The following is a 56,827-nucleotide window of genomic DNA, read 5'->3' on the forward strand; positions in this document are numbered from 1 at the left end:
CGCCGGGGCGTGCTCGGTGGCGCCGGGGCGGTTGCCGGAGGCGCCGGAACCCGGGGTCTGCCCGGTGCCGGAGGTGCTGCCGGAGCCGCCCGCCGGAGAGCCTGCCGGGGAACCGCCGGTCGGGTCGGCCGAGCCGTCGCCCGCTCCGGTGCCGGCCGAGTCACCGCTCGTGGCGGGTGGCAGGGCCAGGCGCAGGGGCGCGACGTCCTCGCTTATGTCGTCGAAGAGCCGGTTCACCAGGTCGGCCTGCTGGGTGAGCTGGACGGGCAGCCTGCCCTGCAACTCGCTCCAGTGGCCGTCCTCGTCGTGGGCGAAGCCGGCCAGTGCCCGCATCGGGTCGAGCGAGCCGTTGCTGCGGTAGACCGAACGCAGCAGGTCGCGGCCCTTGAGGGCGTCGGCGTGCATGTCGTCCAGCGCGCGGCGGACCTGCTCGACGGTGACGGGGCTGAGCGCGCCGGCCGGGCCGGTGCGGCCGACCAGCGTCTTGGCCTCGCCGAGCCGGGTGGCCGCGCTGTCGAGCAGCAGTTCGCCGCGCTCGGAGTCGGAGCCCGCGAGGTCGAACCTGAGCCCTTCCAGGCCGCGCTTCAGGCCGTACAGCGTGTCCCCGGGGACGGCGTTCGAGCTGGCCGTGGCGGCGCCGGCCAGGCTGCCGACGGCGAGCCCGGCGACCAGTCCGCCGATCGCGAACCGCCGGCTCCAGCGGCCGCGCGACGCCGCCCGGATCGTCCGGTGGCGGCGCTGGCGGGGGACCGCCCCGCCCGTCCCGCCGGCGAAGGCCTGCTCGAACGCGGCCATCAGCTGGGCGCGTTGGACCGTTCGGACCTCCCGGTCCAGCACCGGCCCCGGCAGCCCACCCAGCGCGTCGGTCAGCCCGACCAAGCCGGCCATCGCGACCGAACCGGTGCCGGTGGCAGCGGTGTTGTCCGATTCGGCGTTGGCCGCAGCGCGTTGCTCCGCCTGGTGGGCCTCCAGCGCCTCGGCGAAGGCCTTCGCCCGCCGGTGCTCCAGCACGTTTGCCGTCACGGGCCGCACCTCCCTTCGTCGTTGTCGACACCCCGGCCCGCCGGACGGTTGCCCTGGCTGGCCAAAGCCACTCCATCGGGTGATAGGCCGCAAATCGACTTGACCGTACGCCTGGTGGGGGCTTGCATGCTGGCCAACGAGCGGTGCGGGTGGTCGGTTACGCGCGGCTGATCATCGGACCGACCGTTCACCCTGACGTGTCGGCCCGGCGTGGACGGTGACGGCCCGCCGGGCCGTATGGCGGACGGGCCGTCGACGGTCCCGCTCATCGCGCGTCGGGCGGGAGCAGCCGGGCCAGGGTGCGTACGGCGCGGTACTGGAGGGTCTTGATGGCGCCCTCGTTCTTGCCCATGATCCGGGCCGTCTCGGCCACCGAAAGCCCTTGCAGGAAGCGCAGGGTGACGCACTCCTGCTGCTGCGGGTTGAGCCGGCGCACCGCGTCCAGCAGGGCGGCGTTGGAGAGCGACTCCAGCACCGACTCCTCCGGGCTGCGCTCGCACTCGTTGGAGTCGAGCATCTCGCCGGTGGTGACCTCCAGCCGGAAGCGGCTGGACTTGAAGTGGTCGGCGACCAGGTTGCGGGCGATGGTGACCAGCCAGGCGCCGAAGTCCCGGCCCTGCCAGGTGAAGGTGCCGATCCGGCGCAGGGCGCGCAGGAACGTCTCGCTGGTGAGGTCCTCGGCGGTGGCCCGGCTGCCGACCCGGTAGTAGATGTAGCGGTAGACGGTGTCCGCGTAGTGGTCGTAGAGCCGGCCGAAGGCCTCGCTCTCGCCCGCCTGGGCCCGCTCGACCATCTCCATGATCGGGTTGTGCTCGGTCTCGTAGCCGGGGCTGGGCGCGGTCCTGGCGCGGCCCCGGCCGACCCCGGTGCTGCCCGAGCGGCCGCGCGAGCCGGTGCCGGTCGAGCCGGCGGCGGTGGTGCGCAGTGCCGTGCCGGGGCCCTGCGGGTGGCCGAACGTTCCTCCGGCGAGCGCGAGTTGGGGCGAGTCGGCGAACTGGCTGCGGAGCAGGCTGCGCAGCAGGTCCAGGCCGGTGGAGATCTGCCGCTCGGCGGTGGGCCGGCCGCGGAGGCCGGTGCGGGGGCGCAGGGGCACGGACGACGGGCGGGAGGGTGCAGGCGCGTCGTTCCGGACGGGTGGGTACACGGGACTCCCAGAGGCAGAACTGTGGACGGATCACCTCCGCCTGCGCGGAGAGCACTCCCCGAAGCGTCCGTTCGAGCGGGACGCGTGGTGACGTGCATCCAGGAGAGAATAACGCTTTGTGCAATGACAGCTACACCGTGTGGTCGAAGTGGTCGTTTGGGATCCATTTGTTGTGCATATTCGGCTGACACTGACCGGTGCTGTCGGCGTTCATCCGGCTCAACGTGATCGAACGGGTGCCCTGGGTGACCAATTGGGCGGCCTGAGGGGCGGTTTCCCAGCCTCGGGGCCCGGCAACCCCCGACTTTCCAGGTCTGGCGAACGATCAGAACCAGTCACTCGGCGACAGGTTCGTGCAGGTGGTCCGACTGTCCTGCGGCGAAAGGGAGTTCGCCCGTACGAGGGGCCAGGTCAGAGGCCTTGTTGACGCCCGCTCACCCTCCGGGGCGAGCCCGCCAGGGCGGCCCCGAACGCCTCCGAACGGGCTCCGAACGTCTCGGAACGCCTCGGAACGTCTCCGGACGGGCTGCGGGCCGGCTCCGGCGCGACGCTCAGGCGCGGTGCCGCCGCCGGTTCAGCGCCACCCCGGCCGCCGTCGCGCCGGCCAGCACCCCGAGCGCGGCCGCCGCCGGCAGCCCCACCCGGGCCGCCTTGCGTCCGGTCCTGAAGTCCCGCACCCGCCAGCCCTGGGCCCGGGCGTGGCGGCGCAGCGCGCCGTCCGGGTTCACCACGTACGGGTGGCCGACCAGCGAGAGCATCGGGATGTCGTTGGCCGAGTCGCTGTAGGCGGCGCAGCGGTCGAGGTCGAGGCGTTCGCGCCGGGCCAGCGCGCGGACGGCGGCGGCCTTGGCCGGTCCGTGCAGCAGGTCGCCGACCAGCCGGCCGGTGTAGCAGCCGTCCCTGGCCTCGGCGACGGTGCCGAGCGCGCCGGTCATGCCGAGCCGCCTGGCGATGATCCTGGCCACCTCCAGCGGGGCGGCGGTGACCAGCCAGACCCGCTGGCCGGCGTCCAGGTGCATCTGGACCAGGGCGCGGGTGCCGGGCCAGATCTTGTCCGCCACGACGTCCTCGAAGATCTCCTCGCAGATCGCCTCCAGGTCGGCGGTTCGCTTGCCCGCCACGATGCCGAGGGCGGACTGCTTGGCGTCCGAGATGTGGTCCGGGTCCTCGGTGCCGTGCAGCCGGAACCAGGTCTGCTGCCAGGCGAAGCGGGCGATGTCGCGGCGGGTGAGGAAGCCGCGGCGGTAGAGGCCGACGCCGAGGTAGAAGACCGCGGCGCCGCGCAGGATGGTGTTGTCGCAGTCGAAGAAGGCGGCGGCGCGGGGGTCGTCCGGGTCCGGGGTGTGGTCCCCGTCCGGGGCCTTGGGGGTCTTCCCCGCCCTGGCCTCGGCCGACGCGTCCGGCGCGGCGGAGCCCGGTCCCGCGGTGCCGGGCCCGGGTTCGGCGCGCAGCGCGGCCTCGGCCGCCTCGGCCGCGGCTTCGCCGGCCAGGGCGCTCCGCTCGCTGCTGGAACGCCTTGCCTGGGTGAGCCTTCTGAGCACGGCCATGTCATCGAGGATAGCCAGCCGGGTGCGCGGTGGCCGTGACGGAGCCGTGCCCGCGAGGTGAACAGCTCCACCGGCCCCGCCGCGGGACGAAGCGCAGGTCGGGGCGGGGGCCGGGCTCTCCGGGGGCGGGCGGCGCGGTGGCGCAGAATGGGGCGGTGAGCCCACTGCTGCGACGTAAGAGCCCCAAGCCCGCGGACCGGACCGTGACCCTGGTCGGCAAGCCCGGCTGCCACCTGTGCGACGAGGCCCGCGAGGTGATCGTCCGGGTGGCGGGCGAGCTGGGGGCGTCCTTCGAGGAGAAGGACATCACCCAGGACGCGGAGCTGTACCGCCGCTACTGGGAGCAGATCCCGGTCACCCTGATCGACGGCCGCCAGCACGACTTCTGGCGGGTCGACGAGCGCCGCCTGCGGACCGCCCTCGGCGGCTGAGCGGGGGCCGGGCCCGGCCCGGGCGGGCGTTCGTCCGTATACCGACCCCCCGCCGATCGGCGGGGGCGGTTCGCCGAATCGTTGCCAAAGACACCCCGTCCCGGCATGGGGTGGGGCGGGTTGGTCGGCTTACGATCGAACGCGTTTGCGCCCATGGGGGGCTGAGCACACGAGGAGTGCGCCATGCTTCCCGGCCCTGCCCCTGGGACGCCCGGAGCCCGGGGCTTCGCGGTGGTGGACGTGGAGGCGACCGGCCGCAGTCCGTGGCGGCACCGGATGGTCGAGGTCGCGGTGGTGCTGCTCGACGAGCGGCTCCGCCCCGAGGGGGAGTTCGCCACCCTGCTGGACCCGCTGGGCCCGGTCGGCCCGACCCATGTGCACCGGATACGCCAGTGCGACGTCGAGGGCGCCCCGCGCTTCCGCGAGATCGCCCCGCTGCTGCTGGAGCTGCTGGCGGGCCGGGTGCTGGTCGGTCATCACGTCAGCTGCGACCACGCGTTCCTGGATCGCGAGTTCGCCAGGATCGGGGTCCCGCTGCCGCCCGTCCCGCTGCTGTGCACGATGCGGCTGGCCCGCGCCCACCTGCCGGCGGCCCGCGGTCACGGCCTGGCGGCCTGCGCGGAGGCGGCGGACCTCGGCTGGTACCCGGCGCACACCGCGCTGGGCGACGCCCGGGTGACCGCCGAGCTGCTGCGGCACTGTCTGGACGCCCCGTCCTGCCCGCCGGACGACTGGACCGGCCCGCTGCGCGAGGCCGCCGGGGTGCCCTGGCCCCGGCTCGGCCGGGCCCGTTCCCGCCCGGCGGGCACCGGAGTCCCGCTGCTCCGCAGGGAGGCGCCGTACGGTCCCTGGCTGCCCGGTTGCCAAGCCCCGGAGGTGGTGCTGACCCAGGCCGGTGCTATGGGTTCGACGGCGTGATGCGCATCACTGTGCGGGGACAAAACGGACACCATCTTTGTGCACACGTTCACAAACGCATAGCCTGGCTGCCAAAGCCCAGCTTCACCCACAGGAGCACCGTGGCAATCGGCCGATCACCACAGAGCAGTTCGCAGACGCCCGACCAGGGCGCCGCGCGCCGACCCTCGCGTGCCCGGGGCATCCCGGAGGCGACGGTCGCCCGCCTGCCCCTCTATCTGCGGGCACTCACCGCGCTCTCCGAGCGCTCGGTGCCGACGGTCTCCTCCGAGGAGCTGGCCGCCGCGGCCGGCGTGAACTCGGCCAAGCTGCGCAAGGACTTCTCCTACCTCGGCTCCTACGGCACCCGCGGCGTCGGCTACGACGTCGAGTACCTCGTCTACCAGATCTCCCGCGAACTCGGCCTGACCCAGGACTGGCCGGTCGTCATCGTCGGCATCGGGAACCTCGGCCACGCGCTCGCCAACTACGGCGGCTTCGCCTCCCGCGGTTTCCGGGTCGCCGCCCTGTTGGACGCCGACCCCAACGTGGTCGGTTCCACCGCGGCCGGACTGCCGGTGCGCCACATGGACGAGCTGGAGTCGATCGTCGAGAGCCAGCACGTCTCCATCGGCGTGATCACCACCCCGCCCGGCGCCGCCCAGCAGGTGTGCGACCGGCTGGTGGAGGCCGGCGTCACCAGCATCCTGAACTTCGCCCCGACCGTGCTGACCGTCCCGGACGGCGTGGACGTGCGCAAGGTGGACCTCTCCATCGAGCTGCAGATCCTCGCCTTCCACGAGCAGCGCAAGGCCGGCGAGGAGCCGGACGACCGCGCCGAGTCGGTGCTGGACCGCGCCCCCGGTCCGGTCCGGGCGGCCGCCGCCAAGCTGCGCCGCGCTGCGGGCGGCACCGGCAAGGGCCGGGGCACCGTCGAGTCGGCGGCCAAGGACCAGGCCGAGCCGGCCAAGGGAAAGACCGCCACGGGCGGCGACGGGGATCTCTCCGCGGTGATGCCCGCATGAACACCGAGAGCTGTGGGGGGCGGGCATGAGCCTTCTCGTCGTAGGGCTGAGCCATCGCACGGCCCCGGTCGGGGTGCTGGAGCGCGCCGCGCTGACCGGTGAGGTGCCGACCCGGCTGCTGCACGACGCGGCCGCCACCACGACCGTCGCCGAGGCCGCGCTGCTGAACACCTGCAACCGGATCGAGCTGTACGCCGACGTGGACAAGTTCCACGCCGGCGTCGCCGAGCTGTCGCTGCTGCTGGCCCACCACAGCGGGGTGGACCTGGAGGAGCTGACCTCCCACCTGTACGTCCACTACGAGGACCGCGCCGTCCACCACCTCTTCTCGGTGGCCTGCGGCCTGGACTCGATGGTCGTCGGCGAGGGCCAGATCCTCGGCCAGCTGCGCGACGCCCTGGCCAAGGCCCAGGAGGAGCACACCGCGGGGCGCGGCCTGAACGAGCTGTTCCAGCAGGCGCTGCGGGTCGGCAAGCGGGCCCACAGCGAGACCGGCATCGACAAGGCAGGCCAGTCGCTGGTCACCTTCGGCCTGGAGCAGGTCGCGGCGGGCGCGGGCGAGATCGCCGGCAAGCGCGCGCTGGTCGTCGGCGCGGGATCGATGAGCTCGCTGGCCGCCGCCACCCTGGTCCGCTCCGGCGTGACCGACCTGCTGATCGCCAACCGGACCCCGGCCCGTGCCGAGCGGCTGGTCGAGATCCTCGGCCCGGACGTGGCCCGCACGCTGGACCTCGCCAAGGTGCCGGAGGCGCTGGCCGACGTGGACCTGGTGATCTCCTGCACCGGCGCGTCCGGCGTGGTGATCAAGGCCGAGGACGTGGCCGCCGCCGTCGCGGCCCGCACCTGCGCGCAGCCGCTCGCCCTGCTCGACCTGGCCATGCCGCGCGACGTCGACCACGCCGTGCACGAGCTGGCCGGCGCCCTGCTGGTCGACCTGGAGAGCCTCTCCCACGCGCACGCCGCCAGCCCCGGCGTCGGCGACGTCGACGAGGTCACCCGGATCGTCTCCGACGAGGTGACCGCCTTCGGCGCCGCCCAGCGGGCCGCCCGGATCGCGCCGACCGTGGTCGCGCTGCGCTCGATGGCCTCCGGCGTGGTCGCCGCCGAGCTCGGCCGGCTGGACTCCCGGCTGCCCGACCTGGACGAGCGCTCCCGCGCGGAGATCACCCAGACCGTCCGCCGTGTCGTCGACAAGCTGCTGCACGCCCCGACCGTCCGGGTGAAGCAGCTGGCCGCCGAGCCCGGCGGTGCCTCCTACGCGGAGGCGCTGCGCGAGCTGTTCGACCTCGACCCGGCGGCCGTGCACGCCGTGTCGGGCACGCCCGTAGGCGGCGCGCCCCAGCCCTCGGCCGGGGGCGCCAGATGAACCGTCAGCCATCCCACGAGTACCACCGGGACGATCACCTCATGAATGGTCAACCGATCACGGAGCAGCCCGCGGCCACCACGGCCCTGCGGCTCGGCACCCGGCGCAGCGCCCTCGCCATGGCGCAGTCGGGCATGGTGGCCCGCGAGGTGACCAGGGTCACCGGGCGCCCCGTCGAGCTGGTCGAGATCACCACCTACGGCGACACCTCGCGGGAGTCGCTGGCGCAGATCGGCGGCACCGGTGTGTTCGTCTCCGCGCTGCGCGACGCGCTGCTGGAGGGCCGGATCGACTTCGCCGTGCACTCGCTCAAGGACCTGCCCACCGCCGCCCCCGAGGGCCTGGCGCTGGCCGCCGTCCCGGAGCGCGAGGACGTCAGGGACGCCCTGGTCGCGGCCGAGGGCCTGACCCTGGACGAGCTGGTGGAGAAGCTGGCCGGAGCCGGCCGCCCGGCCAGGATCGGCACCGGCTCGCCCCGCCGGATGGCGCAGCTGAACGCCTGGGCCACCGCCCGCGGCGCCCAGCTGGAGACCGTCGCGATCCGCGGCAACGTGGACACCAGGATCGGCTTCGTGACCAGCGGCGAGCTGGACGCGGTGGTGCTGGCCACGGCCGGCCTGAACCGGCTCGGCCGCAGCGCCGAGATATCCCAGCACCTCGACACCGAGGTGATGATCCCGGCCCCCGGCCAGGGCGCGCTCGCGATCGAGTGCCCCTCCGCCGCCACTGACCTGACCGCCGTGCTCGCGGCCCTGGACCACGCCCCCACCCGGGTCGCCGTGGCCGCCGAGCGCGCCCTGCTGGCCACCCTGGAGGCCGGCTGCTCGGCGCCGGTGGCCGCGCTGGCCACCTGGGGCCGGGAGAACGAACTGCGGCTGGACGGCGTGGTCGGCGACCCCGACGGCTCCGCGCTGCTGAAGATGTCCGCCAACGGTCCGATCGTCCTCGACGAGACCGCCGAGCGGCAGGCGGTGGCCCTCGGCCGCGCGCTGGCCGACCGGCTGCTCGCCGCGGGCGCGGCCGCCCTGATGGGGGAGCGAGCCCGATGAGCCCCACCACCGCCACCGACGCCCTGTTCCCGGCGGGACAGCCCGCCACCGGACGGTGCACCTTCCTGGGCGCGGGCCCCGGGGACCCGGGGCTGCTGACCCTGCGCGCGGTCGAGGTGCTGTCCACCGCCGACGTGCTGGTCGCCGACCCGCTGACCGCCGCCGCCGTGCGCAGCCACTGTCCGGCCGGTGTGCAGGTGCACGCCCCCGCCGCCGAGGGCACCGGCTTCGACCTGGCCAAGCTGGTCGCCGAGGCGGTCCGCTCCGGCAGGCACGTGGTCCGCACCGTCGACGGCGACCCCGGCCTGGACGGCTGCGCCGCCGAGGAGATGCTCAGCTGCGCCGGCGACGGGATTCCGTTCGAGGTGATCCCCGGCGTCGCCCAGTCGGTCGGCGTCCCGGCGTACGCGGGTGTCCCGCTGCGCGCCGGGGCCGGCACCGACGTGCGCTTCGTGGACGGCGCGGCGCTGCTGGCCGGCAGCCCGGTGGACCTGGGCGGGGCGGAGACCACCCTGGTGGTCCGCACCACCCTGGGCCGGCTGCCCGCCACCGCGGGCGCCCTGGTCGCGGGCGGCCGCAAGCCGGACTCGGCGCTGAGCGCCACGCTCTCCGGCACCACCACCCGCCAGCGGACCTTCACCTCCACCCTGTCCGGCATCGCGGCCGACCTGAAGGCCGCCCGGGTGCTGCCCTCGCCGGTCTCCGCCCCGGTCGACCCGGCCACCTCGGTGATAGCCGTGGTGGGCGAGCAGGTCGCCCACCGCGCCTCGCACTCGTGGTTCGAGACCAAGCCGCTGTTCGGCTGGAACGTCCTCGTGCCGCGCACCAAGGAGCAGGCCACCGGCCTGTCCGAGCAGCTGCGCTCGTACGGCGCGGTGCCGCAGGAGGTGCCGACCATCGCGGTCGAGCCGCCGCGCACCCCGCAGCAGATGGAGCGGGCCATCAAGGGCCTGGTCACCGGCCGGTACGAGTGGATCGCGTTCACCTCGGTGAACGCGGTGCGCGCCGTCCGGGAGAAGTTCGAGGAGTACGGCCTGGACGCCCGGGCGTTCGCCGGGATCAAGGTCGCGGCGGTCGGCGAGACCACCGCGCAGGCCCTGGTGGACTTCGGCGTGAAGCCGGACCTGGTGCCCTCCGGCGAGCAGTCCGCGGCCGGTCTGCTGGAGGACTGGCCGCCGTACGACCCGGTCTTCGACCCGATCGACCGGGTGCTGCTGCCGCGCGCCGACATCGCCACCGAGACCCTGGTGGCGGGCCTGGTCGAGCTCGGCTGGGAGGTCGACGACGTGACGGCGTACCGGACGGTGCGCGCCTCGCCGCCGCCGGCCGAGACCCGCGAGGCGATCAAGGGCGGCGGCTTCGACGCGGTGCTGTTCACCTCGTCCTCGACCGTCAGGAACCTGGTCGGCATCGCGGGCAAGCCGCACAACGTCACGGTCATCGCCTGCATCGGCCCGGCCACCGCCAAGACCGCCGAGGAGCACGGCCTGCGGGTCGACGTGATGGCCCCGGCGCCGTCGGCGGCCGCGCTGGCCCAGGCGCTGGCAGACTTCGGGGCCAAGCGCCGCGACACCGCGACGGCCGCCGGTGAGCCGGTCTACCGGCCCAGCGAGCGTCGCCCGGGTTCGCGCCGCAAGGCCCGCTGACACCCCTCACGGCCGGGGGCGGCCGACCGTCGCCCCCGGTGCTGCACAACCGTTCGGAGAGAGAAGCCGTGTCCGCTGAATTCCCGTACGTACGCCCCCGCCGGCTGCGTCAGAGCCCGGCGATGCGCCGCCTGGTGGCCGAGACCCGGCTGCACCCGGCGGAGCTGATCCTGCCGCTGTTCGTCCGTGAGGGCGTCAGCGAGCCCGTCCCGGTGAGCTCGATGCCCGGCGTCGTCCAGCACTCCAGAGACACCCTGCGCAAGGCCGCGGTGGAGGCGGCCGAGGCGGGCCTGGGCGGCCTGATGCTGTTCGGTGTCCCCGAGGTGCAGGACGCGACCGGCAGCGAGGGCACCAACCCGGACGGCATCCTCCAGCAGGCGATCCGGGACGTGGTCTCCGAGGTCGGCGACTCCCTGGTGGTCATGTCGGACCTCTGCCTGGACGAGTACACCGACCACGGCCACTGCGGCGTGCTGGCCGCCGACGGCAGCGTCGACAACGACGCCACCCTGGAGCGCTATGCCGAGATGGCCAGGGTGCAGGCCGACGCCGGCGTCCACCTGGTCGGCCCGTCCGGCATGATGGACGGCCAGATCGCCGTGATCCGGCGGGCGCTGGACGAGGCCGGGCACCAGGACGTGGGCATCCTCGCCTACACCGCCAAGTACGCCTCGGCCTTCTACGGCCCGTTCCGCGAGGCGGTCGGCTCCTCGCTCAAGGGCGACCGCAAGACCTACCAGCAGGACCCGGCCAACGCCCGCGAGTCGCTGCGCGAGCTGGCGCAGGACCTCGCCGAGGGCGCGGACATGGTGATGGTCAAGCCCGCCATGGCCTACCTGGACGTCCTGCGCCAGGTCGCCGACGCCTCCCCGGTGCCGGTCGCCGCGTACCAGGTGTCCGGCGAGTACGCGATGGTCGAGGCGGCCGCCGCGAACGGCTGGATCGACCGGGAGCGGATGATCATGGAGACGCTCACCTCGATCCGCCGCGCGGGCGCCGAGCAGATCCTCACCTACTGGGCCCTCGAAGCCGCCGCGATGCTCAAGTAGCGGACACCGCACGACGGAAGGCCGGGCCGCTCCCCACGGGGGAACGGCCCGGCCTTCCGGGTTCCCGCTAGATGCCCACGTCGCCGGCGTGCGCGAAGCCCACGCCGCCGCCGACCAGGTCGGTGGAGGTGGCGGCGCCGCCGCCGAAGCCGCCGGCGGCGGTGTCCCCGGCGTGGGCGATGCCGAAGCCCTCGCCGGCCAGGAACGGCTGGTCGGCCGAGGCGACGAACTCGCCGCCGCCGGCCACGCCGACGTGGGCGAAGGCCGGGGTGGCGGCACCCGCGAGCGCCAGGGCGGCAGCGGCGGTCAGTGCGGCCTTGGCCAGCTTGCTCTTCATGGAACTGCCCTCTCTCTGGGAGCGCCCCCGCGGGCGCTCTGACACGTGATCACATCCGGCGGCCGGGACCGGCGCCCCACGCGCCGGACCGGATCGCCGCTCACCCGTCCGGACCGCGCCGCGGCGCGGCCGGCCGGACACTTTCGTCCGTAAAGCCCGGAGGGCCCGGGGAGGTGTTCCTCCCCGGGCCCTCCGTCCGTGCCAGGCCCCGTGATCAGCCGATCAGGTGCGAGACACCCGCGTCGCCCGAGGACTGGGTGTTCTGGCCCACGTCGCAAATCTGCTTCGGGGTGCTGTTCAGGATCGGCACCTCGACCGGCACCGCGACACCGATGACGGCGACGGCGATGTTGTGGATCTCCGGCAGGCAGATGTTCGGGTTGTCCAGAACGTGGCTGTTCGGGCTGCCGTTGCCGGCGGTGCCGGTGTGGTTGGTGCCACCGTTGCCCTGGACGGAGGTGGCGGCGCCGTCCGCGTCGACGATGGCGGACGCCGAGCCCGCGGACATCGCGAGGGCGGCGACGGCCAGGCCGGCCGCGGCGAAGGACTTCTTGATCATTTCCGGTTTTCCTCTCGAGGGTGAATCGGGGAGCGATTCGGGGGTGGATCAGAGGGGTGGTGCAGGGAGAGCAGAGCGGGGAGCCGTCAGCCGATCAGGTGGGACACGCCGCCGTCGCCCTGGCTCTGGGTGCCCTGGCCGATGGTGCAGTACTGCTTGCCACCGGTGTTGGCGACCGGGACCTCGACCGGGACGGCCACGCCGAGCACGCCGACGGCGATGTTGTGGATCTCCGGCAGGCAGATGTTCGGGTTGTCCAGGAAGTGGAAGTTCGGGCTGTTGTTCCCGACCGTGCCGGTGAAGTTGGTGCCGCCGTTGCCCTCGATCGAGGCGGCGGCGCCGTCCGCGTCACCGATGGCGGCGGCGGGCCCGGCGGCACCGGCCAGCGCGGCGACGGCCAGGCCGGCGGCGGCGAAGGACTTCTGGATCATGGCGAGATCCCTCTCTGAAATGCTCTTTGGATTCCGTGCGTACAACGCTGAGAACGCTCAGACCCGGTCTGCAGTCACTGACGTCCAGATCAAAGAACGACGGCACGGAAGGTTACGGGGATTCTTGAAAAGAGTCCCGGAGACACGGCGGCGGATCGTTTCCGGTCGGATTATTAACCCGAACCGGTTAACCGCCGCAATCCACACTCCCGGTCACTCGTTGAGCAGATCGCTTTCCGGCTGCGGTCCCCGCAGCCCTTCCCCAGTGATCCCCAGTTCGGACAGCAGAACGGTGAATAGCATGAAGTTCTCCAAGCGGGCCGGCGCGATGCTGCTGGCGGTAGGCGCCGGCGTGCTCGCCTCCCCGGGAGCGGCCTCCGCCGCCGCCCCGGTCGGACTCGACCAGGTCGGCGTCCTGGAGGACGCGCTGGCCACCCAGCAGGTCCCGGCGGACGTCCCGCTCGCCCCGCTGGGCAGCCGGCTCACGGCCGGCATCCCGACCTCGCTGGTCATGCCCCCGGTGCCGGCCCGGACCACCAGCACCGACGGAGCGCTGCTCCCGGAGCAGGTCCTGCCCCAGCTGACCACCGGCAAGGTCGGCCCGAGCGCCAAGGCCGACCTCCCGCTCCCGCTGGTCGACCAGAGCGCCGACCTCGGCAAGGTGCTGCTGGACGCCCCGGCCGCGCCGCTGCACGCCAAGACCCCCGGGCTCACCCTCGGCAAGCCGCTCGCGCTCGCCCAGGACGGCGCCGGCCAGCTCGCCGACGGCCGGCTGAAGGTGGACGAGATCGACCCGCGCCTGGTCTCCGGCGCGGTGCAGGTGATCCCCGGGGCCAAGGCCAGCCTCGGCGGCGACGACAGCCGGATCTCCGTGACCGACACGGCCGGCGCCCTCGCCGACACCGCCACCACGACCACCACCACCGTGGTGGGGCAGTCCGGCCTGACCGACCTCACCCGGCTCTGAGGCCTGTCCCGGCACGAGAGCCCGGCACCCCGGCCGCACGGCGGGGTGCCGGGCTCTCGTGCGCCCGGGCTCTCGTGGGCCCCGCGGCTCAGCCCGGCAGGAGGCCGGTCAGCCCGCCGACCAGCGGGAGGTCCTTGGCGCCGCCGCCGGCGCTCAGCGGGCCGGTCAGCGTCCCGGTGCCGACCGCGGGCAGGCCCTGGTCGGGCTGGAGGGCCGCGCCGTTGTTGAGGAAGTCGGCCGAGGAGTTCGCCCACGGGTCCAGCCGCAGGCTCTTGATCGGCGCGATGCCGTAGCCGAGGCCGGTGGTCGTCCCGCCCAGCGCCTGGCCGAGGTCGGTCTTGGTCAGCGTGGCCGGACCGGCCGGGGCCTGGCCCGGGGCGGTGGCGGCCTGCGCCGAGCCGGCGCCGAGCAGCACCGCGGCGCCCGCGGCGACGGCCAGGGCGGCCGCGCTCTTCTTCGAAACCATCGTGATCACCCTTCGGTGGATCGGGAGTCCCGGACGGCTGTCCGGGGACGCCGAACTGCCCCCCGGCCGACTGGTCGGGGGGCAGGACGGCCGGAACGCGTGCCGATCGGGGATCAGCAGTCGTCCGCGGGCGGCGCGTCCACGTTGGCGCAGGTGTTGCCGAACGCCGGGTTCAGCAGGCCCACGAGGTTGATGGAGTTGCCGCAGAGGTTGACCGGCACGTGCACCGGGACCTGGATCTGGTTGCCGGAGATGACGCCGGGGGAGTTCGCGGCGACGCCCTCGGCGCCCGCGCTGGCGGCGGCGGAGCCCGCCGCGCCCAGCACCAGGCCGGCAGCGGCGGCGGAGAGGACGGCGGCCTTCTTCATGTTCTGCATGGGGGGTTGATCTCCTCGATCACACACGGGTGGAGCGTGCCGCGCCCCGGCGCTGCGGGGCGCGGCACGGGCTCGGGTGAATCAGCTGTCGCCGGTGCGGCGACCGCGGGTTCAGCCGGCGTTGACGCACGCGTTGCCGAACGCCGGGTTCAGCAGGGCGATGATGTTGATGGTGTTGCCGCACAGGTTGATCGGGATGTGGATCGGCACCTGGAGCTGGTTGCCCGAGAGCACGCCGGGCGAGCCGGCGGCGACGCCCTCGGCGCCGGCGCTGGCGGCCGCGCCACCGGCGGCACCGAGCACCAGGCCGCTGGCGGCCAGCGACAGGACGGCGGCCTTCTTGAAGTTGCGCATGTCATTCCTCCGATTTCTGCCCGACGGCAGGGAAATGTCGGGAGTCGGGCGAGCGCGAATACTCACCCGCCGGCTTCAGGGATTGCCGTGATTGTCACTCGGCCGGCGCACACCGGCGTGTTCCGCCCATGGCTCGGGCGTCGCCGTGGCTGCCGGGTCGCATTGCCTCCTGAAACGATTCCCGCACGGCCGGGAAAGGAATTCGGACAAAGGCGCGACCGATGGAATTCCGGTCAGGCGTTCCGGCGGGGATTGCCGGGCGCCGGGTACGGGAGGCCCGCCGCTCGGGGGCCGTGGAGACCGGGTTCCGTCAGGGAGAACGAGGCTCCGCGCGAGGGGATACGGTCCGTTCCTCCGATCACCCGAATGCCGGGCCCGTGGCGCCGTTGCGCCGGATGGGTGACAGTGCGCGGACCGTCGCAACCGGTCCGGTGGGGTCTCGTTCTAGATGTCGCACTCCCCGTGCATATCTGTCGAACAGTCAGGAGGCTCCTATGAGCATCAAGAAGACCGCCGCCGTCGGCGCGGCCGTGGTGGGCATCGTGGCCAGCGGCGCCGGTGCCGCGATGGCCAGCTCCGGCGCCCAGGGCGTCGCCGCCGGTTCCCCCGGTGTCGTCTCCGGCAACCAGATCCAGATCCCGGTGCACGTTCCGGTGAACGTCTGCGGCAACACCATCGACATCATCGGCGCGCTGAACCCGGCGTTCGGCAACAAGTGCGCCAACGTGGGCTGATCCGGCACCCGGTTCGGCCGGTGCGAGCCGCCGCTCCGCGCTTCCCTCCTGGGGCGCGGGGCGGCGGCTCTTCGTTTCCCCGGAATCCGTCCTTCCGTCAGTTCCCGGTGATGTCGCACGTCTTGTTGTGTTACTCGTCAGTTCCTAGAATGCGAGACCTGCTCACCTTTCCCTGCCCCTCTCTTGCCCAGAGCCGCTCGGCGCCCCGCCGAAGCGGGTCCCCACCCTCGCAAGGAGTCGCGTGTGATCAGGTCCCCACTGTCGGCTGCGCGACGGACACGCCCGGGTGCCTCCCGGTGCGCCGCGCTGCTCGCCACCGGTGCCCTCCTCGCCACCCTCGGCCTGGCCGGCGCCCCCGTCGCCCTGGCCGGTCCCGCCCCGGCCGCGCCCGCGGCCGCCGCCCGCCCGTCCGCGATCGTCGCCCTCGGCGACAGCGCCATCTCGGGGGAGGGCGCCGGCACCGACACCAACGACGGCTACTTCCCGGAGACGGACAGCCCCACCAACTACTGCCACCGCCATCCCAAGTCGGAGATCTTCGTCACCGACATCCCCGGGGTCACCCCGATCGACCTCGCCTGTTCCGGCGCCCAGACCGGCGACCTGGTCAGCGACCCGGAACTGGCGAAGATCACCGGCCCCGGCAGCGGCGACTTCGGGGAGCCCAAGCAGGACGTCAAGCTGGCCGACACGGCGGCCAGGTACGACGTCAAGATGGTCGTCGTCACCATCGGCGCCAACGACGACTTCGACTTCAGCGGCATCATGATGCACTGCCTGGCGCAGTACTTCCCGATCCCCAAGGACCAGGGCTGCCGGGACACCATCGGCAGCGACGAGATCCGCCGCCGGGCCAAGGGCGTCCAGCCCAAGGTGGTCGCGGCGCTCCGGAACATCCGCCAGACCATGCGCGGGGCCGGCTACGCCGACTCCTCGTACCAGCTGGTCTACCAGTCGTACTTCAACCCGATCACCCCGGACATCCGGCGCAACGACTACGTCGGCAAGGTCGCCGACGGCTGCCCGGCCTTCCCCGAGGACCTCGCCTGGGGCCACAACTGGGTGGTGCCGACGCTCAGCGACGCGCTGCGCGGCCGAGCAGGTGCCCGGCGTCCGGTACCTGGACCAGCGGCGGGTCGCCTTCGGGCACGAGGTCTGCGCGGAGTGGACGACCTCCCCGTACGAGTACAGCAACGGGGACGTCATCAACCTCTCCGAGTGGGTGCGCAACGGCTGCGACTCGCAGATCGGCATCCCCGGACTGTGCATGAACATGGTCCGCCAGTCGTACCACCTGCGGGTGGCCGGCTACCGCGGCGAGGGCGTCTGCCTCGGCCAGTTCTACTCCCGGCCCGAGCTGGCGCAGGCGTACTGCACGCTCAACCAGCAGAACACCACCTCGATCCAGCCGCTCAGCCCCGGACAGCCGTTCGGCGACGTCCCCGAGGACGGCTCCTGGTACCAGCTGACCAACGCGGCCGGCGGCAACGCGCTCGACCTCAGCGGCGGCGGCAGCTACGGCGACTCCACCGACGGCCGGCCCGCGATCACCTATCCGGCCACCGGCGGGCTGAACCAGTCCTTCGTCCTGGAGGCCAAGGCCGGCGGCAGTTACGAGCTCGACTTCAGCGGCAACCGCGACATGTGCCTGGACGCCAACGCGGCCTCCACCGCCCCCGGCACCCGGATCCAGCAGTGGCGCTGCACCGGCGGCGGCAACCAGCACTGGGTCTTCAAGCCGGCCGGCAACGGCCGCTACCGGATCGCCGACTCCCAGGACCAGACCAAGGTCCTGGCCACCGGCGGCACCCTCGACGCCAAGGGCAACCCGTACGTCGAACTCGCCACCGACACCGGAGCCCCCAACCAGCTCTGGCAGCTCACCAAGCTCGGCATCGTCTACGTCCACGGCTGATCCACCCCGCCCGCCCTCACCCCGTCGCCGCCCCCACCCGGGCGGCGACGGCCGCGTTCACGACCGGCCGGTGTCGGCCGTGGACGCGGCGGGGCGGCGGGGTATTCGGCATGGGCGGCATGGTGCTGGGCGACGGTCGGGGGACGCCAGCGGTTTTCGGCGCGGGGGCGTGCCGTAGGCTCACGGGAAAATCGTTGCGCCGGAGCCGCGCGGACACGAGCGGGGCGGGGAGTACCCAGACCAGATGAGCACGGCATCGAGCACCGAGTCGTCCAGCACCCAGCCAGGAGCGCCCGAAGCGGCGCCGGCGGAGGCCCCCGAGGAGCGGACGGGCCGGGAACCCGGGCGGTTCGGGGCGCTGGTGGACCGCTTCGCGCCCGCGCTGGGCGCGTACGCGGTGGTCAAGGCCATCGGCCTGACCGTCTTCATGCTGCTGCTCTCGCACACCGGCGACTACCTGAAGAAGCAGCCGGGCCGCGGCGGCGGCACCAACGCCTGGGACGTGCTGGGCACCTGGGACGGCGTCTGGTACCAGCGGATCGCCGAGAACGGGTACGACCCGCAGCTGATCCCGCTGCACGGCTTCCCGCTGGCCACCTACTACGAGAACTCGGCCGCCTTCTTCCCGCTCTACCCCTGGCTGATGCGGCTGGTCGGCACCGTCACCGGGCTCGGCCCGTACGGCTCGGGGATCGTCGTCTCGGTGCTCGTCTCGTTCGTCGCCGCGGCCGGCATCTTCGCCGTCGCCGAGCGGCTCGGCGGCTACCGTGCGGGCGTGATCGCCGCGGTGCTCTGGGGCCTGTTCCCCGGCTCGGGCGTGGAGTGGGCGGTCTACTCGGACTCGCTGTTCGTCGCGCTGTCCGCCTGGGCCTGCTACTGCGTGATGACCCACCGCTGGCTCGCCGCCGGCCTGCTGGCGCTGGTGGCGGGCCTCAACCGGCCGACTGCCGCCGCGCTGATCGCGGCCGTCTCGATCGCCGCGCTGGTCGCGCTGGTCCGCCGCACCGACGGGGTGGCCCGCCCGCTGACCGCGATGCTGATCACCCCCTGGGGCCTGATCGGCTACGTCGCCTGGGTCGGCTGGAGGATGGGCGACTGGGGCGGCTACTTCAAGCTCCAGCAGGGCGCCTGGAACCGCTACTTCGACGGCGGCGCCTCCACCCTGCGCACGATCATGGACGTGATCACCGGGCACTGGGACTTCTGGCAGTCCAACCCCGTCCCCGACCTGATCGCGATCGCCCTGCTGATCGCCCTGCCCGGGATGCTGGTGCTGCTCTGGCGCACCCGGCCGCCGCTGGTGCTGTGGGTCTACACCGCGCTCACCATCCTCACCGCGCTGAGCAGCAACCAGATCTTCGGCAACATCTCGCGTTACCTGCTGCCCGCCTTCCCGCTCTGCATCGGCCTGGCGGTGGCGCTGCGCCGGATGCGGACCTCCTCGCTCGCCGGGCTGCTGGCGATGCCGGTCCTCGCGGCGGGCTGGTACGCGGGCTATGCGCTGTTCGAGTTGGGCATCCCGTAGACCCGGCGTTGGTTGGCAACGGGATCATCCGGCAGCAGACGGGCCGTTGCTAACCTCGGACCCATGACGACGACCCCGCCGCCCGCGCGCCAGATCCGCGACATCTCCGGGCTGATGGACCACGCGAGCCACGTGCTGGCCACCCGGATGGCGGCCGCCTTCACCGAGCTGGGGATCACCCCGCGCGCCTACTGCGTGCTGTTCCACGCGCAGGAGGCGGAGCGCACCCAGATCCAGCTGGCCGAGCTGGCGGACCTGGACAAGACCACCATGGTGGTCACCGTCGACGAGCTGGAGAAGGCCGGCCTGGCCGAGCGCCGCCCGTCCGCGACCGACCGCAGGGCCAGGATCGTCTCGGTCACCGCGGCGGGCGAGCGGACCGTGACGGAGGGCACCGCGATCGCCGACCGGGTGCACCGGGAGCTGCTGGAGGCGCTGCCGCAGCCCGAGCGCGAGGTGTTCGTCTCGGCGCTGACGCACCTGGTGGAGGGGCACCTCGCGGAGCCGGTCGAGGTCGAGCGCACCGTCCGCCGGGCCCGCCGTTCCCGGGGCTGATGCCGGAAGGCCAATCTGCTCCCGAGATAGATAGTCCTGAACAAAACGATCTGATAGCGTCCTACCCGGTACTCGACGAACCGGGAGAACCGCCATGACCACGCACGCCCCGGCCGCCCCCAGGCCGGCTTCCGCGGCCCCCGCCCGCTCCCGCCCGCTCGCCCTCGCGGTGCTCTGTGCGGGAATGCTGATGATCATCCTGGACGGCTCGATCGTCACCGTGGCGCTGCCCGCGATCCAGGGCGACCTGCACTTCTCGCCCGCCGGCCTCACCTGGACGGTCAACGCCTACCTGATCGCCTTCGGCGGCCTGCTCCTGCTGGCCGGGCGGCTCGGCGACCTGATCGGCCGCAAGCGGATGTTCGTCGCCGGGCTCACCGTCTTCACCGCCGCCTCGCTGCTCTGCGCCGTCGCCACCGGGCAGGAGATGCTGATCGCCGCCCGCTTCCTCCAGGGCGTCGGCGGTGCGATGGCCTCCGCGGTCAGCCTCGGCATGATCGTCACGCTCTTCCCCGAGCCGGCCGAACGCGGCCGGGCGATCGGCGCGTTCGGCTTCGTCGGCGCGGCCGGCGCCTCGATCGGCCAGGTCCTCGGCGGGGTGCTCACCCAGGCGCTCGACTGGCACTGGATCTTCCTGATCAACCTGCCGCTGGGCCTGGCCGCCGTGCTGCTGTCCGTCCGGGTGCTGGCGTCCGACCGGGGTCCCGGCCTGCGGGCCGGCGCCGACGTCCTCGGCGCCGTGCTGATCACCGCCGCGCTGATGCTCGGCATCTACACCGTCGTCGGCACCGGCGAGCACGGCTGGGCCTCCGCGCGCACCCTCGGCCTCGGCGCGCTCTCGCTCGCCCTGCTGGCCGGCTTCCTGCTCCGCCAGGCCAGGGCCGCCCAACCCCTGCTCCCGCTGCGGATGTTCCGCTCGCGCAACGTCTCCGGCGCCAACGCCGTGCAGGTGCTGATGGTCTCCGCGCTGTTCGCCTTCCAGATCCTGGTCGCGCTCTACCTCCAGAACGTCCGCGGCTACGGCCCCGCCGCCACCGGCCTGGCGATGCTCCCGGCGGCACTCGCCATCGGCACCGTCTCGCTCACGCTGTCCGCCCGGCTGAACGCCCGCTTCGGCGAGCGCCCGGTGCTGCTGGCCGGGCTGGTCCTGCTGGTCGCCGCCCTGGCGCTGCTGGTCCGGCTGCCCGCGGACGGGGACTACGTCCTCGACCTGCTGCCCACGATGCTGCTCGCGGCCGGCTTCGGCCTGGCGATCTCGGCGCTCACGGTGCTCGGCATGTCGGGCGCGGGGCCGGCGGACGCGGGCACCGCCTCCGGCCTCTTCAACACCACCCAGCAGGTCGGCGGCGCGCTCGGGGTCGCCGTCCTCACCACCCTCGCCGACGGCCGCACCGGGGCCCTCGTGGCCGCCGGACACCCGGCGTCCGAGGCCCTCACGGCCGGATTCCGGCTCGCCTTCGGGGTGGCCGCAGGCCTGCTGACGGTGGCTCTGCTGCTCGCCGCCGCCGTCCTGCGGCCGGCCGGAGGACGGAACTGATCCTCCGTCAACCGAGCCCGCCCCGGTCCGCGTTCGGCGCGGGCCGGGGCGCGTGGCGTCAGGGCCAGACCAGGCAGTACAGCTGGTGCCCGGCCTCGTGCAGCCGGTTGGCGAAGTCCTGCCACTCGTGCAGCTATTGGTCCCTGCAAGCCCGTGACCTGCGGTTTTGTCGCCAAAGTGCCGCTGACCAGCGGAAACGACCTTCAGTGGTTGACGCTGGTCAGCGGCGTTTTCCACCCCCATGTGCCCTGGATGTGCCCTCGTTTCTCGCCCGTCTTCAGTGCCTTGCGTCGAGGCCGGGGCTGCTTATCAGCGGGTCAGCCGGCGGCGGGCGAGCTGCTGCTGCTGCTGCTGCGGTCGTCGAGAACGATGTGCGGTTGCTGCAGGCGGTCGCTGCCGACCTCGTTGTCGGCGGGTCGAGTGCTGTTGATGACGGCGGCGATGCGCTCGTAGCTGGTGACGGCGAGGGTCCACGTCTCGATGCCGGTGCCGTCGCCGAGGCCGCTGCACACGGTCTCCCGGAGCGCGTTGAGAAGGGCGAGGGTGCTACGGCCGGACAGGATCGTGTCCTCGTTGCTGTCGTTGACCGGCTTCGAGAAGTGGTCGGTGCCTTCGACCTGGGCGGCCAGGAAGTCCCAGGTTTCGGGGTGGCAGGAGATCGCGACGGTCTTCACCGCAGCGGCCTTGCGGAGGGTGTTGACGTGGTTCTCCCAGACGAAGGGCTCCGGGATCAGGCCGGACACGTCGTTGGCGCACCCGTTCGGGAGGTCATCGACTGTGGCCTGCTCCTGCGCGACTGCTTCCGTGCGCTCGGGTTCGACCTCCACGTCTTGCTCCGCGGGGACGGAGGGGCGCAGGAGATCTGCGAGCTGAGCGGCGACCTCGGCCGCGATCAGCCGCGCCTGGTCCTCCGGAGAGGCGGAGGCGGTGGTCGGCTCGGGCTCGGGTGCTTCTGCGGACTGCACTTCCGGCTCGGGCGCGACAGGCTCAGGAAGGGTGCCCCGGTGTTCGGCGAGCTGGGCGGCCACCTCGGCCGCGATCTGGCTGAGCTGGTCCTTGGTGAGGACGTGCGGGGTGACCGGCGTGCTGTCGGCGGGGGTGGGTTCGGACACGGTCGTCTCCTCGCTGTCGGATTCCGCGGCCTCGCCGGTCACGGTGGGGGTGGCCAGCTCTGCGGCCTGCTCGGATGCCGGGGGCTCGGCGGCGGGAAGCCCGGTGGTGTCGGCGGAGTCGTCGACGCTGCTGTCGTCGCCGGGAGAGTGGACGGCGTCGTCCTGGCTGTCCGCCTCCGGAGAGGCTCCCGTCGGCTGGTTCGCGGCCTCGGGGGAGCCGATGGTTGGCGGAGGCGACTCGCCGTGGCCGGCTCCCAGGGGGGAGCGGATGCTGTTCTGCAGGGCGCTGACTTCGGCGCGCAGGTTGCCCAGCTGGCGGTGGAGGCCGCGGTTGTCCTGATGGGCGCGGCTGGCCTCCTGCTGTTCCCGGGCGATCGCCTCGAAGAATTCGTCGCGGTGTTCGCTCAGGCCAGCCGCCAGCGTCGCGTTGAGTTCGGTCCGCAGGCTGTCGGTGTTGTTGCGGATCTCCTCCAGGCCGGCCTGGAGGGCCGTCCCGACCTCTGCGCGCAGCAGTTCGACCTGGTGGGCGGTGCCCCGTGCCATATCCCCTCCCGATCTCGCGCGCCTGTCGGGCTCGCGGCGGGTACAGCGTGGCGGCAAGGGCCTGTGCGTGATGAGTAGATGCGTGGGACTGTCGAGAACGCATCGGTTACTGTCTGAGATCAAATCATCACGTCGGGGCGATGGTTCGTCAGTTCGACCTATGCCTGTTCCAGGGCGACGTGCTGTGACCCTGTGCGACTCACCATTACGACTCGAACAGGGTCGGTTGATTCCAGGGCGAGACTATGGGTCGCCCCTGGGGGCCAAGCAAACGTGCCAGTTGGTCGGATTCGTGCTCGGTGAGGTCGGAGAGGAGACGGGCCGTTGTGCCGATGAGTTCATCGAGAGGAACATGGCTGCGAGCACCTCGTGCGCTGGCCAAGCGGTAGGTGAAGCTGCAGTGCAGGACGGCGCCGGAAGGTGTTGGCGCATCCGCCTCGATAACCGCTTCAGCCTGGCCGAGTGCCTCACTGATGCCGACGAGCTGGGAGTCGTGGACGACGTTGTCTCCAGGGCTGTCGTAGCCGATGCGGCGATCGGTGACGAGCATTCGGATTGACGTAAGCGGGATGGAGAACCGGTCGGCCCGAGCGCGCACTTCGTCCAGAGTGGGCTCGTCGTACCTTTCGGTTGTGTCGAGATCTTTCTGCGTCTGGGCGACGTACGCCCGAAAGCGCGACATCTGCAGAACGAGGTTGCCTTGATCCACTGCCCAGCGCCAAGGGCCGATCGGCGCGTTGGGCGTGGTCCCCGGAGCAAGCACGCAAACGTGGCTCTGCCACTGCTGAGCCGCTGGCCGCATGAGGTGCTGAAGGTTTTCCGGGTCGCGGACCGGTGTGCGAAGCAGGAGCGGCAGGCTGATCAAGGGAAGCAGGCGACCCCAGAAGCTGCTGTCAGGAATCTCCTCAGCACTTAGGAGGTAGGCGAGGGTGGATTCGTCCAGGCGGCCGGAGCGTCGCAGCGTGCCCGGGAAGCTGGCCAGGGTGGAGCCTCCGCCCTGCCAGAGGGCAGCCATGAAGGCCGTCATCCGGTCCGCGACCAGGGGCACCATCCGGGCGGATACCGCTTCCACTGCCACGCGCGTCGGTGCAACATCTCCTTCACGGGCAGCTTCCACGCCGGTGACGACAGCGCTCCTGAACCGGGTGACCGCAGGGCCGTCCAGGGCGCCATGCCCGCCTTCGATCACCGAGCTGGAGATGAGCCGAGGGACGCTCGGGGTGTCTTGGGTGGGGACCAGCTCGCCGAAAGCCGGAGTGTCAAGAAGCAGAGTTTGATGTTCGGTGGCTGACGGTTGGAGGTCTGCCGCCGCACGGGACGCTTCGAGTTGCCCCAGGGACACGACCATCGGTCGGTCCTTGGTCTGCAGTCGGGCGATGTCGTCCTGGAGCTCCGCCGGGTTGGCCGTTGTCCGGAGATAGACGTGTCGGTCTGGGGTGCGGGTCGCCTGCGGCCAGCGGATCACCATGTCCGGGGCGTAGGTGTGGTTGAAGAAGCCGGTCGCGATGACCTCGGCTCGGGGGTCCATCCGGCGCAGTTGGTGCCCGATGATTTCCTTGACCCGGCCGAAGGGTTGCCTGGGGTCCGTGTCATCGAGCGCGGCCATGATCGCCTGCGATGCCTGATTCACCACTGCTCTCCCTTGCGGATCAGTTCGGCAGCCACGATGGCTTCCCAGTCCTTGAGGGGGACCAGCGTCTCCTGCTTCTCTGACAGCACGATCAGCCACAGCCGCGACGCGACCATCGCAACGATCTTGGGGTCGATCACCGCCTCAGCGGCAGCTCGGTCAGCCGTTCCGAAGACGCGGTCGTGGTGGAGCAGAACCGCCGTCTCGACATGCTTCGGCGAGTCCAACTGCGACCAGGTGTTGGCGCGGAAGGGAGCCCATGTGATCCACATGAGGTGATCACTCAGAAGATGGCCGTTCTGGCACGCGACGTAACACTTCGCAATGAACTCGTCGAACTGATTTCCCTGGTCACTGGGCTGCTGGTAGTTCTTCACCTCAGCACAGAACATGTCCCCGTGGTAGGGAGCGCCGCGCATGGCGCCTCCCAGGTCGAAGGAGAACGTCTGCCCGCCATGAGGCCATGCCAGAGTTAGCCGTCGGGCGCACGACGGCGAGTCGGTGTTCGCATACGCGCCCGAGATTCTCATCGTGCCCTCAAGCCACATCTTTGCCCGGCGGGCGCCTGAGAATCCTTTGAGGTGGGCGTCTTCCCCCACTGCCACGTTGATCAGCGTAGAGGACTTCAGCGGCTCCCACCACGGGCAGGGGGCACTCGAACGGCTGGTCCCAAGGTCCGATTGGCAGGAGCCAGTGCTGTCGCCCGAGGCGCGTGTAGGGCTGGGTTGGCTCGCCGAGAAGTGCTCGACGAGCCAACCCCTGTATCGGTCACGCCGCAGTCGGCTCCCAGCCGTAGCGAGAAAAGGCGGGACCGCCATCGCGGTGGGCGGCGAGCGCTTGTGTGGCCGTGGGGGACGCCGGCTCGGGGAGGTAGTTGGCGAGAACCCGGCGGGCGGTGAGGTGCTTGTCGGGTTCGATGTTGGTTGGCGAGTTCGTCCGTCCAATTGTCGGAAGGTCGGCTGAAACCTCCTGAACCGACCGCTTCGGTCGCTCGGCTCCGCTAGCCTGCGTGGCGTGACAGACGCGACTTTCGACGCCGCGAGCAGTCCGCGGTACAGCGAGATCGCAGAGGATCTGGCGGTTCTCGGCGAGGCCTTCGGGCTGGGTGAGGTTCGGGAGCGCCGCTTCCTGTTGGACGGGTTGATGAACGGGAACTGGCGGCTGGATACGGTCGAGGGCTCGTTCGCGTTGAAGCGGATCATCGATGTGCCGCTGTCGCTGGCTCGCCGGAACCTGGCTGTGCTGGCGGAGCTGGCCGACGACGGCCTGCCGGTGGGCAGGGCACGGGCCTCCTCGGCTGGGGACGCGGTGGTCGAGGTCGCCGGCCGCGGGTACTGCCTGCTTCCGTGGATGGAGGGGAGCCACCTACCGGGTACGACGCTTTCGGTTGGGCAGGCCGGTGACCTTGGCGTTCTCCTGGGTCGGATCCATCGGAGCTTGAACGATGAGCGGATGGCCGGCCTGTTGCCGCCGGGGCCGCAGCGGGTGACCGTCTCGGTGACCACGCCCGCTGCGGCTCGCGAGGAGGCGGATCGTTTCCTGGCGTTGATCGCACGCTTGGAGAGCCGGACGGCGTTCGACGTCGAAGCAGCCTCGGCGTTGGCCGAGCGCAAGGCGCTGCTGGACAAGTACGGGCACGAGCGCCCAGCCAGCGAGGTGGCGGTCGGCCCGGTGGGGTGGACGCACGGTGACGTGCAGCACCGGAACGTGCTGTGGCGGAACGGTGAGATCGCCGGGGTGATCGACTGGGACCGGATTCGGGTGCGGCCGTTCGGCGAGGAGGTCGCCCGCACCGCCACGGTGCAGTTCGGCGGTGAGGACGGCTTCCTCGATCTGGAGCGGACCTCCGCGTTCGTGGCCGGCTACCGGTCGGTGGTGCCGATCCCGGTGCCGGCCTTGGCGGACGCGGTGGAGCGGCTGTGGTGGAAGCGCATGTCGGACTACTGGCAGCTGGTCTTCCACTACGACCGCGACGACCACTCCTGCGACCACCTGTTCCTGCCCGCCGAGCGCTTCCTGGCCTGGTGGACGGAGCGGCGCGAGGGCGTGCAGGAGGCGTTCGCGGCTATGCCGTGAGCACGGTGCGGGACAGGACGGTGGCGAGGGCCTCGGCGACCTGCTCCATGTAGTCCGGAGCCGGGATCTGCGGCACCTTCATCACGATCATCTGGCGCAGGGCCTTGTAGTAGTTCGGCAGCGAGTCCCTGCTCGGCGGCTCGTACGGGCTGTCGGCGAGGTGAGGCCAGTAGCGGGCCGCCAGGTCGAGGCGTTGCAGCAGCGGCGTCTGCGTCCAGTCCTCGTACTGGGAACGGACGGGGATGCCGGCGGCCCGGCACCTCTCGTGCAGCGTCTTCGGGTCGGGCACGCGGACGTTGATCGTCAGCGGGGTGCCGTACCAGCCGCGGACGGAGAGTTCGCCGATCTCCGGCCAGGCGACGGGCGCGTCGTACTCCTCCAGGGCCTGGCGGAGGGTGGCCAGGTTCTGCTCGGCGGCCAGCATCCGGTCCGGCAACGAGCGGAGCTGCTGGCGGGCGATGACGGCGGAGAGGGCGGGCATCCGGTACTTGTAGGCGGCCCCAGTGCCGGCGAGCGGCCTCAGCTCGGGAAGGGTGAGCTCGTCGGCCAGCCGGGCGGGGTGGTGGCCGAGGGTGAGGGCGCGCTCGTAGACCTCCCGGTCGGAGGTGGTGAGAACGCCTCCTTCGCCGCCGGAGACGGACTTGGATTCCTGGAGGCTGAAGCACCCAGCGGCGCCCCAGGAGCCGACGGCCCGGCCCTGGTAGAGGGCTCCGTGGGCGTGCGAACAGTCCTCGACGATCGGCAGGTCGGTGGCCTTGGCGAGCTGGTCCATGCGAGCGGGGATGCCCCAGGTGTGGGTGGCGAGGACGGCGGAGCATTCGTCGGCGACCTGGGCGACCGCAGTCGCGGCGATGTTGGGGCTGTCCGGCTCGATGTCGCAGAAGACGGGGTAGCTGCCCGCCTGGAAGACGGCGGTGATGGCGGAGATCCAGGTCATCGGGGAGACGGCGACGCCGGCTTCGGGGTTGGCGCCGACCGCGTGGAGTGCGGCGTGCAGGGAGGCCGTGCCGGAGTTGAACGACAGCGCGTGGCGGGTGCCGGTAAGGCGGGAGAAGGCGGCTTCGAGGGCGTTGGTGGCCGGGCCGCGGTTGATCTCGGAGAGGTGCCCGTCATCGAGGAGCTTGAGGACGGCGTCCTTCTCGGCCTGCCCGTACTTGGGCTCGCGGGGGAACGGGAGGCTGACCTTGAGGTCGTTCATGGCGTCCTTCCAGTCGGGAGCGGGGCTGCCTACGGGCGGCGACGCCCGGAGGAGTGCGGATCGGGGGCGATGCGGGGGACGGCGGTGAGGTGGCCGTGGTCGAGGTCGTCGAGGTCGGCCTGGATCTGGGCGGCCCGGAGCCGCACCATGTCCTGGTCGTCGCAGGAGGCGTGGAAGTGCAGGAGCGAGACCGCGATGCGCAGGCGGAACAGGACGAGCGGCAGCAGGCTCTCGGCGGGCAACGGCCCGTCGAAGTAGCCGGCGAGGAGGGCCTCGGTCATCGGGGCGGGCTCGCGCAGGGACCAGCCGGCGAGTTCGGCCAGCGGGTCGCCGCCGCGGGCGCTCTCCAGGTCGACGACTCCGGTGATGTGGCGGCCGTCGGTGAAGAGGTGGCGGCCGACCCAGTCGCCGTGCAGGAGCTTGGGTGCCGTCGCCGGGAGGCGGTCGGCTCCGGCTTCGAGGACAAGGCGGGTGCGGTTCAGCAGTCCGGGCAGGTCGAGGCCGACCAGGTTGGGGGTGCGGCGGGCAGGTAGGGCGAGGAACCAGCCCTGGATGGTGGCGTGTTGGCCGATGCCGTGCCCGTCGAGCTGACCGAAGCTGCTGACCTCGACGGTGTGCAGGCGGCGAAGGACCTCCCCGGCTCCGGCTGTGGCGTCCCGGTCCTGCGGCTGTGGCGGCTCCGCTTCGATCGGCCGACCCGGGCAACGGGTCTCGACGCACGCCTCTCGGCTGTACCAGAGGACGTGGGCGGCGGGGATTCCCGCTTCTCGCATCCGGGCTGAGGCCCAGGCGGCGGTCGGGTAGCGCGAGCGGCTGCCTGCGCGGCGGACCTTGACGACCAGTTCGTCGCCGTCGCGAGTGGTGGCGGCGAAGGGGAGGCTGTCCGTTCCGGACCGCAGGGGCGTGAAGCGCGCGTCAGTAGCGTCGAAGGCGGATGCGGCGAGCGCGTCGAGCAGCAGCGGGTGCGGGCGGTCGATCACGGCGTCACGAGCGGACATCGGGCACCTCCGGCACCGGGACGGAGCGGCGGCTGGCGGCAGACTGGAGGGCGGCGTCCAGCAGGGCGATGGAGCCGAGGTTGCCGGCGGCGGGGACGGGCACGATGCCGGGCTGGTGAAGGGCGTCCACCATGGCGGTGATGCGCCGCTGGTAGGCAGGCGGCTCGGCCTCGGTCGTCTTGTGCCTGTCGGCGGGGTTCGAGGCCCAGCGCGCGGCGAAGCCTCGGGCTTCCACCCACCAGTTGCCGTTGGCGTCGGTCCGTAGGAGCGAGTCGAAGATGTAGCCGCCCCGGTAGGTGAACAGGGAGCCGTCGGCGAACCGCACGGTGATCGTGGCGATCGAGCTGTGCGAGGCGAGGAAGCCTGTCGGCGTCTCGGTGCAGGTGACCTCGGTCGGCGGTGCGGTGATCAGGGTGCGGACCTGGTCGAAGGCGTGCACCGCGAGGTCGGTGGTGACGGGCAGGTGCTGGCTCCTGCGGAAGCCGGGGCCGGGCAGGGTGACGAGGGCGTCGGCGGCGACGGCGAAGGGCGGCCGGCCGCCGAGGCGGACCGTGTCGCGGAAGGCGAGGAAGCCGGGGTCGGCGCCGCGGTTCTGCATGACGGCCAGCAGCAGGCCGCGCTCGCGGGCGAGGTGGACGAGGTCGAGAGCGTCGGGCAGGTTCAGGGCCAGGGGCTTCTCGGTCAGGACGTGGAGGCCGTGGGCGAGGGCTTCGCGGCTGACGCGGTAGTGGTGGTCGGGCGGGGTGAGGTTGACGACGACGTCCACCTGGGCCAGCGCGAGCGCCTCGTCGAGCGTCGTGGCGAACGCCGGGGTCAGCTCGTATCGGTCCGCGAGAGCCCGCGCCGCCTGCTGGTCGGGGTCGGCGAGGGCGGCGATCTCGATGCGGCCGTCGGCGAGCAGGGATCGGACCCAGCGGCTGGCGATGGCGCCGCAGCCGATCAGTGCGGCCTTCATGATGCCTCCCGCTGTGGGTGTTCGCCGGCCTGGTGGCGGCGGATGTGGTCGAGGGCGCGTGCGGCGAGTTCCTCGGGTGAGCCGGTGGTGGTGTCGAGTCGGACGACGGCCGGGGCGAGCGGGTGGTCGAAGTAGGCGTTGAAGTGCTCGCTGAAGTGGCGGTCGTAGAAGATCGTCGGCATGCCCTTGCGCAGGCGGGCCCGGCGGGCGAGCACGTCCGGGTCGGCGGTGAGCATGATCGTCAGGTCGGGCATTGCCACGGCCTTGCTGGTGACCGTGTGTTGGGCCTGGTCGTCGCAGTCGAAGCCGTTCATCCGGCCGACGGCGTGCGCGTGGGCGAGGAGGGTGTCCACGGTGCGGTCGAGGATCACGTCCCGGCCCTCGGCAGCGGCCTGCCTGGCCCGGCTGAGTCGCAGGTCCTCGACGTCCAGGAACTGGGCGATGTTGGCCAGTTGGTGGTCCGCGGTGAAGGGCTCCGGGGTCGGCAGCCGGGTGGGGTCGGGGCTGGCGTGGAAGTAACAGGGGATGACGGTGGGCTGGTCGAGGTGAGGGGCGAGCATGGCGGCCAGCGTGGTCTTGCCGACGCAGCTGACGCCCTCGATACCGAGGATCACAGTGTCTCCCTGTCCGTGGTGGCGAGCTGGTCCGTGCGGCGGTTGCTCTTGGGAGCGAGCGCCGAGTGCCTGGTGCCTGCCACGGCCCAGCGGCCGAGGGCGGTCATCGGGCCGATGCTCTTGAGCAGCAGCCCGGCCAGGATTTCCGCGCTCTGCGTGGCGGTCTCCCGTATGGCCAGCGGACGGCCTTCGGCCTCGGCGAGTAGGCGGACCGGTGCGACGGTGGCCGCCCAGAGCGCGACCGTGGCCGTTGCCCGGACCGGTAGGCGCGTGCGCGGTCCAAGCGCCAGGGCCAGGCAGGCTGCCGTCGCAGGCGAGACCAGCAGCCAGGCCATCCCCCGGTAGGCGCCGATGGTGAGCGCCGCTGCGTGGTCGAGGCGGCTGCCATGGCCCTGGGCGTGCCAACGGGCGGCGCACTGCGGGTAGTCGAGGTAGCTCTGGAACCAGCGCTCGCTCTGGAACAGCAGCTCTGGCAGGTACTCGGCCGCCGGCACGGTGGTGGTGAAGGGGAGACTGTCGACCGGCATGCCGCCCAGGGTGAGCCGGTAGCCGAAGGCGACGTCGTCGAGGACAGTGAAGGTGGGCAGCCCGCCGACCTGCCGGAAGACGTCGGTGCGGACGAGCAGGCCGTGGCCGACGGTCTGAGCGAGGCCCCGAAGGCCGGGCCGCGTGTGGCGGACGGACTCGGCGTACCGGCGGAGGTTGGGGATCTCGCGGCGGAGAGTCCACAGAGTCTGCGCTCGGGCGGCGCTTCGGCACAGGGCCCGCTCCCACCAGTTGTCGGCGGCGTCCTGGGTGGCAAAGCGGGCGGACTGCTGGACGACGCAGGGCAGTTCGCCGTCCTCCGCTCGTCGGCGGGCCAGGAACTCGGCGGTGCGTCGCAGCAACTCACAGCTCGGACGGGAATCCACGTCGTAGACGGCGACGTACTCCTCGGCCGAGTCGGCCGCGAGCTGTTCGACGACGGCGTTCACCTGCGCGGCCTTCCGCCCGTCGCCCTCGTAGTGGACGTGCCGGACCACCGGCTCCCGGAGGCGCGCGATCTCGCTCGCGATGACGTCCGCCGTGGTGGGGAAGGCCGACAGGACCTCGGCGGCTGCCGTCCGGGTGAGCGTGCGTTCGCCGGTCTTGGCCAGGGCTTCGGCGAGGGCGGTCAGCTCGTCGTCGGTCAGCTGTGGGAAGCGCTGTACCGTGAGGTCGGTCGCCGTCGCCCCGGCGAGCCGGCCGACGAGGTGAGCGCGTTCGCGCTCCTCGCGCGCCGTGGACACCAGGGTCAGCGTCGAACCCGGGAAGTCGCGCAGGAGCGGCACGAACCACGCCAGCGCACCGGCGACGTGCTGCTGCTCGCGCAGCACCGGAATGACGACGTGCAGCACCACCGGCTCCACCACCGAGAGCTGGGTCGGCCGGTCGACCCGCGCCAGCGTCTGGCGGACCTGCCACAACCCGTTCACGTTGCGCGCGGCCACGGCGGCGGCGACCCACCAGGACGGCCGCCGCCAGAACGGCTTCCGGCCGTTCACCCGGCGCCTCCCGAGCCGACGTAGTCGTGGAACAGCCGGTAGGTGTCCCGGAGCTGGCCTTCCGGGTAGCTGTCCTGCCACGGCTTGTCGGGGCCAGCGAAGTGCACCAGGGCGGCGGTCGCCTCGTCCTCCAGGAGCTGGGCGAGCGGGCTGTCCGCCTCGGCGTAGTGGATGAACCCGGGCTGGGCGGCCTGAGGGGACATGGCGAAGGTGTTCCAACGCCTGTCCAGCCGGTGCCAGTTGTCGTCGACAGACCAGTTCAGCGCGTCCTGGTCCCAGAACCGGACCTTGTCCGGGTGCTCGGACAGGAACTGCCTGGACCGCTCGAAGACGCCGAGCCGCTGGCAGCGGTCGAGGTCGATGAGCATGACGCCGCTGTTGAAGTAGTCCCTGCCGTACGGGACGCCGAGCTTCTCCCAGCCGGGCAGCTGGATGCCCCGGCCGATGACCGGGTTCTGCGGGTCTCGCACCGCGCCGATCGGGCGCCCGTCGAGGGACTGCCGCAGCAGCGGACGCAGGTCCCCGAGTACCAGGGTGTCGGCGTCCAGGTAGAGCACCCGGCGTTCGTCGGGGATGACCTCCGGGATGGCCAGGCGCACGTACACCGCGCCGCTCACCCAGTCGGAGACCGGGTAGCGCGGGTCGGTCATGGGCGCCGGCCGCAGCTCGGTCCGCAGGCCCATGCGGTCGGCGTCCCGCAGGATCGCCTGGCGATTGGCGTCGCTGATCTGCTGGTCGAGGACGATCAGTCGGAGCTCGTCGACGCTGCCCGGGTGGGCGGCGGCGATCGAGTGCATCAGCGTCCGCAGCGGGCGGGCGTATCCGTCGTCGATCCCGCAGACGAGCGCGGGCAGCGGGTGGGAAGCGGTGGTCACGAGGTGCTCCTTCCGGGGGTGGCGGTGGCCTGATGGGGGAAGTGCTTCTCGGCCCAGTCGAGGGTCCGGCGCAGGCCGTCGCGCAGGTGGGTGGTGGGCTCCCAGTCGAGGTGGGCGCGGGCCGAGGCGATGTCGGGGCAGCGGCGCTTCGGGTCGTCGGCGGGCAGCGGGACGAACGTGATCGCGGACGAGGAACCGACCAGCGCCCGGATCTCCTCGGCGAGCCGGAGCATGGTGATCTCGTGCGGGTTGCCCAGGTTCACCGGGTCGGTGTGGTCCGCCGCGGCGGCGGCGAGCAGGCCCTCGACAGTGTCCGCCACGAAGCACAGCGAACGGGTCTGGCTGCCGTCGCCGGCCACTGTGATCGGCTCGCCCGCCAGTGCCTGCCGGATGAAGGCGGGCACCGCGCGGCCGTCGTCGGCACGCATCCTCGGCCCGTAGGTGTTGAAGATCCGCACGATGCGGGTGCGGGTGCCGCCGGAGCGCTGGAAGCAGGAGGTCAGAGCCTCGGCGTACCGCTTGGCCTCGTCGTACACACTCCGAGGGCCCACGGGGTTCACGTTGCCCCAGTAGCGCTCGGGCTGTGGGTGGACGAGCGGGTCGCCGTAGACCTCGGAGGTCGACGCGAGCAGGAACCGGGCCCGCTTGGCCTCGGCCAGCTCCAGGGCGTTGAGCGTGCCCATCGCGCCGACCTTCAGGGTGGCCAGCGGGTGGCGGGCGTAGTCGAGCGGCGACGCGGGCGAGGCCAGGTGGAAGACGAAGTCCACCGGCCCGACCACGCCGAACGGCTGAGTGACATCGTCGGTCTGGAAGCGGAAGCCGCCGGCCGAACGCAGGCCCGAGAGGTTGTCGAGGCGGCCGGTCAGCAGGTTGTCGACGCCGATCACCTCCGCACCCAGGTCGAGCAGGCGCTCGCACAGGTGCGAACCGATGAACCCGGCGGCCCCGGTGACGACGGCGGTACGGCGGGCGAAGGCGCTGGTCACTGCCGTGGGCGGCAGTGGTTCTTGCGGGTAGGACACGGTGCTTTCTCCTCCAACTCGCTGGCGGGTGGCGGGCTGAGCACAGAGCCGTGGCTCCTCAGGCGGTCGGCTCCCGATCCGGGACGACGCGTGCCGGCGGCGCCGCGAACTGCTGCTCGGCGCCGAGCTGGTGCTGGGCGACGGTCCCGAGCAGCACCAGAGCCGCGACGTGACCGAGCCCCCACAGCGCCGTGAACCTGACTCCCAGCGGGTCGTGGTGCGCGCCTCGATGGCGGCCTCGCTGTGCGCTCGCGGCTCTGTCCATGGGCCCTTCCCTCCGCTCTCCTCGGACGATGGCCGGTCCAGCGTCACGGCGAGACGGAGCGTGGCGGAACGTTTCCAGGGGGTTTCTCTCCGAGAGCGCCCCGGCTGCGGCGGGTAGCAGTACGCTCACTAACAGGGCCTGAAAAGCCGGGGGTTGAGATGCTCGAAGGCACGCTGGCGGTCCACCCGCTCGCCTATCTGCTGCAGTCGCGCGGGTGGGGAAAGAACCAGTTCGCGGGCATGATGCGCGACCGCGGTGCCGCACTAAAGATCCACCTGGCGACCAACCGGACCCTGGTCTGGAAGTGGGAGCAGGGCCAGGAACCGGAGCCGGACGCGCAATACGTGCTGGCCGATCTCCTGGGCGTCAATCCCCGTACTCTGGTTGCCAATCCGTGGCCGGGATGGCTTCCTGTATGGGAGGTGACCGGCGTCACGGCGCCGTGGACGAAGGCCGGTACCGTGGACGTACTGGTGGAACTGGTCAGGAGTGGTCGTATGGATCGGCGTGGCTTTCTCACCGTCACCGGGGCCGCCATGGCCACCGTCGCCGCGAGCTGGGCCTCGGCCTCGCCCGCCTTCGCCTCCGCCCTGAACGGCGACCAAGTGACCGACTCCATGGTCGACACCCTCGAAGCCCGTGTCGCTACCCTCCAGACCCTGGATGCCCAGATGGGCGGCGCCCGCCTCATCGAGCAGGCCCGCGGCGACCTCGCGATCATCACCACCCTGCTCAAGCAGGGCCGTCACACCGAAGCTGTTGAGGCCCGCCTGTACGGGCTGGCTGCCCAGGTCAACTACATCGCCGGCTGGATGGCCTACGACAGCGGCCTGCGCTCAGCCGGCCAGCAGCACTACCTCGGTGCCCTCCGAGCCGCGAAGACCGTCGGCGACGACGCCCTCGGCGCCTTCCTCCTCGCCGAGATGGGCGTGCACCTCTCCGATGCCGGCAATCCCGCCGAGCGCGTCGCCCAGGTCGAGACCGCGCTCGCCAGCACCCCCTCGACGATGCAGCCCGGCGTCCGCAGCTACCTCGAACTCCACCACGCCGAGAGCCTCTCCCGCGACGGCCAGTACCAGAAGGCCGGCTCCGCCCTCAACCGCGCCCACGACCTCTGGTCCAGGAGCGGCGGCGACCAGCTCCCGACCTGGCTCTCCTGGTACGGGGGCGCCCAGCTCAGCTCCACCGAGGGCAAGATCATGCTCCGCGCCGGTCAGGTCGAACGCGCCACCAGCGCACTCGCCTCCTCCATCGACCACGCCGTCCCCCGTGACCAGGCCGTCCGCTCCGGCCGCCTCGCCACCGCCCGCCTTGCAGGCAAGGACCTCGACGGTGCCCTCGACGCTGCCAACCGCGGCCTGGGTCTCCTCGAAACCAAGGTCCACTCCGTCCGCGCAGTCACCCGCCTCACCAAGTTCGACGGCTACCTCAAGCCCTACGCGGCCGAGTCCGCCGTCGCCGAGTTCCGCGAGCGCCTTCGGGCTCTGCCTGCGATGGCGGCGTGACGGTTGTCAGCTCAGTGAGCTGAGGCCGCGCTACTGGGCTGCCCAGCGGCCATTGGTGGCACGCAGGCATGCGGGCCCGCTTCGGGTGACCGCGATGCCCCTGTCGACGTCGACTGTTCGTGTACCGATGTCTGTGCATACTCGGCAGACCCCGGGCTGGGGTACCAGGGCGCCCTTGGCCCACTTGGAGCACCGAGCCGTTGTGGGTCACTCATCGGGCTGGGCGGGCGGTTTCCTGTGCTCCAGGTAGTAGCGGACCACCGTGATCGCCGAGTGCACCGAGTGCGGGCAGGTCTGTCCCTGCCAAGTCTGGATCTGTTGCGGTTGGGCTTTGCGCCGATCCAACTCAACCCAGGAAGACTCCGAAGGCAGTCACTCACCGCACTCATCTGATCAACCGCTACCAGATGAGTGGCGCGGCCAGCCGTCGGCGAGCAGGCTTCAGGCGGGAACCGGATCACAGCACGGCCCTCTATGTACGACAGCTGCCGCACTCATGGGAACGTACCCTCAATCGCCTGGGCCGTTACCCTCGTTTGATCGTTCTCCTGGCGTCGGCTTAGGAGCGACCGGAAACGGGAATGGGACTCCGGAGACCTCATAGCTACCCAGCCACACTCACAGATCAGCGCAACGACGAGTTGACCCGGTTCGGCGCCGGTCGATGGTCCCAAGGCTGGGCCACAAGATCTCGACCCGCCGGGTGTCAGTGCTGCATGGGAGTCTTTGAGTACGAGGTCGACGGGATCGAGCGGAGGGCATTGAGATGCACACTTTGCTGGTGCGTGTTCGGCACACAGATCCGCCAGCGCCGTCCGGGTGCCGATGGTGCGGCGAGGAGGAGGTCAACCACGGGCGGCGCTGGGTCGCATCAGTAGGCATCCATGCGTGGGAGGCGCCCACCCGCGAACAACGGCTTAGCAGGATGCGGGCGCGCCGTACGCGCAGAACGGATCAGTCTTCCTCGGCCCAGTAGTGCGGTCCCGCAGTAGCCGCGATCTTAACTGCGTCCTTGAAGACATCCACCAGGGATTTGGGAACGTCAGACGGCCTACGTAGCCGTTGGGCCATTGCAACAACCATCTCATCCTTATGGCGGGGGGCCTGGGTGGAGTGCTCGTACAGCAAGTTGTGGAGCTTCTTGCTGAACTTCCCGTCGAGGCGGAGCGCTTCGATGTCCTGAGACGCCCATGGCTTCTCGTCCTTACGGGGCCAGTGTTCGTTCATGGTGTCAGCCCACTGATCGCTGCTGAACACATCCTCCAGCTCGTGCGGGTCACCGATGAACAAGCAGTCATCCTTCGTGAAGCCCTGCTTGAGCAGGCGGTCGTAGCTGAACTCCTTTTGCTTGTCGCGCGGAGAGTCTGCGTCAACCATGAACACAACGGTTCGCTTGTGTTCCTTGAGAAACTTGGCGAAGTTGAGGGCCCCGTCGTTGCCGCCGCAGGCCCACAGTGCGATGCCGGCGGACTGGATTGGGTAGCCGAATGCAAGTTTGAACAGGGTCGGTAGCGCCGCATACTCGGTCGCACCCTCTACGGCCACGAAACACTTCTCGTGGAGTAGAACGCTGTTTCGAAAGCCCAGCGAGGCTGCCATGTTGGACAGGAAACGACGGGTGTGCGCATCGGTGTCGCTGGCGCCAAGTGACTGGATGTACGCGCGACCGTCTCGGCTGTTCAGGTGCACGATGTCCTGAATATCCACGCCATCGATCAAGTTGAGCGAGTGGGTAGCTACGATCACCGTGGAGTGCGAGGTTGAGGCCGACGCCTTGATCATCTCCATGATCCGACGCTGGTGGTCGTAGTCAAGGTGCGTGTCGGGCTCGTCGTAGACGATGATCACGTTGGCCTCGGCACCCTCCGTACCTCCGGAGAGAAGCTGCTGGCTGGCTTCCCATAGGGCCAACGTGATGCGCCGCGACCTTCCCGCTCCCGCTGCAGACAACGGCACGGGGTGCTGTCCATGGGCGGACGCGGCCAATGGGACCCGGTCGATGGTGGGCTTGAACTGGATCTGCGGTTCAAGGCTGAACTCGTCGAGAGCGCAGCGCTCTTCGACAAGCTTGCGCAAGATCGCGGCATCCTCCTTAAGCCGCTCCGCGAATTCGGTTTCAAGATCAGTGATCTTCTGGCGGGTGTCTTCGAGGAGGGTGTATTCGCGGAGCTTGGCGGTCAGAATGCCTCGGACTACCGCCTCGGGGGAATCGGCGGAATCACCCTTGAAGTAGAGCAACTGCGGCAGGGCATTCCTCAGCTGAGGAGGGGCCTCGATCCAGTCCGTGACATGTGCAGCGGAGGCTGCATGCTCCTCTAGCAGGTCGTACCAGCTTGCCTTAACGTTCGCCTGGCCCTCGCGCAGTTTGAGGTCAAACTCGGTTGCAAGATCGCGCAGATCCGCAACTTTCAGGGCTGGCAGAGTCCTCAGCTCAAGACGCTCGGGTACGCTGGTCTGCCACTCCAGTCGGCTGCCTTGGCCCTCCACGTAACGGCGGCGCACGCTGACAGGAGAGGAAGTGTCAAGTAGCTCGACCTCCGCTTCCGAGAGTTCGAACTTGCCCTCCACAATGACGGTGCGAGGCTCCCCGTCGTCACCGATTGCAGGAAGCGCAGACCTCTCCCTGCCCACCGAAGCAAACCGAGACACGTCACTGTCCTCGATCTGGCGTTCGCCCAGGAGGAACGCAATTGCATCGAGCATTGCGGTCTTCCCGCAGTCGTTGTGCCCAGTCAGGATGGTCTGCTTGTGAATGGGAATGCCTGGGACGTCGGCGAGGGAGCGGAAGTTGGTCACGCCAAGCTCGACGAGTTGCACGTTGCTCCCTTGTCTCCAGGGCACGACTATTTTACGCGGTACACAGCACGCCCTGGAACACGCCCTGCAACCGTGGGATGAGAAGACTCTAGCGCCTAGCGGCACCAGGCCGTCTGGCGATCCGCGCGACCACTGTGCCTCTGAAGAAACCGACATGACACGGGACAAGGAGGACCACCTGCTTGGTCCGCCCCTGAGGTCCACCAGCAGGTGCTCGCGCGCGAACAAGCTGAACGGAAGCGATCCGCCAACGCCTGGCCAGCTGAACAGCCGAGTTGTGGATCTCGCATGCAAAGTCGACGCCCTGTGCAGGAGAATGCACCGACGAACTCGCCGGTCGGGACGGAGACTCCATGGGCGCACCACCGAAGATGTCCGCGCGAGCGGCCTTCGACCTGAACATGCAGGACGCCGAGATGCTGGTGGAGCTTGCCAAGCTGCTGAGTAACCAGCGGACCTACCGCATGCGGCGCGAGCTTCGAGAACGACTCGGTAGCGCGCTGTCTTTCCCCCCAGAAGCACTGGGCCGATCTGGAGTGCCTCGAAAACGACCGGGTCTTCGTCACCTTCAAGCCAGGACACGCCGAGTGGCGCGAGCGCCTTGAGGAGCCGAACCTCCGCCCGTTGCTCCGGCAGTCCCTGGTTGCCGCATGTGCGGCCATTGAGACCTTCTGTGCCGACCGCGTCATGGAGCTGTACCCGGCGGCGATAAAGCAGGACCCGCCGCCAAGCCGGCTGCTGGAGTTGTCACTCACGGTCGATGACTACCTAACGATCAAGAAGAAGTACACCAAGACCGGCTGGGGTCTTCGGCAGGTCGTCGAGCTCGAAGTGCGACAGCGGGCGAGTCCTGCGCCGGCGCAGATCGGAACGCTCTTCTCGCTCGTGGGCAAGAGCAAGCTTTTCCCCGAGATCGACAAGATCCGCAAGGTCGGGAAGGGCACCTCGACCACAGAACTGGAACGGATCGTTGAGCGACGCAACCTCATCGCACACACCGGTGATCGAAGCGGACGAGGCCGGGCTCCGATCTCCGTTGCCGAGGTCGAAGCCGACCTGGCCATCATCAAGGCGATCATCGGCGCCCTGGACCAGCTGACCACGGTCTGAGCTGAGCCGAGATTTTCAGTGCGCTCGGCAACACCAACGCTCCCAGAACCTCCAGGCCCGGACGCCGATGCTCGAACAAGAAGTCACTGCCATGGCCAGTTGGTCGGGATGGGTTCCGCTGATCGGCGCCGAGGTTCCGAGGCTGCCGGGTGTCTACTTGGTCCGGCAGGGTGAGAGCGGCCTGCTGGTGTACGCGGGCCTGGCCGGGGAGCGCCAGGGCGAGGGGCTGCGCGGTCGACTGCGGTGATACACCAGCGGCAAGGCGCTGGCCTCCGGGCTCGGCGAGGCGGTTTTCGACCGGGCACTGGCCGACGCGACCTGGCTGCGTGAGCGCCTGGAGGAGGCCGAAGATGGTCGGCCGATGCGAGCGACGGGATGAGGCAAGGCCGCCCTGGCGTGGGCTGACCTCCACGTCTGTTGGGCTGTCACCGAGAGCGGCGCGGAAGCCGAGGTCCTAGAAAGAAGAGTGCTGGCGGTGGAGGCCGTGGAGTGGTGGAATCGTGCCCGTTGAGCAAGGTCGAGGGCTGCCACCCGAGTGCCCGGGTGGCAGCCCTCAACTTGTCGGCTGTCAGCCAGCAGCGGTTCCATCGGTTGCTTCGCTTTCCGGCGGAGCGGCGGAGCGTCCGGCCTACCCGAGCGGGGTGTTGGCGCCAGTGAGGTCTTCGATCACGCCGGGGTCGAGCTCTGCGGCACGATGCAGCAGGCGCATCCGCTGCACGGGGGTCAGGCCCAGTGCGTCGTCGAAGGCGAGGCGTTCGAGTGCGGCGGCGACGTAGCCGGGCGCGGCTGCGGCCAAGGCCTGGCGCATGGCCTCGTCGGAGACGTCTGCCGCAGGCATGTCGGCGACGTAGTGCCCGGCGAGGCAGTACGTCTCAACCGCCCGCGTATTGATCCGCTCCAGAGCGGCCTTCGCGTTGGCGTCACCCTTGTCGGCGCGCAGGACGAGGTCCACCTGGTCGCGGCGGTCGGCGGCCGCAGCCACCGGTCGGAGATCAGATGCAGTGGGCCACTCAGGGGTGGCCTCCTGCACCACCTCGGCGGCCGGGGTGTCCTTGGGCGTGCGGCGCAGCTTCTCCTTGAACCGGCGCGCCCCGTCCTTGACGTACGGAGTGGCAACCTCCAGGGCGGCGGCCGTCACGGCGCGCGCGACGTCCACCGCGATGCTGGCGGCGCAGTTGACGAGGAGGTTCCTTAGGCCGTCCCTGTAGCCGTCGTCGTACCGGTCGTCGGCATCGAAGAGTTCGGCCTGGGTGACGAGCGAGTTGTCCCGGTCATTGCGGGCGGTAGCACGCATCCCGCCGGAGGAGGCGCGGGAACGGTCGAGGTGGGTGCCGACGGGGTACACGGCCCACACCAGCTTGCGATTCGGCTGCGGCCGTTGGTAGTTCGACATGACGGAACTGTAGGGGGCCGCACAGACAGCGCGGCGGTAAAGGCAGCTGCACGAGATCAGCGGCGGTGGCGCCGGGGCCGATGAGGTGTCGGCCAGGCTCGGGCTTGGTGATCGCTGGCAGGCGCGGCGGGTAGGAGAACAGCCCGCATCGGCACTCAGGCAGACGGTCTCAGGGTCAGATCGGCTGCAGAGAGCTATCTCGTCACCAGGGCACGCCGACTCGTCGAACCGCTGCAAGATGCCTTGGAAGGCATCCCACAAGACATGGGGCAGAGTGTGCTTTTAGCCGGCTGCGACCAAGCTGTCCGTGTCGTCATCAACACCGCCGATCAGTTCAGCAGCGAGCCCCGCCCGTCCGACCCCGCACAGGCCGAGCACCTGTGGGCCGCCGCGTGGCTCAACCTGAACCGTGTACCCCTGCGCGCACTTGGCATGTGGCTCGGCCATTCTCGACACGCCCCCACCGACTCCGGGACCACGCGGTTCGCACGGCGGGCAATCGCAACAGCAACCCGCGAATTCCAGGCTTCCGGACAAGTTCGTGCCCTACCCGTGGCGGTGCCTGTGCGCGCACAACTGGCCGCAGTCCTGGCCACCGCGCACTACGCACACCAGCGATCGTGACCGCCTCGGAATGAACGCCTATGCCGCAGGCTAGCCAGCGGTGGCCAGGCCACCCAGGTGCAGGCCGACGGTCCTCCCGGCGTGCAGGGCCGCTCTGGCTCGGGCCGCTCCGCTGCGGGTGGCCGCCTCGCCTCCGCCGACGGAGACTGTTCGCGTGCCGAGGCCCGCGCACTCCCGGCAAATGCCCGCGTGGGGCACCGGGTCGTGGCACTTGGTGCACTCGGCGTACCGCGCTGCTGCGAGCCTCGCAGCAGGCCGGAGGGGTGGCATCTTGCGTTCCAGGCGGTAGCGGAGCACCGCGACCGCCGAGTGCACAGGGGTGGGCAGGCCCGGAAGCAGGGCCTGAGCGAGGTCGGCAGGGGTCGCGCCACGTTCCAGCCACCGCGCTACGAGGGGTGCTAGTTCCTCGGCTTCGGTCTGGCCTAGCCGCAGGCGCGGTTCGGGGCGGATCACCCGGAACAGGGTGGTCAGTGCCTGGCGGACCTGCTCGTCCGGTGCCGCCACGGGCTGCTCGGCGGTCTCCTCTTCGGAGCTTTCCGCCCGCCCTCCGGTCCTCGCCTGAGGCTCGTCGGCGAGGGCCGGCTCGTCGGCCTGCTCGGCGGGGAGGGAGGGTTCTTTCACCAGGTCCTTTACAAGGGTGTCAGCACCGCCGGTGGTCGCTTCGCCGGAGACCGGACGGGTGGCACCCGGCAGCACCGTGAGCTGCGGGGTGTCGTGGACGTGGGTCTCGGTGCGGATGGTGCCGTCGGGCATGCGGATCTTCTCGACCCGGTAGAAGCCGGCCTCGGTCAGCTCCTTCAGGGCCTTGCGGATCGCGCCGCGTCCCTGGGTGCTGGTGTCGGCCATGTGCCGGCCGTCCTCGCGCCAGCCGTCGGGGCGGGAGAGGAGATCGGCGAGCAGGCCGCGGGCGGTGTAGGAAAGCCGTCGGTACTGCAGGACGGCGTTGGGCAGCACAGTGAAGTTGCGCGCGTGGGCGCTACGATGGACACGCATCGGGAGTGATAGCTCCTGTTGCCGGACCCCGGGGTGTTACCAGCACCGCCGGGGTCGCCTATTTTCGGTTGGACCACGGAACGTAGCACACGTACGGCCGGAAGATCCAAGTCTCGCGAGCGATCACGATCACACTCTGCGGCCAGTGACGGCAGGTGAGTTGGTCCGTTGAGCCGGCCTGGCTTCCGCAGGAGGCCGCCACCGGTTGGTGGCGGCCTCGGCGCCGGTCATTCCAGGTTCCACACCGTTCCCGCGAGCAGCCCGTCGAAGCCGAGTCCGCGGTACATCTGCTCGAACGACTCCCACTCCTGGTGGTCCCCGATGTCGTCTCGGGCTGTGGTGACGTCGGCGGTCTCCAGGTCGTGCTCGCGCCACTCGTGGGCGCATCGGCAGCGCACGAAGACCAGGTCGGGTTGGACGTGGATAAGGAGCCAGTCGCGGGTGGCGTTGCACATGGCGCAGGTGATGGTGATGCCGCAGGGGTTGAGGGGTGCGGGGTGGGGGACGGCGAGGACGACGTTGCGGTGGGGGTTGCGGTCGGCGTCGGCGGGGTTGGTCAAGCGCGGTGCCCTTCCGTGGTGTGACGGGTTCAAGCACCACACGACGACGGAGGGGCTGAGATGCTTCCCGATCGCGCAGGAAGACATCAAATCGACGCCCTGGCCGGGCAGGTACCCGGCCAGGGCGGGGTGGAGGGTCAGCTCTTGATGAAGGCGATGCGCTGGGCGGGGGTGAGGGCGTCGGAGAGGCGCGCGAACTCGGCGCGGTCCTGGTCGGTCATGGCGGCGAGGAGGTCAGTGCTGTCGGCGTCGTAGTCGGGGATCGTGATCCAGTACCGGTAGGTGAGGACGCGGAGGGCGTCCATCGGGTCGACGAGGTCGCGCTTGAGCAGGAGCTTGTACACGTCGAAGAGGGCTTCGAGCTCTTCCTCCCCGGCGGCTTCGGCCATGGCCTGCTCGGGCTCGCTGAACGGTCGGCCGTCCTGGTGGGACCAGGTGTCGGTGTCGTCGCGGTACGCGAAGTCCGCGTCGAACAGCAGCTTCATGATGTTCCGGCTGGCGAAGGTGGTGGTGTTGGTCACGGGTGTCCTTTGCGGTGGGGGATGGGGCTGGGTGTGGTCCTGCTGGCGGCGGTGCTCGATGTCCGGTGGCGGCCGGGCGACCGCGGGCGTGGCCTGCAGGCATGGGCTGCATGGGTCGCTCCGCGGGGGCCTGGGCCGGCCCCGGGAAGGCGTGGCGCCAGGGGATGAGGAGCCTCCTCCTGCGCGGAGACAGGCTGGAGCTTCAGCGCCTGCGGTGCTGCTGGCGGGTGCCGGGCTGCAGCGAAGGCGTGGGCTGTACCGTGTCGCGGCCGGTCGTGGTGGGCCTGGTGGTGCGCAGGCGGGCGGCGTCGGCGGCGCGGTTGGGTTTGGGGTTGCGGCTGGTGTGCTGGATGCGGCCGAGGAGGACCTTGGCGGGTTGGCGGGCTGTGCCGAGTTCGCGGCGGGCGGTTGCCTCGGTGAGGAGTTGGCGGGGGTGGTGGCCGGCGGCTTCGGCGTCGGAGAGGACGGTGGCGAGGGCGGGCCAGGTGGGGTCGGCGAGGACGCGTGCGGCGTGGTCGGGGACGGCGGCGCGCAGGTCGTGGGCGAGGTCGTTGATCGTCTCCTGGGCGGGCTGGCGGTGGGTGAGGGCGGCGAGGTGTTCGGCGGCGGCCTGGTCGTAGGCGGCCTGGAGGTGTTGGACGGCGAGGTGGGCGGCGTGGGCCTGCTGGTGGTGTCCGCGGGCGTGGTGCCAGCGGCTGGCGAGGACTGCCGCCCAGACGAGGGCGGCGATCAGGACGGTGAGGGCGCTGCCGCCGGGTCCGTCGTCGGCGTGGAGGATGTCGCGGGCGGCTCGGCGTAGGGCGGCGGCGGCCTGGTGGTCGGCGCGCACCTGGGAGCGTTGGGCGCGGGCGTACACGCGGGTGGCGGCTCGTAGTTCGGCGCGCAGCTCGTGGGGTGCGGCCTGGGTGGTGGCGTTGATGATGTCGCCGAGGGCGGTGATCTGGGCCTGCGCGTGGGCGCCGGCCCCGGTGTTGCCGTCGGTTTCGGCGAGGTGGAGGGTGTCGAGGGCGTCGGTGGCGCGCTGCCAGCTGGTGCTGTGCCGGTGGCGGCGGGCGGTGGGGTGTTCCTCCGGGGTGCTGGCCGTGAGGAGTGCTTGGAGCCTGGGCAGGGAGAGGTCGGGGGCGATCTTGCTGCCGGAGAGGTAGTTGAGAGTCCCGTCGGCCTTGAGGTCGCCGGGCCGGGCGACGGAGTAGCCCTTCAGGTCTCCGGAAGGCAGTCGGCGGATGTTGACCTCGACGCCGCCGGCTTGGAGGTAGGCGAGGAACTCCTCGATGTTGGCGGCGTGCGGGATGGCGTCGCGGATGCGGTCTTCGAGCCAGGCGCGGCTGGTCTGCTTCCAGCCCAGACGTTTGGCCTTGTGCATCTCGGTCTGGGTGGGGCGTTTGGCGGCGGTGCCGTCGCCGGGCTTGAGCCGGCGAAGGCCGTAGTCCTTCTCGATCTGGCGGCAGGCGTCGGCGGCGCGTCGCCCGCTGCCGTGGAGCTTGGGGCGGCGGCCGTCCTCGCGGACGGTGGTCGCGAGGATGTGGATGTGGTTGTCGGCGTGGCGCATGGCGATCCAGCGGCAGGCGAGGTCGTCGCCGTCGGGGGCGATGCCGGCGGCCTGCACGATGCGGTGGGCGATGTCGGCCCACTCGGTGTCGGAGAGGAAGCGGTCCTCGGGGGCGGCGCGGACGGGGCAGTGCCACACGTGGCCGGTGAGCTTGAGGCCGACTTCGCTGTTGCGCAGGTGGACGGGCTCGTCGAGGTAGTGGGCGAGCTGGGTGAGGGTCGCCTGCTCGTCGCGGCCGGGGTCGGGCATGGCGAGCATCGCGAAGCCGGCGACGATGTGCGGGTCGTGGTGCTCGTCGTGGCGGCCAGGGCCGTAGAGGTAGGCGAGCAGGCCGCGGGTGTTGGAGCCGGGGTCCTTGATGGCGGCGATCACGGGTGGGGCGGGGTCTCCTGGTTGGCGGACGGACGGAAGGCGTGGGCGATCTCGGTCTGGAGGCGGAGCAGTTGGTCGATGGTCCGGGGGCTGTGGGCCGGCCGGTCGTAGCCGCCGTTGTCGGCGCGGGCGATCTGGTTGAGGTTGTGGGCCAGGCGGTCGTGCTTGCGCAGGAAGACCGAGCGGAAGTGGTGGGTGGCCCGCCGCTCCTCGGCGAGGGGCAGGTCGATGAAGAACCGGCCGTCGATGAACGCCATGACGACGTCGGCGGCGAAACCGGACATGCCGTTGTAGCCGTGGGCGAGCGCAGCCGTCTGCAGCCTGGCGTGCTCGTCGGGCTTGAACCGCAGTGGGCCGACGCGGTCCTCGCGCTTGACGCCCTCGAAGCGGCGGTTGCGCGGCTCGGCGATGCCGGCCTCGGTGGGGCTGTCGTGCCGGCGGCGGTCGGTGAGGATTGCCGTCTGGACGGCGATGAGTTCGTCCGGTTCGGGGCCGCCCTCGGCCTCGAACTCCTGCCCCGGCGCGCCCTCGCGCCGGGCCCGCTCCGCCACCCCTGGGGCGGAGCCTCCCCGTGTCCGGCCGCGAGTCGGACTCGGGGTACTACTGGCTCCGCCAGGGCCGCCCGGGCCGAACGCCCGCCGCAGGTCACGGGCGAACGTAGGCGAGTCCAGAAGCGCTTCCAGGCCGGCATCGGGGCTGTCGGCGCGCTCGGGGCCGTGCTGGTGATCGGTCAGGGAGTCTCTCCTGGGTCTTCGGGTGGATCGGTCATGCGGGCGAGGTGCGGACGGACCGCGAGGCGGACGGTCCGGTTCCGTGAACGGACCGTTGGACTGAGCGGGTCCGGTCCACCGGTCCGGTCCGCTTGGTCGGTGAGCGGATTTCGGTCCGCCGGTCCGCCGGTTCGGCGGACCACGGTCCGGACCGTCCGGAACGTGAACGGACCGGCGTGCCGGTCCGCGCAGGGCGGTGGGATGGTCCGGACGGTCCGATGGCCTGGTCTGCGCGGGAGACGGTCCGGCAGCTTCCGGACCGTGCGTTCAGACAGGCCGCCGGACACCGGACCGGTCCAAGTCCGCAAGCCTCGGACACCGGTCCGGTCCGGGCGGTCCGCAAGCCTGCGGGTGGCGGACCGTCCGGTCCGTTTGGGTTGAGTGCCGCGGTCCGTTTCATCCGTCTCGTGTGCTGAAGTCCGTTGCCACGACTGGCCGGTGCGGATGGTCGCTCCGTCCCGCTACCGTCTTGGTCCGGTACAGCCGGATCGGTCCGGCCGGCCGCCTTGTGGTCGGGCAGGCCCTGCGGACGGCTCTCGGAAGGCTGCCGTCCCGGTGGCGGGCGTGCGGGAGAGCGGATGCGACGTCGGTGACGGCATATACCGCACCCGGGGGTCGGGGTCAGCCGGCCAGGGCGCGCTGGGGGAGCGGGTGGACCTTGGGGCAGTAGCGGCGCCAGGAGTCGGCGAACTTGTTAAAGGTGTAGCCCTTGCGCTGGGTGCCGTCGGGCAGGCGGATGTTGGCCGAAGAGATGCAGTAGTCCTTGAGCAGCCCGGCCAGCGCGCGGGCTGTGAGGCCGCCGCGTCCGTGCTCGGCCCACGGCGCCTCGGGGTCGTCGTTGAGTGTCGCGAGGATCGCCGTGGTGGGCAGGGTGTCCGTGTCGCCGTGGGTGAAGAAGATCCGGCGGATGTCGGCGAGGATTCGCGCGCCGCCGCAGCTGTCCTCCTCGATCTCCTCCTCGGCCGCGACCATGTGGACGCACGCCAGGCGGGCGCGGTCCGGCCATGAGCCGCCGGCGAGGTCGGCGACGGCCACCAGGGGTTCCCAGGTGTCGGCGGCGCGGTCCTCGACTGGCATGTCCGGGTGCAGGGCTTCGGCCTTCTCCCGCACGAGGGAAGCCCAGAGGGCGAGTTTGGCGCGGGTTTCCCGGAGCAGGACGCCGTCGCGGCGGTCCCGCAGCGGGGCGACGACCTCGCCGTCGGCACGGCGGCGCATGCGGATCACGACCGATCGGTCCATGATCGTGTCGGGCAGGTCGCCGATCCCGGCGAGGGCGGCCATAGCGAAGGTGTCGAACTCGCGGGCCTGGTGGTCGTTGCCGACCGACCGGGTGACGGGCCGGTTGCGCTGGTGGCCGGCGTTCAGCAGGCCGCGCAGGCCCTCGTTCATCTCGGCCGTGCGGGGGTTGCCGAAGATGGTGTCGACCTCGTCGACCAGCAGGGTCCTGGGCCGGTCGCTGATCGAGCGGTAGATCGCCGCCGCGCTGGTGTTGACCGTGATCAGCGGGTCGTGGACGGTCTCGACCAGGATGTCGAGCAGGCGGGACTTTCCGCACCGGCGGGCCGGAGCCACGATCGCCAGACGCGGCGCGTGGTGCCACACCGCCTGCAGGTGCGTCGCGGCGACCCACAGCGTGACTGCGTCCAGCGCCTCCGGGGACGGCAGGACCGCGTACCGGCGGATGTGATCACGCAGCTCGGCCAGCAGAGCGGCGCCCGGCGAATCGGACGTGTCCGGGGGCGCGTCGATGGTCCGAAGGGGGTCGGTCGGGGAGCCGTCTGCGGTCAGCGTCTCCATAGCGGCGTCGGCGTCGAGAGGGTGGGACAGAGAGGTGATGGTGGGACTCCAGATCGCGGCACGCGGAGGGGGCGCCGGGCGCCGGCGGTAGAGGGCGGAAACGGGAAGGGGGTGAGGGGCGGCTGGTCAGGCGGTCTGGTCGGCGCTCTGGCCGTCCAGCCAGGCTTCCACCTCCGCCCAGCGGTAGCGCAGGTGCCGGCCGACCTTGATCGCCACGGGGCCCTGGCCGCGGTGTCGCCACGCGTACACGGTCCCGAGCGGGACGCCGAGGTACGCGGCGAGCTCCTCCGCGGTGGCCAGTGGGCGGCGATCGGGGGTGGTGGCACGGAAGGTCGTGGGCAAGAGGTCTCCAGTGGGCAGGGGGCAAGGGAGTGCGGGCGCGCCGAAGGGCCCTTGGAAAAGGGGTCGTTCTGCGCTGGGGAGAGAAGTCTCCACACAACCCGGCTCGGAACCTAAAACGGCTCAGGGTCGGTCGGCGGGCCCGCCCGGAGCGAGGTGAAGCGTCGCGACCTCGCCGGGCGTCGATAACGAACGTAGGGCCCGCAATATCTCGCGTGCAAGGAGTTCGGGAAAATCCACCAAAAGATCTTGATCGCCCTGTCGGGGTGGCCATGCTCAGGCAACTAGCCAGGTCAGGATGCATCGCGTCCGCGATTGGACGTTGTGATCGCCCTTGAGCGGCGGTGAGCGCGCATGGGCGCCAGTGGGCTCGGGACTATCCGGCGCTATCGAGCACGAATTGGCACTGAAGTGCCTCTTTGGGAATCTCTCATTTGACAAACCGGTCGCGGTCGATAAACATCCAACACCCGCCCCGAGGGGCGCTTCCGCGAGCGTTCCGCATTCGCGGTTCACCGGCGCCGCCGTCCGCGCCACCACTTCCACCTCACCGCCGGCCACAGGCCGTGCCCCCTCATGCCCCAGCGCGAAGGAGCCGAATGGCGACCGTCTACGACACCTGGCACAAGACCTATCCCCGCCCGACCGACAAGCCCTGCCGCGAGCACAAGGGCAAGTACCCCACCGCCGAGCACGGCAAGGGCAAGCGCTGGCAGGTCCGCTACCGCGACCCCCAGGGGAATCAGAAGAAGGAGGACTTCGAGCTCAAGACCAAGGCCGACAGCCGCGTCGCCGAGCTCAAGGCAGCCTTGGACGACGGCACGTACATCGACCCTGCGGCGACCAGGATCACCCTCGGCGCGTACGCCACGAAGTGGTTCAAGAACAACACTGCGGGCCCGACGACGGAGGTCCGCTACGAGTGCGTGGTGCGGAACCACATCGTCGGGCGCCTCGGCCACCGTGAGATGCGGGTGTTCAACGATCCCGAGCCGGTTCGTGCATGGATCAAGGAGCTGCTGGAGGTCCCGCTGGCGGCTTCCACGATCGGTGGCATCGGCGACGTGCTCAGCAGCATCTTCGATGCCGCCGTCGACTCCGGCATCCTGAGGCGCAACCCGTGCAAGGCGTCCTCCGTGTCGTGGCCAAAGGTCCCGCCGAAGCCCGTCGTGCCGTGGACCCGTGAGCGGGTGCTGGCGGTCCTGGAGGGACTCCCCGAGAGCTTCCGCGCCGGCGGCGCGGTGGGTGTCGGCTGCGGCCTCCGTCAGGGCGAGATCTTCGCGCTGACGGAGGATGACATCGACTTCGAGGGAGGCTGGTTGCACGTGAACCAGCAGATCCGCTTCGTCGGCTCGAAGATGGTGTTCGCGCTGCCGAAGGGTGACAAGATCCGCTCCGTGCCGCTGTCGCCGGCCACGGCCAAGGCTCTTCGGGCCCACTTCGCGGTGTTCAAGCCGACGCCCGCGACGCTGCCGTGGCACAAGCCCGACGGCAAGCCGAAGACCCTCAAGCTCCTCTTTGTGGACGCCAAGGGGAAGCCGTACAACCGGAGCGTCTTCAACCAGGGCCTCTGGAAGCGCGCCCTGGTGCACGCCGGTGTCATCCCGCCCCGCACGAGCGGCTCGCAGTACTTCGAGGCGGCGCCCGACGACGGCATGCACGCTCTCCGCCACACGTACGCCTCGGCCCAGCTCGAAGGCGGTACCAGCATCAAGGCCCTTGCGGTCTACCTCGGCCACTCGGATCCCGGCTTCACGCTCCGGACCTACACTCACCTCATGCCGAGCAGCGAGGGTCGTGCCCGCTCGGCCACCGACGACTTCCTCCTCGGCGTGGCCGGGCAGGAGCGCGGCCAGGGCACTTCCGGGCCCGTGTGCCCTGGATGTGCCTTGGCCGCCTGACGGCACCTTTCGGGTGCCCGCCCCGGATCCTGTTGACGAGTGATCAGAAGTGGGCGAACCCGCAGGTCACGGCCAGACCAGGCAGTACAGCTGGTGCCCGGCCTCGTGCAGCCGGTTGGCGAAGTCCTGCCACTCGTGCAGCATGCTGTAGATCACGAACGCGTCCCGCGGTCCGCGCCGGTCCGGCACGGTGGACCAGATGAAGGCGGCGGCGCCGAGTTCGGTCTCGTCGGCCTTGCGCAGCGGTTCGACGACGTTGTGGGGGAGCTGGACGACGGCGTAGTCGGGGTGCAGCACGACCAGCTCCAGCGGCGGCACCTGGTGCAGCGGGACCCCCTGGATGCCGGTGAGCACCATGGCGCTCATGGTCTCCGGTTTGATCTTGGTGGAGAGGTGGCCGGTGGGGGAGCCGCTGGTCTCCATCAGGTCGCCGAGCCGCCCCAGCGAGCCCAGCTCGCCGGCGTCCAGGCCGAGTCCGCCGGGCCCCAGGGCGGTGGGGACTCTGGCGGCGGTCGCGCGGTCAGGGGCGCCGAAGTACTTGTACGTCACCCCCACGCGTCCCTCACCCCGCCTCTCACCGCCGCGACGACCTCGACCCGTACCCGCTCCCGCACCCGCTCCCGTACCCCCGCGTGCGGCCTCGGTGGGCCGGCGGGAGCCCCCCGCGGCCTCGTCGTAGCCGTCCTGCGCCTCGGACACTCGGACCATCCTCACCGGAATTCGCCGGAATCGACAGACCCCCGCACGTCCGGCGTCCCACCGGTCGTGCTCCTTACCCGTCATGCGCCGCCGTACCCACTCGCGGTACGCGGCAGTCCTCTTCACACCCCTGCACACAGACCGGAGCGCCTGCGCACTCTGTGTACACAGTCTGACTGGTCCCCGGTCCGGTGCAGTCAGCGGCCCCTGCTGTACGGACAACCGTACAGACAACGGTGCCCGGATCATCGTTCCAGATGATCGGGTCGGACATGCAGAGCGCAAGGACACGATTTGAGACCATGTCTTTTGTGAGCTATCCCTACGAAGCCCCCCAGTCCCAGTCGCTGTTCGACCGCGCCTCCGTGGTGACCCCCGGCGGCGTCAACTCCCCGGTGCGCGCCTTCCGCGCGGTCGGCGGCACGCCGCGCTTCATGGTGTCCGGCACCGGCCCCTACCTCACCGACGCCGACGGCCGCGAGTACGTCGACCTGGTGTGCTCGTGGGGTCCGATGATCCTCGGCCACGCGCACCCCGAGGTGATCGACGCCGTCCGGCGGGCCGTCTCCCACGGCACCTCCTTCGGCACTCCCGGCCAAGGCGAGGTCGAGCTGGCCGAGGAGATCGTCGCCCGGGTCGCCCCGGTCGAGCAGGTCCGCCTGGTCTCCTCGGGCACCGAGGCCACGATGTCCGCGATCCGGCTGGCCCGCGGCTTCACCGGCCGCGCGAAGGTGGTCAAGTTCGCCGGCTGCTACCACGGTCACGTGGACGCGCTGCTGGCCGCCGCCGGTTCCGGCGTGGCCACCTTCGGCCTGCCGGACACCCCGGGCGTCACCGGCGCCCAGGCCGGCGACACCATCGTGCTGCCGTACAACGACCTGGCCGCCGTCGAGCGGGCGTTCGCCGCCCACCCGGGCGAGATCGCCTGTGTGATCACCGAGGCCTCGCCCGGCAACATGGGCGTCGTCCCGCCGCTGCCCGGCTTCAACGGCGGCCTGGCCCGGCTCTGCCGGGAGAACGGCGCGCTGTTCATCTCCGACGAGGTGATGACCGGCTTCCGCGTCTCCAAGGCCGGCTGGTACGGCCTGGAGGCCGCGAACGAGGGCTGGGCGCCGGACCTGCTGACCTTCGGCAAGGTCATGGGCGGCGGCTTCCCGGCCGCGGCCTTCGGCGGCCGCGCCGACGTGATGGCGCACCTGGCCCCGGCCGGCCCGGTCTACCAGGCGGGCACCCTGTCCGGGAACCCGATCGCCACCGCGGCCGGCCTGGCCCAGCTGCGCGGCTGCACCGACGAGGTGTACGCGACGGTGGACCGGGTCGCCGCCGAGATCTCCGGCCTGGTCACCGAGGCGCTCGCCAAGGAGGGCGTGGCGCACCGTCTCCAGACCGCGGGGAACATGTTCTCGGTGTTCTTCACCGAGGCCGCCGTCACCGACTACGACGAGGCGAAGACCCAGGAGGCGTACCGTTTCACCGCCTTCTTCCACGCGATGCTGGCCGAGGGCGTCTACCTGCCGCCATCCGCCTTCGAGTCCTGGTTCGTCTCGGCGGCCCACGACGAGCGGGCGATCGAGCGGATCGCCGCCGCGCTGCCGGCCGCCGCGCGCGCCGCTGCCGCCGCCACGGCCTGAACCCTCTGAGTCCCAGGAGTAGTCGAGAAGTGAGCGCCAAAGAGATCACCGTCGTCCACGTGATGCGGCACGGCGAGGTGCACAACCCGGAGGGCGTCCTGTACGGGCGGCTGCCGGACTACCACCTGTCCGAGCTGGGCCGGAAGATGGCCGAGCGGGTCGGTGAGGACCTGGCCGACCGGGACGTCACCCACGTGGTGGCCTCCCCGCTGGAGCGGGCCCAGGAGACCGCCGCGCCGATCGCCGGGGCACACGGCCTGGAGGTCGCGGTGGACGGGCGGCTGATCGAGGCGGAGAACGTCTTCGAGGGCAAGACCTTCGGCGTCGGCGACGGTTCGCTGCGGAACCCGGGTTACTGGAAGTACCTCACCAACCCGTTCAAGCCCTCCTGGGGCGAGCCGTACCTCGACCAGGTGGTGCGGATGATGGGTGCGCTCGGCGCCGCCAGGGACGCCGCGCGCGGGCACGAGGCGGTCTGCGTCAGCCACCAGCTGCCGATCTGGATCCTCCGCTCCTTCGTGGAGCGCCGCCGGCTCTGGCACGACCCGCGCAACCGGCAGTGCTCGCTGGCCTCGCTGACCAGCTTCACCTTCGAGGACGACAGGATCGTCTCGGTCGGCTACCGCGAGCCGGCCCGCGACCTGCTGCCCGCGCACCTGGTGGGCAAGGGCCGCAAGGGAGACAAGCCGGTGGGCAAGAGCTTCGGCGCCTAGCCCCGCGTAAGCGGTAGGTAAGTATGACTTCGGGTCACCTGGTATCTGCCGGGTGACCCGATTTCGTCGCAGGTCAGAAGGGGTGCCACGCGCAAGGGAGGACCCCGGCGAACCGGCCCGGAACTCCATGCGAAACTTTTCACATGTCTGCCATGACGCGCCCCCGTCCCCGTGTCGCCGCAGCAGCCGCCGCCACCGTCGCCGCCGCTGCGCTCGCCCTCACCGGTTGCTCCTCCGCGGGCTCGTCGGGCAGCGGCGAGGGCCAGGTCGGCTTCGTCACGGTCAAGGGCACCAACCTGTCGAAGGCGGACGCCGGCAAGCGCGGGGACGCGCCGGACATCACCGGGGAGACGCTGGAGGGCACCCCGGCCAAGCTCTCCGACTACCGGGGCAAGGTCGTCGTGCTGAACGTCTGGGGCTCCTGGTGCGGTCCGTGCCGGGCCGAGGCCAAGAGCCTCCAGAACGTCTCGGAGAAGTACAAGGACCAGGGCGTCCAGTTCCTCGGCATCAACACCCGGGACACCGAGAAGCAGAACGCCGTCCGCTTCGAGCAGGAGCAGGGCGTCACGTACCCGAGCCTGTTCGACCCGGCCGGCACCCAGCTCCTGAAGTTCCCCAAGGGCAGCCTCAACCCGCAGTCCATCCCGACCACCCTGATCGTCGACCGCGACGGCAAGCTCGCCGCCCGCGCCGTCGGCGGCACCACCGAGGACGCGCTGGAGTCGATCCTCCAGCCGGTGGTCGCGGAGCAGAAGCAGTGAGTCTGCCGCAGCAGCTCGCCGACACCACCTCGACCGTCCAGAGCGGCGCGCTGCTGGCCGCCGCTCCGGTCGCGCTGCTGGCGGGGCTGGCGTCCTTCTTCTCGCCGTGCGTGCTGCCGCTCGTCCCCGGCTACCTGTCGTACGTGACCGGCTTCTCCGCCGCGGACCTCGCGGACGCCCGCGGCTCCCGGCGCGGCCGGATGCTGCTCGGCGTGGTGCTGTTCATCCTCGGTTTCACCGCGGTGTTCGTCTCCACCGGAGCCCTGTTCGGCTACTTCGGCCAGGAGCTCCAGGACTACAAGCGGATCATCAGCATCGTGCTGGGTTCGCTCACCATCGTGATGGGCCTGGCGTTCATGGGCCTGGTGCCCGGGCTGAGCATGCGCGAGGTCCGGTCGCACCGCCGCCCGGCCGTCGGCCTGCTGGGCGCCCCGATGCTCGGAGTGGTGTTCGGCGTCGGCTGGACGCCCTGCATGGGGCCGACCCTGACGGCCGTGCAGAACCTGGCCCTGAACCAGGCCGACGCCCAGCGCGGCGCGCTGCTGACCACCTTCTACTGCCTGGGCCTCGGCGTACCGTTCATCCTGGCCGCGGTGGCCTTCCGCAGGGCGCTGGGCGCCTTCGGCTGGGTCAAGCGGCACTACCCGCTCGTCATGAGGATCGGCGGCGGCATGCTCGTCGCGGTCGGTCTGCTGCTCGTCACCGGGATCTGGGACTCGATGATGAGCCAGTTGCAGTCCTGGACCGCCGACTTCCAGATCGGAATCTGACCGTGAGCAAGACCACGACCGAGACCGAGCAGCCCCCGGCGCCGGACGACGCCGCCGCCGAACGGCTCAGCACCGCGCCGGTCGAGTCCGAGGGACCGGTCGGCATAGGGGCGTTCGGCTGGGCGCGCTGGATGTGGCGCCAGCTGACCTCGATGCGGGTCGCCCTGGTCCTGCTGTTCCTGCTGTCGCTGGCCGCCATCCCGGGCTCGCTGATCCCGCAGAACGGCCAGAACCAGTTCAAGGTGCAGACCTGGAAGGCGCAGCACACCACGGTCGCGCCGATCTACGAGAAGCTCCAGCTGTTCGACGTCTACAGCTCGGTCTGGTTCTCCGCGATCTACATCCTGCTGTTCGTCTCGCTGGCCGGCTGCATCGTCCCGCGCACCTGGCAGTTCGTCGGCGTGCTGCGCTCCCAGCCGCCGGCCGCGCCGCGCAACCTGACCCGGATGCCGGTGCACGCGGCCTGGCGCACCACGGCGGACGCCGGGACGGTGAACGCCGCCGCGCACCGGCTGCTGAGCAAGCGCGGCTTCCGCGCCCACCTGTCCGGCGGCGCGGTGGCCGCCGAGAAGGGCTACCTGCGCGAGGTCGGCAACCTGCTCTTCCACCTGTCGCTGTTCGCGCTGCTCGGCGGCTTCGCCTGGTCCAGCCTGGCCGCCGGCACCGGCGGCAAGCTGATGGTCGAGGGCGAGGGCTACTCCAACACCATCACCCAGCTCGACGACTTCACCGGCACCCGGTTCTACGGCAGTCAGGACCTGGACCCCTTCTACCTGAAGCTGAACGGCTTCACCTCGGAGTTCCAGACCAAGGGCGACCAGATCGGTGCCGCCCGGCAGTTCACCGCGAACGTCGAGTACTACGAGGGCAGCGACCAGTCGAAGCTCAAGCAGTCGACGATCGAGGTCAACCACCCGCTGGAGATCGGCGGCAGCAAGGTCTACCTGATCGGCCACGGCTACGCCCCGGTGATCACCCTCAAGAACGGCAAGGGCGACGTCGTCTACCAGGGCGCCGTCCCGTTCCTGCCGCAGGACGGCAACCTGACCTCCACCGGCGTCGTGAAGGCCTCCGACTACGGCGTCGGTCCGGACGGCAACAAGACCCAGATGGGCTTCTCCGGCTTCTTCCTGCCGACCGCCCCGCTGAGCTTCGAGGGCACCGGACCGGTCTCGCTGTTCCCCGGTGCCGCCGCCCCCGAGCTGGTGCTGAACGCCTTCGCGGGCGACCTGGGCACCGACTCCGGCCTGCCGCAGAACGTCTACCAGCTCAACACCCGCAAGCTCACCCAGCTGACCCAGGACGGCCAGCCGGCCAAGGCCAGGCTCAAGCCGGGCCAGGGCTGGACCCTCCCCGACGGCTACGGCTCCGTCACCTTCGAGGGCTACAAGCAGTGGGCCAGCTTCAACATCACGCACCGCCCGGGCAACGAGATCGCCCTGGCCGGCGGCGTGCTGGCGATCCTCGGCCTGATCGGCTCGCTGTTCATCCAGCGCCGCCGGATCTGGGTGCGGGCGGTCGCCCTGCCGGGCGGCGGCACCCAGGTGGAGCTGGCCGGGCTGGCCCGCAGCGAGTCGGCGAAGATCGCCGAGGAGCTGGCGGAACTCGCGGTGGACCTCCAGGACGACGCCCCGGCCTCCGAGGAGGACGACGCCCCGGCCTCCGACGGGGACGACGCCCCGGCCTCCGACGGGGTCGACGAGGACGATGAGGACGGCGCCGGGCGACCGGCCGCCGCGCCCGAGCCCGACGCAGTGCCCGACGACCCCGAGGCCGAGGCCTCAGCCCCCGCAGTCCCTGCCGACCAGAACTCCAAGGAGTAGACGGTGCAACTCGCCTCGGCGGTCGACCCACAGCTGGCCGACCTCTCCAACAACCTGATCTATTCGGCGATGGTGGTCTACACGCTCGCCATGTTCGCCCACATGATCGAGTGGACCTTCGGCAGCAAGGGCGCCGTCGCCGTCCGCTCGAAGGAGCAGGCGGGCAGCCTCGGCGAGACCGTCGCGGCAGCGGCGCCGAAGGGCGCGAAGAAGGTCACCGTCACGGTGGCCGGCGCCGGCGGCGGCACCACCACGCTCACCCGCACCGCGATCGCGGGCGAGGGCGCGACGGTGGTCACCAGCGGGCGCGCGGCGGACGAGGAGGACGGCCCGGGCGCGGCCGGCACCAACGAGAAGGCCGACCTGGCCGGCCGGATCGCCATCTCGCTCACCGTGCTCGCGGCCCTGCTGCACGTGGGCGGGATCGTCACCCG

The 56,827-nt window shown here is 71.0% G+C and carries 55 protein-coding genes (1 of these 55 cut by a window edge); 24 read left to right on the forward strand and 31 right to left on the reverse strand.

Annotated elements, in window-relative coordinates; translation table 11 throughout:
• The 3 genes from BU198_RS37765 to BU198_RS37775 all read right to left on the reverse strand — a co-directional run.
• The coding region (locus BU198_RS37765; protein WP_188301293.1) for a DUF5667 domain-containing protein at positions 1-1,023 on the reverse strand (1,023 nt) is incomplete at its 3' end.
• Positions 1,024-1,288: 265 nt separating this feature from the next.
• Positions 1,289-2,110: an ECF subfamily RNA polymerase sigma factor, BldN family gene (locus BU198_RS37770; protein ID WP_188296335.1), complete on the reverse strand. Its 822-nt coding sequence runs from the start codon at positions 2,108-2,110 to the stop codon at positions 1,289-1,291.
• A 608-nt stretch (positions 2,111-2,718) separates the two neighbouring features.
• Positions 2,719-3,714 (reverse strand): HAD family hydrolase, encoded by a 996-nt coding sequence (locus tag BU198_RS37775; RefSeq protein ID WP_188301294.1) that lies wholly within the window; start codon positions 3,712-3,714, stop codon positions 2,719-2,721.
• 155 nt (positions 3,715-3,869) lie between these two features.
• Between BU198_RS37775 and BU198_RS37780 the strand changes: the two genes are divergently transcribed.
• The 7 genes from BU198_RS37780 (at position 3,870) to hemB (ending at position 11,177) form a co-directional block, all read left to right on the forward strand.
• Positions 3,870-4,145: a glutaredoxin family protein gene (locus tag BU198_RS37780; RefSeq protein WP_188301295.1), complete on the forward strand. Its 276-nt coding sequence runs from the start codon at positions 3,870-3,872 to the stop codon at positions 4,143-4,145.
• Positions 4,146-4,328: 183 nt separating this feature from the next.
• Positions 4,329-5,063 carry a 3'-5' exonuclease gene (locus BU198_RS37785; protein ID WP_188301296.1) on the forward strand — a complete coding sequence of 245 codons (735 nt, stop codon included), beginning with the start codon at positions 4,329-4,331 and terminating at the stop codon, positions 5,061-5,063.
• Positions 5,064-5,170: 107 nt separating this feature from the next.
• Positions 5,171-6,067 carry a redox-sensing transcriptional repressor Rex gene (locus BU198_RS37790; RefSeq protein WP_317620497.1) on the forward strand — a complete coding sequence of 299 codons (897 nt, stop codon included), beginning with the start codon at positions 5,171-5,173 and terminating at the stop codon, positions 6,065-6,067.
• Positions 6,068-6,092: 25 nt separating this feature from the next.
• Entirely contained in the window at positions 6,093-7,433 is a 1,341-nt protein-coding gene (locus tag BU198_RS37795) for a glutamyl-tRNA reductase (protein ID WP_188301298.1), read from the forward strand.
• A 41-nt stretch (positions 7,434-7,474) separates the two neighbouring features.
• Positions 7,475-8,482 carry a hydroxymethylbilane synthase gene (hemC, locus tag BU198_RS37800; protein WP_223245491.1) on the forward strand — a complete coding sequence of 336 codons (1,008 nt, stop codon included), beginning with the start codon at positions 7,475-7,477 and terminating at the stop codon, positions 8,480-8,482.
• A complete protein-coding gene (locus BU198_RS37805) occupies positions 8,479-10,128 on the forward strand; it encodes a uroporphyrinogen-III synthase (RefSeq protein WP_188301299.1) in 1,650 nt (549 codons plus the stop codon). The genes hemC and BU198_RS37805 overlap by 4 nt, the downstream gene beginning before the upstream one ends.
• Positions 10,129-10,196: 68 nt before the next feature.
• The gene (gene hemB, locus BU198_RS37810; RefSeq protein ID WP_188301300.1) at positions 10,197-11,177 is read left to right on the forward strand and encodes a porphobilinogen synthase; all 981 of its coding nucleotides are present in this window, start codon (positions 10,197-10,199) and stop codon (positions 11,175-11,177) included.
• Between the two features lie 67 nt (positions 11,178-11,244).
• Here hemB and BU198_RS37815 read toward each other — a convergent pair whose 3' ends face one another.
• From BU198_RS37815 to BU198_RS37825, 3 genes are all read right to left on the reverse strand, one after another.
• Complete coding sequence (locus BU198_RS37815) at positions 11,245-11,514, reverse strand: hypothetical protein (RefSeq protein WP_188301301.1); 270 nt, start codon at positions 11,512-11,514, stop codon at positions 11,245-11,247.
• Between the two features lie 214 nt (positions 11,515-11,728).
• Positions 11,729-12,073, reverse strand: a complete 345-nt coding sequence (locus tag BU198_RS37820; RefSeq protein WP_188301302.1) for a rodlet layer protein — start codon at positions 12,071-12,073, stop codon at positions 11,729-11,731.
• An 86-nt stretch (positions 12,074-12,159) separates the two neighbouring features.
• Positions 12,160-12,504: a rodlet layer protein gene (locus tag BU198_RS37825; protein WP_188301303.1), complete on the reverse strand. Its 345-nt coding sequence runs from the start codon at positions 12,502-12,504 to the stop codon at positions 12,160-12,162.
• A 301-nt stretch (positions 12,505-12,805) separates the two neighbouring features.
• Between BU198_RS37825 and BU198_RS37830 the strand changes: the two genes are divergently transcribed.
• Entirely contained in the window at positions 12,806-13,471 is a 666-nt protein-coding gene (locus BU198_RS37830; protein ID WP_188301304.1) for a hypothetical protein, read from the forward strand.
• An 88-nt stretch (positions 13,472-13,559) separates the two neighbouring features.
• Here the strand turns inward: BU198_RS37830 and BU198_RS37835 are convergent, their stop codons facing one another.
• From BU198_RS37835 to BU198_RS37845, 3 genes are all read right to left on the reverse strand, one after another.
• The gene (locus BU198_RS37835) at positions 13,560-13,946 is read right to left on the reverse strand and encodes a hypothetical protein (protein WP_188301305.1); all 387 of its coding nucleotides are present in this window, start codon (positions 13,944-13,946) and stop codon (positions 13,560-13,562) included.
• A gap of 104 nt (positions 13,947-14,050) precedes the next feature.
• Positions 14,051-14,314, reverse strand: a complete 264-nt coding sequence (locus BU198_RS37840) for a chaplin (protein ID WP_188301306.1) — start codon at positions 14,312-14,314, stop codon at positions 14,051-14,053.
• A gap of 111 nt (positions 14,315-14,425) precedes the next feature.
• Entirely contained in the window at positions 14,426-14,668 is a 243-nt protein-coding gene (locus BU198_RS37845; protein WP_188301307.1) for a chaplin, read from the reverse strand.
• 494 nt (positions 14,669-15,162) lie between these two features.
• Between BU198_RS37845 and BU198_RS37850 the strand changes: the two genes are divergently transcribed.
• Positions 15,163-15,402 (forward strand): chaplin, encoded by a 240-nt coding sequence (locus BU198_RS37850; protein ID WP_188301308.1) that lies wholly within the window; start codon positions 15,163-15,165, stop codon positions 15,400-15,402.
• 506 nt (positions 15,403-15,908) lie between these two features.
• On the opposite strand, the gene BU198_RS43050 is transcribed toward BU198_RS37850, so the two are convergent.
• Complete coding sequence (locus BU198_RS43050) at positions 15,909-16,298, reverse strand: hypothetical protein (protein ID WP_223245492.1); 390 nt, start codon at positions 16,296-16,298, stop codon at positions 15,909-15,911.
• 206 nt (positions 16,299-16,504) lie between these two features.
• On the opposite strand from BU198_RS43050, the gene BU198_RS43055 reads away from it, so the two are divergent.
• The 4 genes from BU198_RS43055 to BU198_RS37870 all read left to right on the forward strand — a co-directional run bounded on the left by BU198_RS43055 (position 16,505) and on the right by BU198_RS37870 (position 20,934).
• Entirely contained in the window at positions 16,505-17,317 is an 813-nt protein-coding gene (locus BU198_RS43055; RefSeq protein ID WP_317620492.1) for an RICIN domain-containing protein, read from the forward strand.
• Positions 17,318-17,561: 244 nt separating this feature from the next.
• Positions 17,562-18,842: a glycosyltransferase family 39 protein gene (locus BU198_RS37860; protein ID WP_188301309.1), complete on the forward strand. Its 1,281-nt coding sequence runs from the start codon at positions 17,562-17,564 to the stop codon at positions 18,840-18,842.
• Positions 18,843-18,905: 63 nt separating this feature from the next.
• Entirely contained in the window at positions 18,906-19,397 is a 492-nt protein-coding gene (locus tag BU198_RS37865; RefSeq protein WP_188301310.1) for a MarR family winged helix-turn-helix transcriptional regulator, read from the forward strand.
• Positions 19,398-19,491: 94 nt separating this feature from the next.
• On the forward strand, positions 19,492-20,934 hold the full coding sequence (locus tag BU198_RS37870; RefSeq protein WP_188301311.1) for a DHA2 family efflux MFS transporter permease subunit: 1,443 nt from the start codon (positions 19,492-19,494) through the stop codon (positions 20,932-20,934).
• Between the two features lie 317 nt (positions 20,935-21,251).
• Here the strand turns inward: BU198_RS37870 and BU198_RS37875 are convergent, their stop codons facing one another.
• The 3 genes from BU198_RS37875 to BU198_RS37885 form a co-directional block, all read right to left on the reverse strand.
• The gene (locus BU198_RS37875) at positions 21,252-22,589 is read right to left on the reverse strand and encodes a hypothetical protein (RefSeq protein ID WP_188301312.1); all 1,338 of its coding nucleotides are present in this window, start codon (positions 22,587-22,589) and stop codon (positions 21,252-21,254) included.
• Between the two features lie 205 nt (positions 22,590-22,794).
• Positions 22,795-24,219 carry a hypothetical protein gene (locus tag BU198_RS37880; protein ID WP_188301313.1) on the reverse strand — a complete coding sequence of 475 codons (1,425 nt, stop codon included), beginning with the start codon at positions 24,217-24,219 and terminating at the stop codon, positions 22,795-22,797.
• Positions 24,216-24,824 carry a hypothetical protein gene (locus BU198_RS37885; protein WP_188301314.1) on the reverse strand — a complete coding sequence of 203 codons (609 nt, stop codon included), beginning with the start codon at positions 24,822-24,824 and terminating at the stop codon, positions 24,216-24,218. Before BU198_RS37885 ends, BU198_RS37880 begins: the two co-directional genes overlap by 4 nt.
• Positions 24,825-25,233: 409 nt before the next feature.
• Between BU198_RS37885 and BU198_RS37890 the strand changes: the two genes are divergently transcribed.
• Positions 25,234-26,295: a phosphotransferase gene (locus tag BU198_RS37890; protein WP_317620493.1), complete on the forward strand. Its 1,062-nt coding sequence runs from the start codon at positions 25,234-25,236 to the stop codon at positions 26,293-26,295.
• Here the strand turns inward: BU198_RS37890 and BU198_RS37895 are convergent.
• From BU198_RS37895 to BU198_RS37930, 8 genes are read right to left on the reverse strand one after another with little or no spacing between them, the layout of a single operon-like run.
• Positions 26,285-27,493 (reverse strand): DegT/DnrJ/EryC1/StrS family aminotransferase, encoded by a 1,209-nt coding sequence (locus BU198_RS37895; RefSeq protein ID WP_188301315.1) that lies wholly within the window; start codon positions 27,491-27,493, stop codon positions 26,285-26,287. The two genes, BU198_RS37890 and BU198_RS37895, sit on opposite strands and share 11 nt — an antisense overlap.
• Positions 27,494-27,522: 29 nt before the next feature.
• Positions 27,523-28,491, reverse strand: a complete 969-nt coding sequence (locus BU198_RS37900; RefSeq protein ID WP_188301316.1) for a phosphotransferase family protein — start codon at positions 28,489-28,491, stop codon at positions 27,523-27,525.
• Positions 28,478-29,446: a Gfo/Idh/MocA family protein gene (locus tag BU198_RS37905; protein ID WP_188301317.1), complete on the reverse strand. Its 969-nt coding sequence runs from the start codon at positions 29,444-29,446 to the stop codon at positions 28,478-28,480. Before BU198_RS37905 ends, BU198_RS37900 begins: the two co-directional genes overlap by 14 nt.
• A complete protein-coding gene (locus tag BU198_RS44080) occupies positions 29,443-30,060 on the reverse strand; it encodes an AAA family ATPase (protein ID WP_188301318.1) in 618 nt (205 codons plus the stop codon). Before BU198_RS44080 ends, BU198_RS37905 begins: the two co-directional genes overlap by 4 nt.
• Positions 30,057-31,583, reverse strand: coding sequence for a glycosyltransferase family 2 protein (locus BU198_RS44085; protein WP_188301319.1), 1,527 nt, complete (start codon positions 31,581-31,583; stop codon positions 30,057-30,059). Before BU198_RS44085 ends, BU198_RS44080 begins: the two co-directional genes overlap by 4 nt.
• Positions 31,580-32,458, reverse strand: a complete 879-nt coding sequence (locus BU198_RS37920) for a glycosyltransferase family 8 protein (RefSeq protein ID WP_188301320.1) — start codon at positions 32,456-32,458, stop codon at positions 31,580-31,582. Before BU198_RS37920 ends, BU198_RS44085 begins: the two co-directional genes overlap by 4 nt.
• The gene (locus BU198_RS37925; protein ID WP_411293285.1) at positions 32,455-33,480 is read right to left on the reverse strand and encodes a UDP-glucuronic acid decarboxylase family protein; all 1,026 of its coding nucleotides are present in this window, start codon (positions 33,478-33,480) and stop codon (positions 32,455-32,457) included. Before BU198_RS37925 ends, BU198_RS37920 begins: the two co-directional genes overlap by 4 nt.
• 58 nt (positions 33,481-33,538) lie before the next feature.
• Positions 33,539-33,745, reverse strand: coding sequence for a hypothetical protein (locus BU198_RS37930; protein ID WP_188301321.1), 207 nt, complete (start codon positions 33,743-33,745; stop codon positions 33,539-33,541).
• A gap of 158 nt (positions 33,746-33,903) precedes the next feature.
• Between BU198_RS37930 and BU198_RS37935 the strand changes: the two genes are divergently transcribed.
• Complete coding sequence (locus tag BU198_RS37935) at positions 33,904-35,250, forward strand: transcriptional regulator (protein ID WP_188301322.1); 1,347 nt, start codon at positions 33,904-33,906, stop codon at positions 35,248-35,250.
• A gap of 954 nt (positions 35,251-36,204) precedes the next feature.
• On the opposite strand, the gene BU198_RS37940 is transcribed toward BU198_RS37935, so the two are convergent.
• Positions 36,205-38,067, reverse strand: a complete 1,863-nt coding sequence (locus BU198_RS37940) for an ATP-dependent nuclease (RefSeq protein ID WP_188301323.1) — start codon at positions 38,065-38,067, stop codon at positions 36,205-36,207.
• A gap of 531 nt (positions 38,068-38,598) precedes the next feature.
• Here BU198_RS37940 and BU198_RS37945 point away from each other — a divergent pair.
• The gene (locus BU198_RS37945) at positions 38,599-39,177 is read left to right on the forward strand and encodes a HEPN domain-containing protein (protein ID WP_223245505.1); all 579 of its coding nucleotides are present in this window, start codon (positions 38,599-38,601) and stop codon (positions 39,175-39,177) included.
• A 91-nt stretch (positions 39,178-39,268) separates the two neighbouring features.
• Positions 39,269-39,424 carry a hypothetical protein gene (locus BU198_RS37950; protein ID WP_188301325.1) on the forward strand — a complete coding sequence of 52 codons (156 nt, stop codon included), beginning with the start codon at positions 39,269-39,271 and terminating at the stop codon, positions 39,422-39,424.
• Positions 39,425-39,805: 381 nt separating this feature from the next.
• On the opposite strand, the gene BU198_RS37955 is transcribed toward BU198_RS37950, so the two are convergent.
• From BU198_RS37955 to BU198_RS37990, 8 genes are all read right to left on the reverse strand, one after another.
• A complete protein-coding gene (locus BU198_RS37955; RefSeq protein WP_188301326.1) occupies positions 39,806-40,570 on the reverse strand; it encodes a hypothetical protein in 765 nt (254 codons plus the stop codon).
• 654 nt (positions 40,571-41,224) lie between these two features.
• Complete coding sequence (locus tag BU198_RS37960) at positions 41,225-42,187, reverse strand: hypothetical protein (RefSeq protein WP_188301327.1); 963 nt, start codon at positions 42,185-42,187, stop codon at positions 41,225-41,227.
• Between the two features lie 227 nt (positions 42,188-42,414).
• Entirely contained in the window at positions 42,415-42,747 is a 333-nt protein-coding gene (locus tag BU198_RS37965; protein ID WP_188301328.1) for a hypothetical protein, read from the reverse strand.
• A gap of 137 nt (positions 42,748-42,884) precedes the next feature.
• Positions 42,885-43,268, reverse strand: a complete 384-nt coding sequence (locus BU198_RS37970; protein WP_188301329.1) for a hypothetical protein — start codon at positions 43,266-43,268, stop codon at positions 42,885-42,887.
• 202 nt (positions 43,269-43,470) lie between these two features.
• Complete coding sequence (locus BU198_RS37975; RefSeq protein WP_188301330.1) at positions 43,471-45,189, reverse strand: relaxase/mobilization nuclease domain-containing protein; 1,719 nt, start codon at positions 45,187-45,189, stop codon at positions 43,471-43,473.
• Positions 45,186-45,740 (reverse strand): plasmid mobilization relaxosome protein MobC, encoded by a 555-nt coding sequence (locus BU198_RS37980; protein WP_188301331.1) that lies wholly within the window; start codon positions 45,738-45,740, stop codon positions 45,186-45,188. Before BU198_RS37980 ends, BU198_RS37975 begins: the two co-directional genes overlap by 4 nt.
• An 840-nt stretch (positions 45,741-46,580) precedes the next feature.
• Positions 46,581-47,756, reverse strand: a complete 1,176-nt coding sequence (locus BU198_RS37985) for a DUF3631 domain-containing protein (protein ID WP_188301332.1) — start codon at positions 47,754-47,756, stop codon at positions 46,581-46,583.
• A 126-nt stretch (positions 47,757-47,882) separates the two neighbouring features.
• A complete protein-coding gene (locus BU198_RS37990) occupies positions 47,883-48,098 on the reverse strand; it encodes a helix-turn-helix transcriptional regulator (protein ID WP_223245494.1) in 216 nt (71 codons plus the stop codon).
• Positions 48,099-48,694: 596 nt separating this feature from the next.
• Between BU198_RS37990 and BU198_RS37995 the strand changes: the two genes are divergently transcribed.
• The gene (locus BU198_RS37995) at positions 48,695-49,996 is read left to right on the forward strand and encodes a tyrosine-type recombinase/integrase (protein ID WP_188301333.1); all 1,302 of its coding nucleotides are present in this window, start codon (positions 48,695-48,697) and stop codon (positions 49,994-49,996) included.
• 66 nt (positions 49,997-50,062) lie between these two features.
• On the opposite strand, the gene BU198_RS38000 is transcribed toward BU198_RS37995, so the two are convergent.
• Positions 50,063-50,545: a hypothetical protein gene (locus BU198_RS38000; RefSeq protein WP_078589103.1), complete on the reverse strand. Its 483-nt coding sequence runs from the start codon at positions 50,543-50,545 to the stop codon at positions 50,063-50,065.
• A gap of 452 nt (positions 50,546-50,997) precedes the next feature.
• Here BU198_RS38000 and hemL point away from each other — a divergent pair, with 452 nt between their 5' ends.
• The 6 genes from hemL to ccsB all read left to right on the forward strand — a co-directional run.
• On the forward strand, positions 50,998-52,326 hold the full coding sequence (gene hemL, locus BU198_RS38005; RefSeq protein WP_188301334.1) for a glutamate-1-semialdehyde 2,1-aminomutase: 1,329 nt from the start codon (positions 50,998-51,000) through the stop codon (positions 52,324-52,326).
• 62 nt (positions 52,327-52,388) lie between these two features.
• Positions 52,389-53,039: a histidine phosphatase family protein gene (locus BU198_RS38010; protein WP_188301360.1), complete on the forward strand. Its 651-nt coding sequence runs from the start codon at positions 52,389-52,391 to the stop codon at positions 53,037-53,039.
• Between the two features lie 143 nt (positions 53,040-53,182).
• Positions 53,183-53,800 (forward strand): TlpA family protein disulfide reductase, encoded by a 618-nt coding sequence (locus BU198_RS38015; protein ID WP_188301335.1) that lies wholly within the window; start codon positions 53,183-53,185, stop codon positions 53,798-53,800.
• A complete protein-coding gene (locus BU198_RS38020) occupies positions 53,797-54,570 on the forward strand; it encodes a cytochrome c biogenesis CcdA family protein (RefSeq protein WP_317620494.1) in 774 nt (257 codons plus the stop codon). The genes BU198_RS38015 and BU198_RS38020 overlap by 4 nt, the downstream gene beginning before the upstream one ends.
• Before the next feature lie 2 nt (positions 54,571-54,572).
• Positions 54,573-56,393, forward strand: a complete 1,821-nt coding sequence (locus BU198_RS38025; RefSeq protein ID WP_317620495.1) for a cytochrome c biogenesis protein ResB — start codon at positions 54,573-54,575, stop codon at positions 56,391-56,393.
• Positions 56,394-56,396: 3 nt separating this feature from the next.
• Positions 56,397-56,827: the 5' portion of a c-type cytochrome biogenesis protein CcsB gene (gene ccsB / locus BU198_RS38030; protein ID WP_188301336.1), read on the forward strand. The gene runs 760 nt beyond the window's last position; 431 of the gene's 1,191 nt are visible here — the first part of the coding sequence; the start codon lies at positions 56,397-56,399; its stop codon lies beyond the right edge, outside the window.

The organism is Streptomyces sp. CBMA156, assembly GCF_014596515.1.
Lineage (GTDB): Bacteria > Actinomycetota > Actinomycetes > Streptomycetales > Streptomycetaceae > Kitasatospora.

Bases quoted from the DNA above. Each gene is read 5' to 3' on its own strand.
- BU198_RS37995 (WP_188301333.1), top strand. From the start codon at position 48,695: ATGGCGACCGTCTACGACACCTGGCACAAGACCTATCCCCGCCCGACC.
- BU198_RS37895 (WP_188301315.1), bottom strand. From the start codon at position 27,493: ATGAACGACCTCAAGGTCAGCCTCCCGTTCCCCCGCGAGCCCAAGTAC.
- BU198_RS38010 (WP_188301360.1), top strand. From the start codon at position 52,389: ATGCGGCACGGCGAGGTGCACAACCCGGAGGGCGTCCTGTACGGGCGG.
- BU198_RS37785 (WP_188301296.1), top strand. From the start codon at position 4,329: ATGCTTCCCGGCCCTGCCCCTGGGACGCCCGGAGCCCGGGGCTTCGCG.
- BU198_RS37985 (WP_188301332.1), bottom strand. From the start codon at position 47,756: ATGGAGACGCTGACCGCAGACGGCTCCCCGACCGACCCCCTTCGGACC.
- BU198_RS37840 (WP_188301306.1), bottom strand. From the start codon at position 14,314: ATGCAGAACATGAAGAAGGCCGCCGTCCTCTCCGCCGCCGCTGCCGGC.
- BU198_RS37815 (WP_188301301.1), bottom strand. From the start codon at position 11,514: ATGAAGAGCAAGCTGGCCAAGGCCGCACTGACCGCCGCTGCCGCCCTG.
- BU198_RS43050 (WP_223245492.1), bottom strand. From the start codon at position 16,298: ATGTTCCGGAGCGCCGCGACCACCTTGGGCTGGACGCCCTTGGCCCGG.
- BU198_RS37775 (WP_188301294.1), bottom strand. From the start codon at position 3,714: ATGGCCGTGCTCAGAAGGCTCACCCAGGCAAGGCGTTCCAGCAGCGAG.
- BU198_RS37860 (WP_188301309.1), top strand. From the start codon at position 17,562: ATGAGCACGGCATCGAGCACCGAGTCGTCCAGCACCCAGCCAGGAGCG.
- BU198_RS37830 (WP_188301304.1), top strand. From the start codon at position 12,806: ATGAAGTTCTCCAAGCGGGCCGGCGCGATGCTGCTGGCGGTAGGCGCC.
- BU198_RS37805 (WP_188301299.1), top strand. From the start codon at position 8,479: ATGAGCCCCACCACCGCCACCGACGCCCTGTTCCCGGCGGGACAGCCC.
- BU198_RS37865 (WP_188301310.1), top strand. From the start codon at position 18,906: ATGACGACGACCCCGCCGCCCGCGCGCCAGATCCGCGACATCTCCGGG.
- BU198_RS37850 (WP_188301308.1), top strand. From the start codon at position 15,163: ATGAGCATCAAGAAGACCGCCGCCGTCGGCGCGGCCGTGGTGGGCATC.
- BU198_RS37795 (WP_188301298.1), top strand. From the start codon at position 6,093: ATGAGCCTTCTCGTCGTAGGGCTGAGCCATCGCACGGCCCCGGTCGGG.
- BU198_RS37935 (WP_188301322.1), top strand. From the start codon at position 33,904: ATGCTCGAAGGCACGCTGGCGGTCCACCCGCTCGCCTATCTGCTGCAG.
- BU198_RS37875 (WP_188301312.1), bottom strand. From the start codon at position 22,589: ATGGCACGGGGCACCGCCCACCAGGTCGAACTGCTGCGCGCAGAGGTC.
- BU198_RS37950 (WP_188301325.1), top strand. From the start codon at position 39,269: ATGGCCAGTTGGTCGGGATGGGTTCCGCTGATCGGCGCCGAGGTTCCG.
- BU198_RS38015 (WP_188301335.1), top strand. From the start codon at position 53,183: ATGTCTGCCATGACGCGCCCCCGTCCCCGTGTCGCCGCAGCAGCCGCC.
- BU198_RS37870 (WP_188301311.1), top strand. From the start codon at position 19,492: ATGACCACGCACGCCCCGGCCGCCCCCAGGCCGGCTTCCGCGGCCCCC.
- BU198_RS37820 (WP_188301302.1), bottom strand. From the start codon at position 12,073: ATGATCAAGAAGTCCTTCGCCGCGGCCGGCCTGGCCGTCGCCGCCCTC.
- BU198_RS37845 (WP_188301307.1), bottom strand. From the start codon at position 14,668: ATGCGCAACTTCAAGAAGGCCGCCGTCCTGTCGCTGGCCGCCAGCGGC.
- BU198_RS37960 (WP_188301327.1), bottom strand. From the start codon at position 42,187: ATGCGTGTCCATCGTAGCGCCCACGCGCGCAACTTCACTGTGCTGCCC.
- BU198_RS37930 (WP_188301321.1), bottom strand. From the start codon at position 33,745: ATGGACAGAGCCGCGAGCGCACAGCGAGGCCGCCATCGAGGCGCGCAC.
- BU198_RS37905 (WP_188301317.1), bottom strand. From the start codon at position 29,446: ATGAAGGCCGCACTGATCGGCTGCGGCGCCATCGCCAGCCGCTGGGTC.
- BU198_RS37825 (WP_188301303.1), bottom strand. From the start codon at position 12,504: ATGATCCAGAAGTCCTTCGCCGCCGCCGGCCTGGCCGTCGCCGCGCTG.
- BU198_RS37900 (WP_188301316.1), bottom strand. From the start codon at position 28,491: ATGTCCGCTCGTGACGCCGTGATCGACCGCCCGCACCCGCTGCTGCTC.
- hemL (WP_188301334.1), top strand. From the start codon at position 50,998: ATGTCTTTTGTGAGCTATCCCTACGAAGCCCCCCAGTCCCAGTCGCTG.
- hemC (WP_223245491.1), top strand. From the start codon at position 7,475: ATGAATGGTCAACCGATCACGGAGCAGCCCGCGGCCACCACGGCCCTG.
- BU198_RS37955 (WP_188301326.1), bottom strand. From the start codon at position 40,570: ATGTCGAACTACCAACGGCCGCAGCCGAATCGCAAGCTGGTGTGGGCC.